This is a genomic window from Lactiplantibacillus dongliensis (assembly GCF_005405105.1).
GTDB lineage: Bacteria > Bacillota > Bacilli > Lactobacillales > Lactobacillaceae > Lactiplantibacillus > Lactiplantibacillus dongliensis.
This window is the reverse complement of the sequence record NZ_BJDK01000023.1, coordinates 1-54,794: the sequence shown is the minus strand read 5'-3', so window position 1 is coordinate 54,794 and position 54,794 is coordinate 1. Positions and strand designations below refer to the sequence as shown.

The 54,794-nt window shown below is 46.0% G+C and carries 45 protein-coding genes and 1 other annotated feature; of the genes, 10 read left to right on the top strand and 35 right to left on the bottom strand.

Annotated features, from left to right (window positions below):
- Positions 1-376 precede the first annotated feature (376 nt).
- Together FFM80_RS09685 and FFM80_RS09680 are read left to right on the top strand one after the other, a co-directional pair.
- Positions 377-1,705 (top strand): MATE family efflux transporter, encoded by a 1,329-nt coding sequence (locus FFM80_RS09685; RefSeq protein WP_137640600.1) that lies wholly within the window; start codon positions 377-379, stop codon positions 1,703-1,705.
- Between the two features lie 78 nt (positions 1,706-1,783).
- A complete protein-coding gene (locus tag FFM80_RS09680) occupies positions 1,784-2,905 on the top strand; it encodes a hypothetical protein (protein ID WP_137640599.1) in 1,122 nt (373 codons plus the stop codon).
- Positions 2,906-2,971: 66 nt separating this feature from the next.
- Here the strand turns inward: FFM80_RS09680 and FFM80_RS09675 are convergent, their stop codons facing one another.
- The 8 genes from FFM80_RS09675 to FFM80_RS09640 all read right to left on the bottom strand — a co-directional run bounded on the left by FFM80_RS09675 (position 2,972) and on the right by FFM80_RS09640 (position 17,724).
- Entirely contained in the window at positions 2,972-6,064 is a 3,093-nt protein-coding gene (locus FFM80_RS09675) for a mucin-binding protein (protein WP_137640598.1), read from the bottom strand.
- Positions 6,065-6,431: 367 nt separating this feature from the next.
- Positions 6,432-9,455, bottom strand: coding sequence for a mucin-binding protein (locus FFM80_RS09670; RefSeq protein ID WP_137640597.1), 3,024 nt, complete (start codon positions 9,453-9,455; stop codon positions 6,432-6,434).
- Between the two features lie 385 nt (positions 9,456-9,840).
- Complete coding sequence (locus FFM80_RS09665) at positions 9,841-12,825, bottom strand: mucin-binding protein (RefSeq protein WP_137640596.1); 2,985 nt, start codon at positions 12,823-12,825, stop codon at positions 9,841-9,843.
- Positions 12,826-13,210: 385 nt separating this feature from the next.
- Positions 13,211-14,395, bottom strand: coding sequence for an MFS transporter (locus FFM80_RS09660; protein WP_223877332.1), 1,185 nt, complete (start codon positions 14,393-14,395; stop codon positions 13,211-13,213).
- 99 nt (positions 14,396-14,494) lie between these two features.
- Positions 14,495-15,262, bottom strand: coding sequence for an NUDIX hydrolase (locus FFM80_RS09655; protein WP_137640595.1), 768 nt, complete (start codon positions 15,260-15,262; stop codon positions 14,495-14,497).
- 60 nt (positions 15,263-15,322) lie between these two features.
- Positions 15,323-15,484, bottom strand: a complete 162-nt coding sequence (locus FFM80_RS09650; RefSeq protein WP_137635596.1) for a hypothetical protein — start codon at positions 15,482-15,484, stop codon at positions 15,323-15,325.
- A gap of 468 nt (positions 15,485-15,952) precedes the next feature.
- Positions 15,953-16,807: an alpha/beta hydrolase gene (locus FFM80_RS09645; protein ID WP_223877333.1), complete on the bottom strand. Its 855-nt coding sequence runs from the start codon at positions 16,805-16,807 to the stop codon at positions 15,953-15,955.
- Positions 16,808-16,824: 17 nt separating this feature from the next.
- Positions 16,825-17,724, bottom strand: a complete 900-nt coding sequence (locus FFM80_RS09640) for a C40 family peptidase (RefSeq protein WP_137640593.1) — start codon at positions 17,722-17,724, stop codon at positions 16,825-16,827.
- 171 nt (positions 17,725-17,895) lie between these two features.
- On the opposite strand from FFM80_RS09640, the gene FFM80_RS09635 reads away from it, so the two are divergent.
- Positions 17,896-18,360, top strand: a complete 465-nt coding sequence (locus FFM80_RS09635) for an Lrp/AsnC family transcriptional regulator (RefSeq protein WP_137635593.1) — start codon at positions 17,896-17,898, stop codon at positions 18,358-18,360.
- Between the two features lie 251 nt (positions 18,361-18,611).
- Positions 18,612-19,814, top strand: a complete 1,203-nt coding sequence (locus FFM80_RS09630) for an NAD(P)/FAD-dependent oxidoreductase (protein WP_137640592.1) — start codon at positions 18,612-18,614, stop codon at positions 19,812-19,814.
- A 44-nt stretch (positions 19,815-19,858) separates the two neighbouring features.
- Here FFM80_RS09630 and FFM80_RS09625 read toward each other — a convergent pair whose 3' ends face one another.
- Both FFM80_RS09625 and FFM80_RS09620 read right to left on the bottom strand, forming a co-directional pair.
- Positions 19,859-20,455 (bottom strand): TMEM175 family protein, encoded by a 597-nt coding sequence (locus FFM80_RS09625; protein ID WP_137640591.1) that lies wholly within the window; start codon positions 20,453-20,455, stop codon positions 19,859-19,861.
- Between the two features lie 139 nt (positions 20,456-20,594).
- Positions 20,595-22,319, bottom strand: a complete 1,725-nt coding sequence (locus tag FFM80_RS09620; RefSeq protein WP_137640590.1) for an MFS transporter — start codon at positions 22,317-22,319, stop codon at positions 20,595-20,597.
- A gap of 166 nt (positions 22,320-22,485) precedes the next feature.
- Between FFM80_RS09620 and FFM80_RS09615 the strand changes: the two genes are divergently transcribed.
- Positions 22,486-23,082: a TetR/AcrR family transcriptional regulator gene (locus tag FFM80_RS09615; protein ID WP_171001075.1), complete on the top strand. Its 597-nt coding sequence runs from the start codon at positions 22,486-22,488 to the stop codon at positions 23,080-23,082.
- Between the two features lie 79 nt (positions 23,083-23,161).
- On the opposite strand, the gene FFM80_RS09610 is transcribed toward FFM80_RS09615, so the two are convergent.
- Both FFM80_RS09610 and FFM80_RS09605 read right to left on the bottom strand, forming a co-directional pair.
- On the bottom strand, positions 23,162-24,715 hold the full coding sequence (locus tag FFM80_RS09610; RefSeq protein WP_137640588.1) for an ABC-F family ATP-binding cassette domain-containing protein: 1,554 nt from the start codon (positions 24,713-24,715) through the stop codon (positions 23,162-23,164).
- 89 nt (positions 24,716-24,804) lie between these two features.
- Positions 24,805-25,392, bottom strand: coding sequence for a GNAT family N-acetyltransferase (locus FFM80_RS09605; protein ID WP_137635587.1), 588 nt, complete (start codon positions 25,390-25,392; stop codon positions 24,805-24,807).
- A 115-nt stretch (positions 25,393-25,507) separates the two neighbouring features.
- On the opposite strand from FFM80_RS09605, the gene FFM80_RS09600 reads away from it, so the two are divergent.
- On the top strand, positions 25,508-25,888 hold the full coding sequence (locus FFM80_RS09600) for a VOC family protein (RefSeq protein WP_171001074.1): 381 nt from the start codon (positions 25,508-25,510) through the stop codon (positions 25,886-25,888).
- Between the two features lie 491 nt (positions 25,889-26,379).
- Here FFM80_RS09600 and FFM80_RS09595 read toward each other — a convergent pair whose 3' ends face one another.
- The 10 genes from FFM80_RS09595 to FFM80_RS09550 form a co-directional block, all read right to left on the bottom strand.
- Complete coding sequence (locus tag FFM80_RS09595) at positions 26,380-26,580, bottom strand: hypothetical protein (protein WP_137640587.1); 201 nt, start codon at positions 26,578-26,580, stop codon at positions 26,380-26,382.
- A 385-nt stretch (positions 26,581-26,965) separates the two neighbouring features.
- Positions 26,966-28,969, bottom strand: coding sequence for an N-acetylglucosamine-specific PTS transporter subunit IIBC (gene nagE / locus FFM80_RS09590; RefSeq protein ID WP_137640586.1), 2,004 nt, complete (start codon positions 28,967-28,969; stop codon positions 26,966-26,968).
- Between the two features lie 936 nt (positions 28,970-29,905).
- Positions 29,906-30,805 carry a DegV family protein gene (locus tag FFM80_RS09585; protein ID WP_137640585.1) on the bottom strand — a complete coding sequence of 300 codons (900 nt, stop codon included), beginning with the start codon at positions 30,803-30,805 and terminating at the stop codon, positions 29,906-29,908.
- Positions 30,806-31,159: 354 nt separating this feature from the next.
- Entirely contained in the window at positions 31,160-32,452 is a 1,293-nt protein-coding gene (locus FFM80_RS09580; RefSeq protein ID WP_137640584.1) for a homoserine dehydrogenase, read from the bottom strand.
- Between the two features lie 30 nt (positions 32,453-32,482).
- Positions 32,483-33,766, bottom strand: a complete 1,284-nt coding sequence (locus FFM80_RS09575; RefSeq protein ID WP_137640583.1) for an O-acetylhomoserine aminocarboxypropyltransferase/cysteine synthase family protein — start codon at positions 33,764-33,766, stop codon at positions 32,483-32,485.
- A gap of 2 nt (positions 33,767-33,768) precedes the next feature.
- The gene (locus FFM80_RS09570; RefSeq protein WP_137640582.1) at positions 33,769-34,638 is read right to left on the bottom strand and encodes a homoserine O-acetyltransferase/O-succinyltransferase family protein; all 870 of its coding nucleotides are present in this window, start codon (positions 34,636-34,638) and stop codon (positions 33,769-33,771) included.
- 695 nt (positions 34,639-35,333) lie between these two features.
- Positions 35,334-35,753 (bottom strand): DUF3284 domain-containing protein, encoded by a 420-nt coding sequence (locus FFM80_RS09565; RefSeq protein WP_137640581.1) that lies wholly within the window; start codon positions 35,751-35,753, stop codon positions 35,334-35,336.
- Positions 35,743-35,931, bottom strand: a complete 189-nt coding sequence (locus FFM80_RS09560; protein WP_137640580.1) for a hypothetical protein — start codon at positions 35,929-35,931, stop codon at positions 35,743-35,745. Before FFM80_RS09560 ends, FFM80_RS09565 begins: the two co-directional genes overlap by 11 nt.
- 7 nt (positions 35,932-35,938) lie before the next feature.
- A complete protein-coding gene (locus FFM80_RS09555) occupies positions 35,939-37,303 on the bottom strand; it encodes a PTS sugar transporter subunit IIC (RefSeq protein ID WP_137640579.1) in 1,365 nt (454 codons plus the stop codon).
- Positions 37,304-37,366: 63 nt separating this feature from the next.
- The gene (locus tag FFM80_RS09550) at positions 37,367-38,077 is read right to left on the bottom strand and encodes a GntR family transcriptional regulator (RefSeq protein ID WP_137640578.1); all 711 of its coding nucleotides are present in this window, start codon (positions 38,075-38,077) and stop codon (positions 37,367-37,369) included.
- 1,136 nt (positions 38,078-39,213) lie between these two features.
- On the opposite strand from FFM80_RS09550, the gene trpX reads away from it, so the two are divergent.
- The 4 genes from trpX (at position 39,214) to FFM80_RS09525 (ending at position 43,394) form a co-directional block, all read left to right on the top strand.
- Positions 39,214-40,212, top strand: coding sequence for a tryptophan ABC transporter substrate-binding protein (trpX, locus tag FFM80_RS09540; RefSeq protein ID WP_137640601.1), 999 nt, complete (start codon positions 39,214-39,216; stop codon positions 40,210-40,212).
- Positions 40,209-41,114, top strand: coding sequence for an ABC transporter permease (locus FFM80_RS09535; RefSeq protein ID WP_137635799.1), 906 nt, complete (start codon positions 40,209-40,211; stop codon positions 41,112-41,114). The genes trpX and FFM80_RS09535 overlap by 4 nt, the downstream gene beginning before the upstream one ends.
- A complete protein-coding gene (locus FFM80_RS09530) occupies positions 41,101-41,880 on the top strand; it encodes an ABC transporter ATP-binding protein (protein ID WP_137640577.1) in 780 nt (259 codons plus the stop codon). Before FFM80_RS09535 ends, FFM80_RS09530 begins: the two co-directional genes overlap by 14 nt.
- Positions 41,881-42,038: 158 nt before the next feature.
- Positions 42,039-43,394, top strand: a complete 1,356-nt coding sequence (locus tag FFM80_RS09525) for an FAD-dependent oxidoreductase (RefSeq protein WP_137640576.1) — start codon at positions 42,039-42,041, stop codon at positions 43,392-43,394.
- Positions 43,395-44,087: 693 nt separating this feature from the next.
- On the opposite strand, the gene FFM80_RS09520 is transcribed toward FFM80_RS09525, so the two are convergent.
- From FFM80_RS09520 to hisJ, 13 genes are all read right to left on the bottom strand, one after another.
- A complete protein-coding gene (locus tag FFM80_RS09520; RefSeq protein ID WP_137640575.1) occupies positions 44,088-44,948 on the bottom strand; it encodes an NAD(P)-dependent oxidoreductase in 861 nt (286 codons plus the stop codon).
- Between the two features lie 6 nt (positions 44,949-44,954).
- Complete coding sequence (locus FFM80_RS09515; RefSeq protein ID WP_137640574.1) at positions 44,955-45,713, bottom strand: TerC family protein; 759 nt, start codon at positions 45,711-45,713, stop codon at positions 44,955-44,957.
- Positions 45,714-45,898: 185 nt separating this feature from the next.
- Entirely contained in the window at positions 45,899-46,969 is a 1,071-nt protein-coding gene (hisC, locus tag FFM80_RS09510) for a histidinol-phosphate transaminase (protein WP_137640573.1), read from the bottom strand.
- Positions 46,970-46,981: 12 nt separating this feature from the next.
- Entirely contained in the window at positions 46,982-47,302 is a 321-nt protein-coding gene (hisE, locus tag FFM80_RS09505; RefSeq protein WP_137640572.1) for a phosphoribosyl-ATP diphosphatase, read from the bottom strand.
- A 16-nt stretch (positions 47,303-47,318) separates the two neighbouring features.
- Complete coding sequence (gene hisI, locus FFM80_RS09500; protein ID WP_137640571.1) at positions 47,319-47,636, bottom strand: phosphoribosyl-AMP cyclohydrolase; 318 nt, start codon at positions 47,634-47,636, stop codon at positions 47,319-47,321.
- Complete coding sequence (gene hisF, locus FFM80_RS09495; protein ID WP_137640570.1) at positions 47,633-48,391, bottom strand: imidazole glycerol phosphate synthase subunit HisF; 759 nt, start codon at positions 48,389-48,391, stop codon at positions 47,633-47,635. The genes hisI and hisF overlap by 4 nt, the downstream gene beginning before the upstream one ends.
- Positions 48,385-49,104: a 1-(5-phosphoribosyl)-5-[(5-phosphoribosylamino)methylideneamino]imidazole-4-carboxamide isomerase gene (gene hisA, locus FFM80_RS09490; RefSeq protein WP_137640569.1), complete on the bottom strand. Its 720-nt coding sequence runs from the start codon at positions 49,102-49,104 to the stop codon at positions 48,385-48,387. Before hisA ends, hisF begins: the two co-directional genes overlap by 7 nt.
- On the bottom strand, positions 49,085-49,711 hold the full coding sequence (gene hisH / locus FFM80_RS09485) for an imidazole glycerol phosphate synthase subunit HisH (RefSeq protein WP_137640568.1): 627 nt from the start codon (positions 49,709-49,711) through the stop codon (positions 49,085-49,087). Before hisH ends, hisA begins: the two co-directional genes overlap by 20 nt.
- On the bottom strand, positions 49,712-50,296 hold the full coding sequence (hisB, locus tag FFM80_RS09480; protein ID WP_137640567.1) for an imidazoleglycerol-phosphate dehydratase HisB: 585 nt from the start codon (positions 50,294-50,296) through the stop codon (positions 49,712-49,714). It lies immediately after the preceding gene.
- A gap of 12 nt (positions 50,297-50,308) precedes the next feature.
- On the bottom strand, positions 50,309-51,595 hold the full coding sequence (hisD, locus tag FFM80_RS09475; RefSeq protein ID WP_137640566.1) for a histidinol dehydrogenase: 1,287 nt from the start codon (positions 51,593-51,595) through the stop codon (positions 50,309-50,311).
- A complete protein-coding gene (gene hisG, locus FFM80_RS09470) occupies positions 51,592-52,254 on the bottom strand; it encodes an ATP phosphoribosyltransferase (protein WP_137640565.1) in 663 nt (220 codons plus the stop codon). Before hisG ends, hisD begins: the two co-directional genes overlap by 4 nt.
- Positions 52,247-53,398: an ATP phosphoribosyltransferase regulatory subunit gene (hisZ, locus tag FFM80_RS09465; protein ID WP_137640564.1), complete on the bottom strand. Its 1,152-nt coding sequence runs from the start codon at positions 53,396-53,398 to the stop codon at positions 52,247-52,249. The genes hisG and hisZ overlap by 8 nt, the downstream gene beginning before the upstream one ends.
- Positions 53,399-53,464: 66 nt before the next feature.
- Positions 53,465-53,699 (bottom strand) — a binding site (T-box leader).
- 65 nt (positions 53,700-53,764) lie between these two features.
- Entirely contained in the window at positions 53,765-54,595 is an 831-nt protein-coding gene (gene hisJ, locus FFM80_RS09460) for a histidinol-phosphatase HisJ (protein ID WP_137640563.1), read from the bottom strand.
- Positions 54,596-54,794 lie beyond the last annotated feature (199 nt).

Here is a 54,794-nt window from a genome sequence, read left to right as displayed (position 1 = left end):
CTAGCTACCAGCTTTCTGTCCACCATATACATCTGCGCTATCATGATTCTATTGAAATAGTTTGAGAACAGACCCTACTTTAACGTCACTTTTGTCGGCAAGCGTTTAAAATCATTAACCCACTTGATCTTGATTTACTTTGTCCCCGTCTCAATATTTGATTCGTCGCTGAGCCCTAATTATTGCCACTAACTTGAGGCATCAAACCCGCCCAGTCTGTTTTTGAGCTATGACTTGCACTATCAAAATCATGAACATCTGATCCACCTAACCTGTAGCAGCTTGGTTAAGCAGCCTGCCATTCGCCCCTTGCAAAGTCACCACGATAAGCTTAACTTTAAAGCAGGTTATCTTTTTAGTTGGGAGTTCAAGTATTATGGAAGAATTATTCGTCAAAAAGCCGATTCCACAGGCTTATTTTCAATTAGCATTACCCGTTGTCTTTGGGATGTTAGCCAGTATGATCTATAACTTGGCTGACACCTTTTTTGTCTCACAAACCCAGAATACGAGTCTGGTCGCCGGAGTGGCGTTATGTACCCCGTTATTTTCATTTATGCTGGCCGTGGGTGACATTTTTGGCTTGGGTGGCAGTGCCTTAATGTCGCGCTTATTAGGCCAAAAGCACACAACTACCAGCCGGCGCGTCAGTAGTTTCTGTGCCTATATTGCCCTAGCAACTGGGCTAGTCGTCACTGTGCTATTATTAAGCTTCGAGACGCCGATTCTACATCTCTTTGGGGCTACGGCCGCCACTTATCCTTATGCAGCCCAGTTTTATCGCATTATGGCCTGGGGCGCGATTTTTATTATCTTCTCATTGGTTCCTAGTAATTTAATTCGGACAGAAGGTTTGGCTAAGCAATCCATGATTGCCACGGTTGCCGGCACCGTCCTAACGATTATCCTCGATCCCATCTTCATCTTTCCATTACACGGTGGGGCCGCTGGGGCTGCCTTAGCAACCGTTACCGGCTATGCGTTGACCGATCTCGTTTTAGTCTATTTCGTCTTAAAACAATGTCAAGTTAACACCGTCGACTGGCATCAAATGCGCATTAGCGGTCATTTAATTCGTGCCATCCTAGTCATTGGAATTCCAGCCTCGATTACCAATCTCATGCAAAGCTTCGGGACTGCCTTGTTAAATAACTACTTGGCTCATTTTGGCACCACGCAGGTCGCCGCGGTCGGAATTGCCAATAAAATCTATATGGTCGTCATGTTATTAATGGTCGGCTTTGCGTTTGGGGTCCAACCACTCGTCGGCTATAACTTTGGTGCCAAACAATTCCCCCGTCTCAAGAAAATTATTGCGTTTGATTTATTTATTGAAGCCGGCTTAGCCCTAATCCTCGCTAGTCTGCTCATGCTGGTCGCGCCTACCCTAGTTAGCTGGTTCATGCCACAACCTGCCATTGTTAAAGCTGGTAGCCTGTTATTACGCAGCTTGCTCAGTACGACGCCATTTATCGGGGCAATCCTCGTCTTTACGACCGTCTTTCAATCAACCGGTCAAGCACTTGGCGCCTTCATCATGTCGATTTCTCGCCAAGGCTTAATCTTCTTAATCGTGATTGTCTTAGCAGATAACTGGTCTGGCTATCTAGGCGTAGTCTGGTCACAACCAATCGCCGACCTCATCACCTTCATAATTGGCTTAGCCATCTATCAATTTAAATTCAAGCCATTGTTAACGATTTAAACCAACAACTATTTTTCTTGTTCGCGGTTAGTGGTATATTAATATCGTAAGATAAAACTTTTTGGAGGAATGTTTGTTATGAAGAATTGGTCTCGGCAGTTGGGTACTGCCATTTTTGCAACAGTCTTAGGCTTAAGCGCGGTTACCGCGGTCTCTGCGGCAACGTACAATCAAAAGGGTCATGCCCTCGCGAATTATAATGTCAAAAAATATAAAACGGTTAATAATAAAAATTATTACCAAGGTGCTTACAGCTATCAATCAGCCCCTGGTTATGACCGCGGTGGCTTATATCAAACCACACCTGGCACCATTACCCGGACAGCCGGGACAGTCAAAAAGCTAACATTCAAGACGAACCTCTACTTACCCGTTACTTATGCCACTTCTGGCGATTGGGGTAATCCTCAAAGTGAAGTTTTGTCTAAAAACGGTAAGACGTTATACACGCTAGTCATGCTCAACAAAGCTAGCCAAACTGGTCGTGTGGTCAAATATGACTTGGCAACCTTACGCAACAAGTATCACGTCTCAACGACTAACATGACCGCATTACGGCGGGCAACCTATGACAAGAGTGTCAATCAGTTAACGGCCACCGACAAAGCCATCTTGAATTGTATGCAAGTTGGCCCAACCTTTAACGCGGGTCATGGACAATCATTAGCACTGAATCCTAAGAATGGTGAACTTTGGTTCGTCGGCAGTGCTAACATCAAAGCTAACGTTCAACGTGTCAGCACCAAGACCCTGAAGCCCAACAAACGGATCAACTTCACGTTGAAGTCGACTGTCGCAATGGGTGAAAACTTGACCTTTGATAAGAAGGGTAACGCCTACTTCTACACTTACTCATATGGCGGCTGGGCCCCTAAGAACAGCCTCAAGATTTACAAAGGTAAGATCAACAAGAAGTCAGTTAAGTTCCACTTAATCATGCAAGGTTTACGACATAACCCTGGTTGGAAATCACAATCAATCGCTTATAATGCCAAAAAGAATCGCTTGTATTTCGTTTCCAACTCCAGCATTTCATCCGTTCCTGTCAGCAAGTTAGGCAAGCTGAAAGCGAAGGACGTGAAAGCCGTTAAGTTATCTGGTCAACGTGAATTCGAAGGTTTACAATTCGATCGCAGTGGTGCCGGTTACTTAATGGTCAACAAAGGCGCTGAAATTTTAAAGACTAACGGCAGTTTCTAAAACTAGCCGACTAAAATCCCCAAGGTGGATGTGAAGTACACATCGATCTTGGGGATTTTTTAATCACTAATCTTGTTTCCGAGCTTTAAATCCTAGTGCCGTTAATAGACTAGTTAGCAAGACGCCGAGACCCAACCAAGCTGTCGCTGGTTGATTGTCATCACTAGTTTGTGGTAACGCCGGGGTCGCCATCTTTGAACTAGTGACCGGTTTAAACGCTGCTTTGACTGGGACAACGGTTGTCGTCTTAATCACTGCTTTAGTCGTTGGTTGCGATACCTGAGCTGTCGTCCGGCTAACACCCGCATTCAAAGCATCACCATCCGGAGCCAAATCAACTGTCTTAGCACTAGCCAATTTAACCGGTTGACCAGTATTGACATTGGTTGATGTCGGCGCAATCGTGTCGCCAACACCATCATCTACAACCGTTGGTGCCGTGGTCGTAACTGGCTGATTAGTGTCAGTCGTCACCGTGATGCCATCCGCAGCGCCAGTATCAGGACTAGTTGGATCGATTGTCGCACCAGACTGATCCGTATTCGGTTCAGCTGGCGTCGTCACGCCGGTATTGTGATCAGTCGCCGGCTTCGTTGGTGGTGTGACCTCCTGGTTAGGATTAGTAGCTGGTTTGGTTGGCTTGGTCGGTTGAACTGGATTAGCAGTATAAGTCACCGTTGTCTCTAAATCAGCACTGGCAGCCGTAACCGGCATCGCCGCCACCGTCAAATGATCAGCGGTATAGCCAGCAATCGTTGGCGCGACTTGGGCAGCAAAGTCCGTTACGCCGTTTGCAGCGACCCAATCGGTATAAGTCTTCACACCAGTCACCAAGTCGACTTGACCCGTCCGCATAAAGTTAACCGTAGCTACTTGGTCAGCCGCCGCCGTTTTACCGTTTGCATAAACATAATGAATCGTCCGCGTAACGGCTTTTTGCAAGTCACTAGCAGTCGTCATCGCGGTCAACTGATGCTTAAAATGGACCGTATATGTTTGAGCCGTATCGGTATAATTGAAGGCCGTCGTTGGCAAGTCATTTTGGCCTAATTCGTAGCCCGCCGCCAGGTAGTCCGCGATGGTCGTCGCGGCATCATCAGTCACGGCACTCCCCTGTTCACCAGTTAAGGTTACCGTTTTTAAGGTTGTGGCGTTCGTATCGTCAACATAGTTCACGGTAACTTGGCCCATCAAAACTGGGTTCTTCGTATAGACATAAGTGACCGTACCACCCGCTGCCGTCAAAGTTCCGTTAGCGGCTAAGCTATCAGTGCCCATTTGACTAAACGTGTAACCATCAAACGCTTTTTGTGTCGTAGTATACGTCAAATCTACTAGTTGACCACGCGGATAAGTGGCTGCCGTTGTTCCTAAAACTTGGCCGTCCGTATCCACATAATTGACAGTCACGGCACCAGCTGGCACATCCGGCACGGCCATCAAGTACAGATATTGTGGGTCCAACGTATAAGTCCCCGTCAACGGCGCTGTCCGAGCAATCACCTTGTAACCAGGCACGTTCATATAGCTGCTTAAATCATAAGTATCACCGAGATTAACCCCATTGACGACTCGATCAGGCAATGCCGCAATTGGTTTGACGTTTTGATCAACGTATTTGACGGTAACGTTAGGATGATCTTGGAAATGGGCACTTTGATAGACTTGCATATCAGTAATCAAAGTTGTCCCATCAGGATATTTTACTTCCACAAAGTCACCATGCGGGGTCGGATAATCGTAATCCGAATAAACATAGCCAATATTGCCATAAATCAAGAATGTTTTAACGGTCGGATATTGTTGGACATTGTCAATTTGATACTGATTATTGCCTAAAGACGTTATTCTTTGTTGTCCAGCCCCATTCGTATTAAAGCTCCACCTAAACGCATCATTAATTGTTTCTCCTTTAAGTCCGGTTAACGTGATACCCGTAAACGTTACTGGTTGACCATTTACTAGATTCAAGGTGTTGTTTCGGTTAATAATCATTTGGCCTTCCGCCGCAATAAAAGCATTGCCAGTGATTCCGGCCAATGGTGAAAAGTCGGACAAGGCGTTATTATCGATCCCAATGTAAGGGGAATGACCATTATTCCCAATGGCGGTTAACCAAGGACCCAGTGACGCTAATTGGGCATTAGTCATCCCATATTGATGCCCTTGATACTGCCCGATACTTGGTGACAGGCCAAAGTTATAGATTGCACTACCATCGATGGCTTTCAATGGATCTAAGTTTGTTTTGGCAGGATATGGCAAGTATAACTCCAAGCGTTGCATCCGCAACTTAGCCAGTGGCGATAAATCAATATTAATTCCAGCTGTAGTATCAGCAGCGGCCACCCGTACCGTTAGCCCAACTGAAGGTGCTAGGTATTGCAAACTCTCAATTCCGGCTAAGCTTTCAATCGTGGTGTCAGCAATATTAGGATTATTATTGACGTAAGGTGAGGTCGTCTCAATGCTTAAGCTGCCACGATACTTTTCAATAGTGCCAATAGTCAGCTCGTCATTGTCAGCAACATTAAATACCTTTTTCATAATGGCTCTTAAATTAGCATCAGGAATCGTCACTACAGTTGCTGGATCAGGCGTTTTCGCATCTGGATTTGTCTCATCCGTAGTTGTGGTCGTCGTGGTCGTTGTTCCCGTGCTAACCATACTGCGCGCCATTCTGCCTCGTGCTTGACTGGCAACTGATTGCGCCTGTTTAACTTGTGATCCTTGTGAGCTTACCGAACCCGCACTGGCATTGCTGGCAGCTGAATTACCGGCACTCGTGGCGCTATTAGCAACGTCACTCGCCGCTGAAGTACCACTAGTCACACTGGTTGGTGCTTGACTCACACTCGAACTGGCTGAAGACCCAGCACTAGCTGACGCACTCGCCGCTGATTGACCACTAACTTTACTTTCACTGGTCACACTGCTAGTTGCGCTAGGTGCGGCACTAGTTGAGGCCTGACTAGTCGATGAACTGGCAGCACTGCTGACTTGAGTCGCCGTTGGAGCCTGCTGGTTCGTATTCGCACTGGCCACGGTTAATTGTGTGGTTGACATCACCATCACCGCCGTTGTGATCCCCATAATCATCCATAACTTCTTATGCTTATACATCTTAACGTGTTCTTTAGTTCTTTGAGTTGTTAACATTTGTGTATCCCCCTAAGCTGATGGTTACTAGCCGTCTATATGAATAATTAAATCACCTTTAATAATTAATTTTATACTCTTATCATAGAACCGTTCTACTGATAGTTCAATAGGCTAACAATGCCTATTATCAACCATAAATTATAGTAATGTTACTTTAAATAGATTGACCCAATTAACTAATTTAAAATCTGGCCGTAATCGGTTTCACAGTAACGAATACCGTTGATTGAGCGTTTGCGAGCCAATCAACCTCGCATTATTACCAAACTTAATACTGACCGTAAATTAATTTGTTCACTCACATAAAAAACGCTGATTCAATGCGATTTCTCGCACTAAATCAGCGTTTTTTTTCGATGATAGTTTAATGCTGCCGAGATTTAAAACCAACAGCCGTTAACAAAGTGCTTAACAAGAGCCCTAATCCTAGCCAAGCTGTAGTTGGGCGTTGTGCATCACCGGTTTGTGGTAGCCCGGTTCTTGCCATAGAAGCACTAGTGGTTGGCTTTGAATCAGTAGTTGCCTTAACATTAGTCGCTGTTTTGACAACTTGGGGCTTGACTGCAGCATTGGTTGTTCCTAATGCTTGTGGGACAACTTTTACAGTATCATCAGCTGGTGCCAACTTCGTCTCAGTTGGCTTGGCTGACGACGTTCCTTTTTTAACTGGTGCCACTTGGATATGGTCGGCTTGACCACTATCAACATCGGCTGGTGCCGTAACCTCAGGGGCTACCACATTAATCGTGTCGCCCACACCATTATCATCAGTATCGGGTGTGGTTGGTGTCGTGGTACTGCCACCGTTATTATCGGTATCCGGACTGGTTGTCGTGGTCGTCCCACCACCGTCATTATCCGTATCCGGGGCCGTTGGTGTCGTGGTTCCGCCACCATTATTACCAGTATCGGGATCAGTTGGCTTGACGGGGTTAGCCGTATAAATCACAGTCGTCACTGTGTCAGCACTAGCAGCCGTTACTGGCACTGCGGCAACAACCAACTGATCAGCCGTGTAATCGGTAATTACTGGTGATGCTTGTGCAACAAAGCCAGTTGGTTGTTCAGTGACCCAAGCAGTATACGTGCTTACCCCGGTAACGGCATCCGTTGTGCCGGTCCGCGTGAACTGAATCGTCGCCACTTTCTCAGCGGCCGCGGTCGTCCCATCGCTATAAACATAGTGAATGGTTTGCGTAATCGTTTTTTGCAACGCATCTTTATCAGTAATTGCAGTCACGTGATGCGCCAAATGAACACTATAGGTCACGGGTTCTTCGCCATAAATAATCCCATCAGTTGGTACCCCATCATTAACTAAGTCATAGCCAGCTTTCAAATAACTAGCCACTTTATTGGCCGTTGTATAATCTGCAGTCGTGCCTTGGTCACCAGTTAAGACATCCGTTGCCAAAGTCTGACCGGTCGTATCATCAACGTAAGTCACCGTTGCATCGCCAGTCAACACGACATTCTTCGTATAAACATAAGTCACCGTACCACCAGCCACAGTTAAACGCCCATTAGCTGTCAAACTGCCCTCAGCCATGCCTTTAAACGTATAGCCATCAAACGCCTTTTGCGTCGTCTGATAAGTTAAGTCCACGATTTGACCATTTGGATAAGTTGCCGTATCCGTAGCTAAGACGTTACCATCATTATCAACATAAGCGACGTTAACTTGGCCAGCAGGCGTATTAGGAATCATCATGATATACAAGATTTGTGGATTCTGACTGAATGTCCCTTGAATGGGGCCATTAGTTGCCAAGGCCACATAATTTGCAACGTGCATGTATTGACTTAAATCAAAGCTATCCCCGATTTTTGTTCCACTCACAACTTGATCAGGCAAGCCAGTAATCGATTGGCCTTTAGTGTCCACATATTTAACGGTAACTGTTGACACTGACTGAAAATTAGCTGGTTGAAAAATCCGCATATCGGTCCGGAATGATACCCCATTGCTATAAGTGACATCTACATAGCGACCAGGTTCCCATTTATCAGAGTGTGGAATACCTAAGTTACCATAAACGATATACCCATCAAAACCACTGATTGGTTGAATATCATCAATCTGATACTGATTATTGCCTAAATTAGTTAACCGTTGTTCCGTGCCATCAGCCGTATTGAACGTATAGCCAAACGCATCGTTAATCGTTTCACCCTGAACACCAGTAATCGTCATCCCGGTAAAGACTGCCGATTGACCAGTGACCACATTAACCGGTGTCTCATTAGTTTTCATGACGACCTGACCACCAGCCGCAATAAAGACCCCAGACTTATTAATACCCGCTAACGATGAAAAGTCAGTCAAGCAGTTGCCGTTTAACCCAATATAGTTACCTGATAATTTATTATTTCCCATAGCAGTTAGCCAGCCACTCAATTCTTTTAATTGGGCATTCGTCATCCCATATTGATGTCCTTGATAAGGTGACTCATTAGGATTGATATCGACATACCACAAGTTATCCGTATCAATTGCAGTTAATGGCTTGAGATTAACGTAACCTAGGTAAGTCGATTCAATGGTTAATTGATACAAATTCAAAGCTGCTAACGGACTTAAATCCATACTTACAGTCGCACTCGTTGCGATTCGAATGGTCAAACTAATTGGCCCGCTTGTCAGATAATTAAGACTTTCAATCCCTGCGAGCGTAGTCACCGGCGTCGCATCAGTATTAACGGTTAACCGCCCATGCTGACTGCTATCGTAATGACGAATATCACCAACCGTCAACGTTTTGCTAGTATTTACAAATAAGGCTTTTTTAATCGCATTACTCAAGTTGGCATCCGCAATCGTCACGACCGTATCATCTGGCGTGGTCGTATCAGCGGCTTTAGTCGTCACTGCCGGTGCCGCCATCCGCGAACTTTTGACTTGGTTTGCCGGCGCCGGACTGACATTAGTTGGTGCAGTACTTGTCGTTGCCTGACTTGCTACTGATTTAGCATCACTAGCAGAAGGTGTTGCCTTTACCCCATCACTAGCGACTGAAGCAGCATTACTACCGACACTCGACCCAACCTGACTGCCTTCAGAACCAGCTTCACTAGTTGCGGATGCTGGTTCACCACTGGTTGCGCTTTGACCAGAATTAGTCGAACCATCACCGCTTGTCGCTGACGTGCCTGGTTCAGCACTCGCCGGTGTAACTTCAGCGTTGCTCAAAGCCGCCGAACCGGCCGACGTCCCTGCACTAGTGGACGTTGTGACACTGTTTTGACCTACATCGTCAGTTGCCGCTTGTGCTGGTGTTGCTGCGATGGTTCCAAGTGCTAACATCGTCGAGGTGACACCCATGACCATCCATAGCTTCTTGTGTTTATACATTTTAACCCGCGTTTTTGTCAATTCTTGATTAGCCATTTTAGTATCCCCCTTGGTGATCCCGACGATTTTTTATCATAAAAATTAATTATTTTTTATTTATATTCTTATCATAAATCCAAAAATGAATTAATTCAACAGGGAAACTATTGCAATCATTAACCATAATCAATACTAATATCGGTTTAAATTCATTGACCACTTTAACTTTTTTGATAAATCGTTCAAAAGCCTTAACGTCACTACCTATCAACCATTTTTGCCCAAATATAGCCGAACCACTACCAGTATTACAATCGCTAATACTAGGTCAAAACTTTTTTCTATCGGAATTCACGTTACTCATTAATCAACCTAGACCAATTTTGAATTAACGCGAAAAAAGCCTCAAACCAATCCAAGTTTGAGGCTTCCAATCTAAAGTTTAATTTTTCCGTTGTTTAAACCCAACTGCTGTTAATAAAGCCATAATCAATGTTCCTAATCCTAACCAGCCCGTTGCTTGCTGCTGGTTATCATTGGTTTGAGGTAATGCTGATTTATCAAATTTAGGACTTGAAACCGGCTTTAAATCTGAGGTCGGTTGATTAACCGACTTATCAGTGGCTAACTTAACTAATTGGGCTTTAGCAGTCACTCTCTCACCAGCAGCTTGCTGGGGTTCAGTGGCTGGTACCCTTGTGTCACCTTTATGAATCATATCGGCCTGACCACTATCAACATCAATTGGTTCATCAATAATTGGTGGTGTCACACTCTTAATTGTATCGCCAACATCAGCTTCATTAGTATCAGCAGTTGCAATCTCATCATTTTGACTATCCGTGTTCGGAACAGTTGGTGCTACAATCTCACCAGTATGATTGGCATCATCAGTACCTGGGCTAGTCGGTGCTTCAGTATTACCAGTATCTGGATCAACTGGTTTAACTGGATTAACCGTATAAGTAACTGTCGTTATCATATCGGTACTCAAAGCCGTAACTGGAACTGCAACAATCACTAATTGATCAGCTGTATAATTGACAATCACTGGTGAAACCTGAGCTATAAAGCTCGTCTGGCGGTCGCTATTTTGCCAATCCGTATAAACCACCTTGCTGGTTACGGCATCACGCGTACCAGTACGAGTAAACCGAATAGCAGTTACTTTATCAGGCGCGGCCATCGTCCCATCAGCATACCGATACTGAATCGTTTGCACGACTTGTTTTTGTAACGCCTCGCTAGCCGTAATGGTTGTTAGTTTATGATTCAAGCGAACTGTATAAGTTACTGGAGTTGCCCCATAAATAATTCCGCTTGCCGGCACATCATCATTAACCAGCTTATACCCTGCTTGCAAGTAATTGGCAATTTTCGTTGCAGTCGTGTAAGTCGCAACGGTCCCTTGATCACCAGTTAAACTGTCGTTTATCAAGATTTGACCAGTTGTATCATCATAGTAGGTGACGGTGGCATTGCCAGTCAAAGCGGCGTTTTTAGTATAAACATACGTCACCGTACCACCAGCGACCGTTAACGTCCCATTCGCAGCCAAACTATCTGGTGCCATCGTCTTAAAAACATACCCATCGAATACTTTTTGGACTGTGGTATAGCTTAGGTCCACAATCTGACCATCTGGATACGTGGCCCCAGTGGTTGCTAAAACGTGACCATCCGTGTCGACATAGTTAACAGTTACTTGACCAGCTGGCGTCGTTGGCATCAGTTTAACGTACAACGTTTGCGGGTCTTGGCCAAATGTCCCAGTAACGGGGCCACTAGTCGCAACTGCCCGATAACCAGCCACTTGTAAGTAAGGACTCAAATCAAAGCTATCGCCAATGTTAACACCATTTACGACCTGATCAGCCAAGCCAGCGATTGGCTGAACATTCGCATCGACGTACTTAACGGTCACATTAGGATGAGCTTGCCAGTTAGCGACCTGATAAACCATGATATCCATCTGCAACAAGACACCGTTAGCATACGTCTTGAAAATATATCGACCTGGCTGCCAGCGATCTGAGTAAGGTATCCCCAAATGGCCATACGTTAAGAACGGGTAACCTGGTGTTAGTTGCTGAACATCATCAATATAATATTGATTTTGACCTAATGAACTGATGGGGTGCTTACCCGCTACACCGGTGTTCCAAGAATAACCGTATGAATCGGAAATAGGTTCACCATACAAACCGGTTAACGTAACACCGGTAAAAGTCGCGGGTTGGCCAATAACCAAATTAACTGGATTATTAGTCACAATCGCCACTTGCCCCATCGCAGAAACATAAGCACCCTTTTTGGTAATCCCCGCTAATGGTGAAAAGTCCGTAATACAATTGTTATTGAGTTCAAGACCGGATTCGCGTGCATAAGTATTATTGGCTATTTTAGTCAGCCAAGGGGCTAGCTGCACTAATTGTTCGTTAGTCATCGCATACTGATTGCCTTGAAAGGAAGCCCCATTAGGTTCAATCCCCATTACCGTAAAGTGACTTGGGTCAATGGCCATTAATGGTAATAAGTTCATCTGACTAGTATGGTCTGATAGAATTCTTAAGCTGATAAATCTTAACGGTGCCAGCGGGGTGAAATCAATATCTACCGCAGCATTGTCAATTTGAAGATCTGCATAAATTAGTACCCCTACCGGCAGATACTCCAGGTTTTCAATACCGGCCAACGTTTTGATTGGCGTATCTACACCCGTCGCAATCGTAAAGGTATTACCGGGATAATTTTTAATCTGACCAATCGTAATCTGATCAGTCGTTGCCAAATTAAGTCCTTGTTTAACCGCGTTACTTAGATTGGTATCCGCAATCGTGACGACGGTATCATCACTAGGCATAGTGGTAGCGGCCGTTTTAATTAAAGCAGCTGGCGACGCAACTCGCATCATTCGCGGTTCGCTACTTTGACGGACCGCTGTTGACGCCACGCTAGTACTCGTTGAAGTAGCGGCGGATGATGCTTGACTAGTAACCGACTTAGCCATCCCCGATTCAGTCCCCGCACTAGCGGCACTCGGTGCGGTACTACCAGTACTTGAATTCACTTGACTGCTTTCAGAACCACTCGCGCTCCCATTATTGTCGACGGTTGAGTTAGCCGCGCCGCTAGCGGCACTTTGATCAGAGTTAGCAACCCGATCACCACTTGTCGCCACTGAGGCCGTCGACGTAACGGGACTAGCCTTTGTCGCCCCACTCAAAGTTGCGGCTGTCGCTGATGCACTCGTCTTCGCTGGCGTAACCGTAGTCATTTCACCGGTCGTTGTTGCAGTATCCGCCTGCGCCATTGTTGCTGGCAAAGTCCCTAATGCCAGCATCGTCGTTGTCATCCCCATTACCAGCCAAAGTTTCTTATGCTTATACAATTTAAAACGCGTTTTACTCGATTCTGGATTAGTCATCTTTGGTTCCCCTTTGATCACACAAACACCTTTTATTATTAATTGAATAATCGTTTTATTTATATAGTCATCATAAATCCAGAATAGAATTAATTCAATAGAGAAACTATTGTGATTGTTAACTATAATTAATACTAATGTCAGTCCAAATTAATCAACCACTTTAACTTTCAGCTTAAATCAGCTAAAAGCCATTGCATCATTACTGATGACCAGTTTTAATTAAAAACAAGCCTTACCACTGTCAGTATTACGATCATTAATACTGGCCGAAAAGCTTTTTGTTCAGTAATTTAACTAAGACACCATCTAACTAGACCAATTTTAAAAATCATCATAAAAAAACGCCACCAGCACTAACAGCTGATGACGCTTTAACTAATCATTAGTCACGATCAACGTGATCTTTTAATCCAAATAATAACACTAAAATACCTAAGACCAAGGCGCCGACAAAGACCCCAAACACGGCCGGAATCGAGAACCCAATACTAATGAGCATCCCCACCAGATAGGGTCCGCCGATTGCGCCCACTCGGCCAATCGACTGAGTCACGCCAATCCCCATCCCGCGAACAGCTAAGGCATAGTGACTTGGCGTAAAGGCAATCATAATCCCCCACGCCCCCAGTGTGAAGAAGGACAACCAAGCCCCACTCACTAGAATCATCATATTCGATGTTGCCAGGCCAAAGACCGCCGCGCTAGCCATCGTCCCTAACAAGTAGATCGACAAGACCAACTTGCGCGATACCCGGCCCACTAACCAAGCAGCCAAATAATACCCAGGTAACTGTGCGATACTCATCAACACCGTGTAACCGTAGCTTTTAACTAACGGGAAGCCACGCGTTGCGAGAACGGTCGGCAACCATAAGAACATCCCATAATAAACGAACATAATCACAAACCAGAGAATGCCTAACGCTAAAGTCGTCCGCCAATATTGCGACGACCAGACTTGTGTCCAAGCTTCTTTAAAGCTGTACTTTGCGGCTTCGGCAGTATGGGTTTCTGGTAGGTGTCGGCGAATCAAGATGACATAGAGACCCATTAAAGCCGTAATTAACACCGTGACCCGCCAACCGATATACGTCATCACTGAAAAAGCTAAGACGGCCGCTAAAATCCAGCCAAACGCCCAAAAGCTATCTACTAAGACCAGCATCCGCGACCGTTGCTTACCTTTAAAGTGATCGGCAATAATCGTCGTTGCCACCGGCAGTTCGCCCCCGAGTCCTAACCCGGTAATAAAACGCACTAAAATGAATAATTCAACATTCGGCGTTAACGCTAACAGTAAGTTACCGCCGGAAAATAATAGCAATGTCACCAGCATGATCGGCTTACGCCCAATCTTATCGGCTAAATGGCCAAAGATAATGGCCCCGAAAAACATCCCAAGTGACGTTACCGAGCTCACAACCCCCAAGGTGCTCGCTGATAAGTGCCAACTCGTCTTGATGGCCGGCATAATAAATGACAATAGCGCGACGTCTAAGGCATCAAATAGCCAGGCCGTCCCGATTAACAGCAAGAGCTTATTGCCCTTTACTTCTGTTGTTCCCAAAATAAATCTTCCCCCATGATTCCTAAATCCTAACTCAATGGTTTAGGTCTTTTTTACCTTTAAAAGGTGTCACAAGATTACCATGGGGGCTAAAACGTGTCAACCCACCGTTTTTAACTGATAGACTTTCGCTGGGCGGCCAGAGCCAGATTTGTGGGCTAGACCAGTTTCAGTAAACAAATGACCATGCGTTTTACGAAAATTCGAATTATCGATTAAACGACTAGGTTTGCGCAGCAACGTCGCATACAATTCACGGGCTTGTTTTAGGGTAAAACCAGTCCCTAACACGAGCAAAATCGTAGGCGCATAGTCTAGCCGATTGCGCAGTCGGGTAAATGCCGTCCGCAAAATTAACGTGTGATCAGCAGTTAGACCACTGGTGGTCACATACGGGGTTTGGTCTTGATAATACTTTTTTGCACTAACGGTAGCTGGCAACGTTGGAAAGACTAACTTACCGGCAGCTAATTGATAAGCCGCTTTGGTCGGTGTGACCGCGAACCACTGGACGGCTTTAGCGCCATAACCGGGCACTAAGGTTGGTTTGACCGGTAAATAAACCATGTACGCTAACGCTAATTCGCGTTCACCGGGGCCCCGATGCGGATCAGAGAACGTGCCTAGCTGTTCCGTATGAACTTTCGGCAACGTGACGCCTAGCTTTTCGCGAACTAACCGCAACGAGGCGTCATCTGCACTTTCATCCGCGCGCAAATACGTCGTTGGTAAGCCCCAGGTTGATTGAAATGGCGCTTCCGAACGTTGAAGTAACAATAGCTGCAACTGTTGCGTCGCTTGATCAAAGCTCCAAATAATATTCGTAATACTGATTAATGGTCGGTTGACTACGGGTGCTGTCGTCATCCTAACCGCCTCCTTACAAAAAGGCCACGACAGTTTGCGTCGTGGCCGAAATAGTCGATTTTAAAGTTGTTGTAAAGCTTGCACCGTCCAGCCGTTAATGGCTGACTTTTCGATGATTGCTTTTTTGATTTCCCAGACATCCGCCTTGATATAGCGCTGTCTAGCTGTCATTAAAGGAATGTTCTGATAAACCTCATGACCTTTATTAATCGTTACTCGCATTTAATTACGTCCTTTCCTAACGCTCAGGAAATTTTGCAAATAATTCTGGGTACTCATACTGGGTCAAGTATTTGAGTCTTCAATTTATTTATTCAAAATCTGAGATGCTTAATTGGGTTTGGATTATCCACAGCTCCCAAACCAAGTATTAACTTTAACACATCCCACCACTTTAAGCTAATGCTTTGACTCTTTTTTCCTTATTATTAAGGCTTTTAATAAAATCGCAAGCGGTTACCGTTGTGATTTCAGCATCGTCGCCGTACACTTAAGGTATTCAAAGTTAGGAGGCGGTTCCGGATGCATAGCTATAAATATCTAACCTATGGGGGCATTACGGCCGTTTATTTAGTGGCACTTTATGCCCTCTATCATTTATTACGGTTAGCTTACTTTTTATTCTTGATGTAAGCCCAGTGACTAAAAGCAGTCCGGTAAGTTTGCCGAACTGCTTTTTTATCGGTCATTTTAGCGATACCACAAATAACGATCAACCGCTAACGCTACTTTGGCATTTTCATGTAACTGACTATGCTGAGCATGTTTGCCATGGAAAACATGCTCTGTGTAAACCACTTCACGACCGCGCAACAAGTATTTAATCGACCGCGCAGACACGTTCGTTACCAAGCTATCAGAGTGACTACCATCGTCTAAGTCACCGACAATATTCAACAGCTTCACGCCAGTTGGAAAGGCCGTCCGTTTAGCGGCTAATAACTGATAAGCGGCGTGCTGATACTTGGGCGCACCAGTTGCCAAAAACGAATTCTGATTGGCAACATCGTCTTCACCTACGACCCCATCGAACGGACCAGCAATCGTCACCAACTTGTTGACTTTTGGAAACCCACTCACTTGCGGCGTCATTAACATGTTGACACTCGCCACACACCCTGCCGAATGGGCCACCAGATTATACGACTTAAACGCGTGCACTTGTTGAACCGTGGTGATCACATGAGCTAACCACGTACTCTGCTGGTTATATTGCGCCAGGTTATTCTTAAAGACCACCTGAATAATCGGATTCCGCGTCTTATCCGCCCAATGCCCACTTAAAGTCACCGTGCCACCCGCACTAACCGTTGCCACTAAGACTTTATGGGCATGCGCGGCCTTTTCAGCATGACTAATCAAGGTGTTCGTCGACTTCGCACTGCCCTGAAACCCATGCAGATAAAAGGTCGGTCGCTGACTATTCACGTACGCAGACTGTGGTTGCCTACGCTGACGACTTTTTTGCTGACTCTGATGATTAACTTTGGCACAGCCACCTAAAACGGCAACTAATACTAGCATTAACCCTAACCAACGTCTCATTCTCACTAACTTTCGCCTCATTCACGCCAATAACGTTTTATTTGAACCAATTCATCTTTTAAATAAGTTGCTGACAACTGCAGATACGTCACATGTTTACCCGGTGTCGGGGAATGTAATAGCCAGCCGTCCCCCGCATACATCGCCACATGGTGTAAGGCACCACGGCCTTGATGATGAGCGAAGAAACACAAGTCACCTGGCTGGGCATCAGCCAAGGTCACCGTTTGGCCGCCTAATGCTTGTTCACTGACATCACGCGGCAACGTGACACCGATACAGCGATGCAAGGTATAGACGAAACCAGAACAGTCAAACCCATAGCCACTCAGACCACCCCAGAGATAACGTAAGTCCAAGAAGCGCTTGCCTAACTGCACCATCGTTTGACCAGCAGTTAAGTCGGTTGTCTTAAAGTCAAACTGGGTCGCTCGTTTGGCCACCTTACCAATCCCTAATGGGGTTTGAACCAAGTCATACAGACTGTCCTTAGTCGAAACGACTGGCAGTTGCGTCCCAATACTCAATTGTAAGATGGTACTGCCATCCGCCCGCAACAACGGCGTAAACCCTTGCCGAATCGTCACCGTTGGCCCCGTCTGCACTGGTAATTCTGCAGTCGAGAGTTGCGGTGCCCAGATCCAGCCTGGATAACCTTGTGGATGAACTGAATCGCGTTGGGTCGTCACGTAGACATAGGCCCACCCATCTACAATACGATCGATTAAGACTGGGTCATTGAATAACGCCTGCGTTCCAACCATATTATGTTGTTCCAGACCAACTGAATCGGCATCCGTCATCTGGGCCAGCCAAGTTTGTAACCCGTGATTCGATAATGCTGCTCGATCAATTGAACGTACTTGTGGTCGTTGCCAGACCGTAGCCACGGCGGCGCGTACTCGTGCTGTTTGCATCATAAAACCTCCCCATCTTTTTAAGTCAATTCTATCATACCCTTTTTTCAGCTGAACTTAAGGCTGCCAGTTAAGTTGTTATCTTTTCTTGATAAAGTTAACTGTAAAATTAAAAATTACTGTGAAAGTATGCTATCATACTAATAATTACTCAGGGAGGCGTTTTTTAAGATGGACAAAACTGATTTGAAGATTCTGAACGCCTTACAAGCGGATGCGCGGATTTCGCTCAAAGCTTTGGCGGATCAGTGCTTTATCTCCTCACCCGCAATTTCAGCCCGGATTGCGCGGCTTAAAACGGCCGGCATTATTCGCGACTATCAGGCCAATCTCAATTATGAAAAACTCAACTATCACATCAAAGCTTATATTCAGCTGCAACTAGAACCGACCCAAAAGGAACGCTTCTATCCGTACGTTGCCAGCATTCCAAACGTCTTAGAGTGCGATTGCGTCACCGGAGAATATTCCCAGATTATGAAAGTCGTCTTTGAGTCGACGCAAGCCCTCGATGAATTTGTCAACAAGATTCAGACCTTTGGCAAGACCAGCACCCAGATTGTCTTCTCAACCAGCGTCTCTAGCCGCGGCATGGTCTTACCAGACGACCACGACATCAGCAATATCGTGGAATAATCTGGATCGTCTAAATCGATGCGGCTTCAACTAGCGTGATAACAACTATTCACCCTATAAACAACGGTCAACCAACAATTAAACGGTTGACCGTTTGTTTATGTCGATAATTTTAATGCCGTTTTACCTGCATTTTTCAGCTAAACAGTGTACGATATAGCCAGTTAATGATTGCTAAACTGGTCATGTATAATCCCGGATTACGTTAATTCATTTAAAACTAGCTTAAATATAGAAATGGGGTCAGCTTCATGGCAACAATTTTAGTACTCGGTGGCGGCTATGCGGGGATGCGTGCCATCAAATTCTTACAAAAAACGGCTTTGGCCGAGGATAACTTGATCTTAGTCGATCAATCCAGTCTCCACACGGAAAAGACAAACTTACACGAGGTCGCAGCTGGGACAATTGATCCAGCCAAGATTACTTATGACATTCCGAGTGTCATTGGCAAGCGGGTCACCTTTATTCAAGATCGCGTCACTAATGTGAGTGTCAATGACCAGCAAGTAACATTAGCTAAACATTCACCACTGACCTACGATTACTTGGTGCTTGCATTAGGCTTTCAATCTGAAAGTTTCGGCATCAAAGGGGTTGATGACAATGCCCTACCAATGGATGATTTAGCAACATCCAAGACGGTCTATCATCATATTGAATCCAAGTTAAAGTACTACGCCGAAACTAAAGACCGCAACGATTTAAAAATCGCCGTTTGCGGGGCTGGCTTTACGGGTATCGAACTCTTGGGCGAATTAACCCAATCCTTACCCAAGCTGCAAGCTAAATACCAGACACCAGCCGTTAAAGTGGTGTGCCTAGAACGCATGCCATCGATCTTGCCAATGTTTGGCCAACCATTACGTGATTATGCCCTGAACTTCATGGCGAGGCATGATGTTGAGATGCGCCTGGGCGCCAGCATTACTGAAGTCACGCCAACCGCGGTTATTTACGAGGATGCCGACAAGCAAGCCCATCAGTTCGATGCTAATACCATTATTTGGACTGTCGGGGTGAGTGGTTCGCAAGTCATCGCTGATTCCGGCTTCGAGCAACGTCGCAATCGGGTCGTCGTGCAGGCGGATCTCTCATTAGCCGACCATCCCGAAGTCTTCATTGTCGGTGACGTGGCGGCCGTAATGGACCCTACTGGCAAACGCCCCTATCCGACAACAGCTCAGATTGCTCTCGCTGCGGGTGAACAAGCTGCTAAGAATATCGGTGCGTTACGCCGCGGCCAAACTACTGACGCATTCTATTATCAATCTAGCGGTACCGTTGCTTCACTTAGCGACCGCGACGGTATTGGCGAAATCTTCAGCAAGCAACGGCCAGTCCATGGTTATCCCGCTTCTGCGCTGAAGAAAGTAATCACTGACCGCTCCTTACTTGAAAGTGCCCATTTGAGCACCGTCTTCCACAAGGGGCGCTTTGACCTCTATCATTAAACCCCAAAAGACGCCTGGAACTTAATCCGGACGTCTTTTTTTGACTATTCAGCAATCTTATCACTATCAGCCGGTGTCCGAATCGCCATCAAAATCAGTTCAATCACCGTAAACACCATTGATAATGGTGGCCAGACAAAGATAATCAGGAAAACCACAATTACCGCAACCATCCAGAAGAAGACATTGGCATGAATGCGATACGCTGGCATTGCTTGAATCTTCGCTGCAATTTTAGGATGATCATCCACATTGGCCTGGGCGATGGCATGTGAAAGTACCGCGTAGGCGATGGCCCATAACAGAAAAATAATAAAATAGAACAATTCTGGTTGTGGCTGATCAATAAACTTCCCAGCCCAAGCCGTTGACACGGGTAGTAACGACATCGTCAAAATCCAAACATTATTCAACCAATAAATCCGTTTCGTGATATGTTTCGTTAATGTCAACATATAATGATGGTTATACCATGCCACCCCGATGAACAAGAAACTGATTAAATACGCAATCAAATAACTCGCATTCTCCGCTAACGCCGCAAATGTCGGCTCACTCGGCACATCAAACTCTAACACCATAATCGTCAATACAATGGCCACCACGGCGTCAGTAAACGCCTCGACCCGTCCTTTATTCATTCTCGCCAACCCCTTAGTTCAATAATCTGATTAATTAAATTAAATATACCACTCGTTAATGTTAGACCAAATGAAAACCACCTACGAATCGCATCATAGGTGGTTTACTAAGCAATCTTTTTGTAGTTCGATTGTGAAACTAGAAAGTAATAACAACAAGAATTGATAACAAGGCCAATGGAATAATGATCTGGAACGTTTTTAGGAAAGCATCATTTAAATTCCATGCTAGTCGCCGCCGGATTCGCTTAATTCCTAATCTTAATTGTTGATTAGTGACCCGTACACGATGATCAATAGTTCGGTTAATTACAGTTGTCACTGCTGCTTGCACTTGACGCCGTTGCACTGCTGGAATCATAGTTACCGGAACTTGATGTAACATGGCAACCTTATCCAATTCGGCGCGGGTTGCCTTTTGAACTACTTGTTGACGCTGTGCCTTTGAAACAGTCACCCCTTCGAAAGTCACACGCTGATTGACTTGGCTATTACTATTAGTTGCCTGTTTAAATTTGCGAGCTAGTTTCCGATTAACTTTATTTTTAACTACTTGGGCAACATTTAACCGGGAAACAGCTTGCCGACTATACATTAGTGTTTGATTTTTAGCGGTTTGAACATTATTGCTCAATATCGACATAAAAACCGCAATTGATAAAATCATGCCAACTTGCCGTAAAACATTTGCAACACTTTGTGAGTCAGTCAATTTGATGCCATGAAAATCTGCCACCACTAAAATATTCACAGTTGCCGCAACTAACCCATAACCAATCCCAAGAAAAATTTCACCAATAATTAATGACGTATACTGATTAGCGACCGGTAATTGCGTGATCAACCAATAACTTCCCGCAATCATCGCGAAACCAGCCCCCACCAATAATTTATTATTCAATCGCTTGACCAACAAGGATGTTAAGATTACCGACAACATAACCGCTAAAGAATATGGCGTAATTTTTAAAGCAGCATCAAGTTCGCTTTCACCATGCACTTTGGTTAATAATGTCGGCATTAATGCTGCAAATGCCCCCAAGAAGAAGTTGCATAAAACCAATGCTAAACCTGAACCATCAAAATTACGACTTTTAAACAACGACAAGTCAATCATTGGTGTAGCTGCCCGCCGTTCACGTATCATAAACCCCACGAAACTAAGAAGCGCGCTCCCCGCTAATCCTAGGATTGCCAATGAAGTCCACCCCCAAGTATAGCCTTTAATCAACGCCATCGATAAACAAAATAATGTTGCCATAATTAATCCAGCTCCCAACCAATCAATTTTAGTCGGCTGAGTGGCTTCATGCCTCAATGGTAAGACAATCACAAAAATAATAATATCAAGGATAATCAGTGGCACATTCATTAAGAAAACCCATCGCCAACCAAAATACTGTGCAACGAACCCACCTATACTCGGTCCAAGCGCCACCGCTAAGCCTTGCACACCAGCTAACATAGCCACGACCTTATTCCGATTTTCCTGAGTGCTCAATTCTAAACCAATTACCATACTCGTCGGAATAATGCTAGCTGCACCAATACTCTGAATCGCTCGCCCCACCAGCATCCATGGTAAATTAACGGCATTGCCGGTCATCCATGATCCTAAACTAAAGATAATTAAACCAAGAAGAACCATCCGATTACGTCCAAAGCGTACTGCCAAGCGGCCTAATGGAATAATCATCGTTGCAAATAAAATCGTATAAATATTTAATGCCCAAGATAAATCATTCAGACTTACATTGAATGCACTTTGAATCCTCGGTAAAACAATCGTCATGATTGAGACATCCATCATACAAAGCAAGTTACCAATCAATAGTACGGGTAAAACGGTCTTCAGTTTGTTCATCACAATGACCCCCAGTCAGATTGAAAGTCGATGATTTGCGCAAATCTCGATTGTCACAGCTGTGATATTTCTTTCAAAACCTAGTATACTTACAGTCATCAAAATGTCGAGTCATTATCAACAAGTGCTACAGATGGTCAAAAATGTGACAGGAGGTTTCATAAATATGGATGGTCACGCTAAACTTGCTCAACAATCACGGACTTGGATTATTGATGCTTTCTTCGAGTTACTAGCACAACAAGACTACGAAACGCTGACGGTTAAGGCAATTACTGATCAAGCCCAGCTTTCTCGTCGAACTTTTTATCGTTTTTTTAAAGATAAACCTGCTATTTTAAATGATTTGAGTCAACAGTTTTTAACGAGTTATGCTAAGGCACTTCAGGAACTTAATCCTAAAATGGTGACCTTTGATGACATTGTGGTCCTCTTTTTCCGTTTCATGTGGCAACACCGAGAACGACTGCAACTACTCATCAAACAGAATCTTTTTATGCCTAGATTACCGTTAGTGATGGCACAAGCTCCTCAGTTATATCAAGAATTCGATGCGCCATGGCACCATTCGGATAGTACTGAGCAGATCAACCTTTTAATGACCTTTATGTTGGGCGGCTATTGGAGCGTTATCAATGACTGGTTAGCACACGCTGACCCGGTCCCACCGGAAGAAATCGCCAACAACCTATTACTCACCTTAAAAAAGACAGACTTAAAAGTTGTCGCATTTAAAAAAAATGCAGCTAGAGAATCCTACTAGATTCACTAACTACACTTCGTCAACGTTAGGCCAAATAAAAACCACCTACAAATCGCATCATAGGTGGTTTATCAGTTAACTAGTCTTGCCGATCTTTTAAGCTCAACTTTTCAACGTTCAATTGTTTATTAATCCAGCCATCCACAAAACTACTTTCATGACTAACTAGAATCAAATTACCAGGGAATTCTTGTAAGGCTTTCTTCAAGCCTTCCTTGGTTTCATCATCCAAGTGATTGGTTGGTTCGTCCATGATTAAGAAGTTGCTAGGCACCAGTTCCAATAGTGCCAACTTAACCTTAGTCTGTTCCCCACCACTCAATAGATGCATCGGCTTCATCGCGTTAGCGGCGTTAATCCCACACTTCGCTAACTTCGTCCGAATCGTCTTTGGCAGCATCGTTGGATACATTTCTTGAATCGTATCCAATGGCGTTAATTGTGGATTATCCCATTCCAAGTCTTGGTTGAAATAGTTAATCTTAGCCGATGGTGAGAAGTTTGAGGTTCCGCCCAGTGACGGAATCACGCCCAGAATTGATTTAATCAAGGTTGACTTACCAACCCCGTTAAACCCTTTAAAGGCTAACTTTTCGCCACCCGTCATCGTAAAGGTGACCGGTGCCAACAATGGCTTGCCATAGCCGACTGATAAATGTTTCACCGTCAAGGCATTCTGTGAGCCCGTATCTAAGTATGGGAACGAGAACTTGGCATGCGCATTTTCGCTCGGTGGATCGACCCGATCCAAATGCGACAGCATCTTTTCCCGTGACTTGGCCATCGTTGACTTCGAGCCGGCCTTATTCTTACGAATGAACTTTTCAGCCTTATCAATTACAACTTGTTGCTTTTCGAAGGCCTTTAATTGAGCTTCCTTACGGGCTTCTTTTTGGCGCATCGCAGACTTAAAGTCGCCACGATACTTGATGATTTTGCCAAAAGCCACGTCGCAAATACAGTTCGTGACTTGTTGCAAGAAGTCGTAATCATGGGAAATAACCATGACCGCCCCTTCAAACCCATTCAAATAATCGACTAACCACGCGATGTGCGCCGTATCCAAATAGTTGGTTGGTTCATCTAAGATAATGACATCTGGATCTTCCAGCAATAATTTGGCCAGGATAATCTTCGACCGTTGGCCACCAGACATTTCACTAATGACATGGTCACGCCCGATTTCATCCAAGCCTAGCCCAGTAATAACCCGTTCCATCGCCGTTTCGATATCGTAAAAGTCATTGGCTTCCAATGTTTCTTGAATCCGGCCGGCCTTTTCTAACAACGTATCATCCATTGATTCGGCATAGTCAGCGTAATATTGTTGCATTTTAGCATCCAAATCATATAACCGTTGAAAGGCAGTTTTCAGAAAATCATACAGGGTCATCCCGGCTGGAATGTCCGCATATTGGTCTAAATAACCGGTCCGAATATGCTGTTGCCATTTGATTTGTCCTTCTAAGGGTAAAATCTGCCCCGTTAAAATCTTGATTAAGGTACTCTTGCCAGCCCCGTTCTGACCGACAATGCCCATGTGATCGGCCCGTTCTAACGTAAAGTTTGCGTCTTCGTAAAGTTTACGATCAGCGAAACTTTGCGAGAGGTCGGTTACTTCTAGTAAAGCCATCTTGTTTTCATCCTACTTTCATTAATTAACTCTGCAAAACAGGCCCCGTCGATTCCAACGAGGCCTGTCAATTAAAGACTTAGGTGACGCTATGCCATGACTAACTCTTTATCTAACTCATACTGCATATGGAAATACATATGATCACCAATTGGCTTGATCCCGACCGTTTCGTAATCGTGACGGTCGTATAACTTCTTAGCACCGGGATTAGCCATATCCACATTCAACCCAATCCGCTTTTGGCCGGCTTGGCGTGCATACTTTGGTAAGGCTGCTAATAAGCGCCCCCCAATCCCGTGGCCTTGATAATTGGGATCAACCGCAATCGAATCCAAGTACCATTCGTGCTCATAACTTTCTGCTTCAGCTTCAAACGCTGAGCCAAACGCATCGTTATCCGCCGTGACCTGCGCTAACACGTCATCAACGGCATCTTCATTTTTGTCAGGGTAACCAAATGCCACCCCGACCACTTGACCATCGGCCTCGGCCACTACCGTCGTTGCCATATCGGACAAATAAGCTGGTGTCCGGTATGCGGCAGTAATGGCCTGCTCTAAGTCAGGTTCTGGAATGTCGTCTAGTTCCTCAAGTTGCATTTCATCAAAGATCATATTAATTAGCGGTGCTATCTGGCCCGCGTCATCCTGATCAGCTGGTCGAATCGTTATCACAAATAGTCCTCCTATCTTAGTAATTAATACCTTACTATGAATCGTCGACGATGTCAAAATTCACGAACCCCGTGGTATACTAGTAACCGAATTCATTTTGAAAGGATTTGAGTCTGTGAATATTCGCGACATTGATCATATCGTTCTAACCGTCACCGACATCGCCCGGTCACTCCGGTTCTACCATGAAGTCTTTGATTTACCCATCATCACTTTTGATGGTGACCGTAAAGCAGTCCTCGTCGGTAAACAAAAAATTAATTTTCAAACGATTGACGAACCACATACGCCAATTGCGGCTAAGCCAACGCCAGGTAGCGCTGACTTATGCTTGATTGCGCGTGATGATATTGAGGTGATTCAACATCATTTAAAGAGTTACTTTGTGGACGTCGTGGCAGGTCCAGTTGAACGAACTGGGGCGCACGGCCAGTTAACTTCCTTATATGTACGTGACCCTGATAATAATTTGATTGAGATTAGTAATTACAAGTAAGCAAAAGCCCGGATTAACAAGTTAATGTTAATCCGGGTCTTTCTTTACATTGTTGAACTTTATATAGTAGATTACGCTTGGTGATAGCTAAAATTGCCGCCTGCCGGTTGGTTCCTAAAACGCTGGAACGCCATGGGCCATTTTGAAGCCAAAGCGCGGTCTTCAAAACTGGCCGTGGCCTAAGTTCCGAGCAGACCACTCGCACTAAGGCCAACGACACGGCTGAACATTTTAGGAACCAACCTCTCGGCTAAATATGTTGATTGAACATTTTATAAATATCGACTAACTAACGGCGGGCAGGCCAGAATTGGCTCAGTGGTGTCGTTTGACTTAGCCGGTGATTTTTCCGGGTTAGTCAAAGCCCGGCTTGTGAGACCGCTCTTCGGCTCACAAACGTGGCCACCACGTTCCAGCCGATTCTGGACCAACCAGAGTGACAATTTAAACCAACTAGCACCAAGCGTATAAAATGCACCCTAAAGCTTTCCTCAGCTCAACAACTGCAAATCCGTCAACACTAACATGCCAAAGATAAATAACATTGGCATCGTCGCAACCGTTAAAGTCGTATCCGCAGTCACTAGGACCCAACCACTATGATTATGGACATGCTTCAATAAATGGTAAACGCCCACACATAACGCTAACATAAGATAAATAAATACCACGATGTCACCGAACAGTTGCACGAAAGTCCCCTCCAAATCTAACGTCTCACAAATTAATTAATGCTCATTGTGCCAATCTTGACTCACAATCAGCTTTATATCTGGCCTGAACAACCAGCTTCTTAATGTACCCGTAAATCATTATTCTTATAATACCCCACTCCCTATGACTTAACAATCTTATTCCAAAATATGTGTTAGTTAACGACGGGCGACCCAGAATTGGCTCAGTAGTGTCGTTTATCGGGTTTCGACTTAGATAAAGCCCGGCTTGCGAGACCGCACCATGGCTCAAAAACGTGGCCACCACGTTCCAGCCGATGCTGGGCCAACCAGAGTGGCAACTTAATCCAACTACAAAAAATCAGCGCTAACGTGTCACCACGCTAACGCTGAGTCAATCATCTTATTCCGCTGCCCCGATAATATCACCGGCGGCAACCGTCTTAGTTTGGTTCATTTCAAAGTGTTCAACTTGATCCATATTCGTGATAACGACCATCATCGTTGTCGCTTTTCCTGCCGCTTTAATAGCATCCAGATCAACTGTGGCAATCGCACTACCAGCAGCAATCTGATCACCGGTCGCCACGTGCAAGTCAAATGGCGTCCCATTCATTTCAACCGTGTTAATCCCCATATGAAGCAAAATCTCTAACCCTGAGGCCGTCTTCAGACCAAGCGCATGCTTAGTTGGGAAGATACTGGTCACTTCACCACTCACTGGTGCGACCACTTCATTGTTGTTTGGTTCAACCGCAAAGCCATCCCCCAACAGTTTTTGGGCAAACGTATCATCAGCGACGTCACTAATTGGCATGAGTTCACCAGTCGCCGGTGCATGCAAGATCGTTGTTTTAGCAACGGTCGCGACACTTGGTTGTTCAACTGTCGCGGTGGTACCAGTGGATTCAGCAGCACCAGCTAAAGCTAATTCCGGTTGTGGTGATGCACTCACACGACCATCGTCTAATTGTTGTAAGGCTTCGGCTACGAATTGCACTTCCGTTCCAATCACAATATGAATGTTATGCACATCCAAGATATTTAATCCGGGCACGCCCGCTGCTTTAACGGCAGCTTGATCCACTTTACCGGTATCTTTTAATTGCAGCCGCAGCCGCGTCGTACAATTGTTAATGACACTAATATTATCGTGCCCGCCAATCGCTGCATAGATACGTTTAGCTTGCTTCATATACTTATCGTCACTGTCAGCTGTTGCCACTGCAGGCGCGTCTTCAGCGGGTTCTGCAAGTGGTTCGCGACCTGGCGTCTTTAAATCAAATTTTTTAATAGCAAAATCAAATCCAAAATAATAAATACCGGCCATTATAATCCCTTGCACGATCAACATGTAAGGCTGATTGGCTAGTGGCATTCGGAAACTTAATAAATAATCGACTAACCCGCCACTAAATGAAAAGCTTGCTGTCCAGTGCATCAAAGCTGCAAAGCCCAATGATAAGCCCATAAAAACAGCGTGCAACACGTATAATGGCCAAGCGACAAACATAAATGAGAACTCCAAGGGTTCAGTGACGCCGGTAAAGAAGGAGGCAAAGGCCCCCGCCAACATTAATGATCCCGTTTCTTTTTTCCGTTCTGGTAACGCATTGCGATAAATCGCGTAGGCTCCCGCGGGTAACCCGAACATCATGATCGGGAAGAAGCCGGCTTCATACATCCCGGTAATCCCTTTGATCCCCTTGCTGGCCCAGAAATTTCCAATATCATTAATCCCAGCGACATTGAACCAGAATACTGAATTCAACGCATGGTGCAAGCCAGTTGGAATCAATAACCGGTTGAAAAAGCCGTATAATCCAGCCCCAACAAAGCCTAGTTTTGAAATGCTCGTGGCAAATAACACGATGGCATCATAGAAGAACGGCCAAACAAAATACATCACTGCGGTAAAAATCAACATGACAAATGCCGCTAAAATTGGCACTAACCGCTTCCCACTAAAGAAGGACAACGCCATCGGTAATTTTACTTCATGGAACTTATTGTAAAGGGCCGCGGCAATTAAGCCGGCACAAATCCCAATCAATACATTCCCCGTAATCGCACTAAACGCTGATTTAATAGCAGTCGTCTTCACAGCTAACAAGTTTGCTAACCCGATTGCACCAGTTGGCGTCAGCATCGTCGTTGGCACTAAGTAGGCCACAACCCCGGCAATCGCTGCCGCCCCATCCTTATTCGCCGACATGCCAACCGCTAAGCCGACCGCAAACAATAAGGCTAAATTATTTAAAACGACGTCACCGCCGTTGATTAAGAATCGTGATAAAATCCAAGCCTTTGGTAAATAGTTACCAATCCCGACTAGAATTGCTGCGGCGGGTAACGTCGCAATCGGCAACATTAAAGATTGCCCAATCCGTTGAAAATATGTCTTCATACCAATTTCTCCCTGTCATCTTTTCTAACACGTTCTAAATACTAGCACAGCAGTTGTTTAGATAAAAGTGTCTCGGGTCCATTTATGTATAGACCAATATTACAATAACCGTTTTCATTACGATTAAATCGGTTTTTTAAAAAATGAAAAAAGTTCTGAAAAAATTCAGAACTTTTCATAAATAATTTAAATTTAACCCTATCAGCTGACAGAGCCTCGTGACTAAAACCATAAATAATGGCACTTTATATACTTGGTGTTAGTTGGATCAAACTTACCACTCTGGTTGGGCCAGCATCGGCTGGAACGTGGTGGCCACGTTTGGAAGCCACGTTTGGAAGCCAAAGTTCGGTCTTCCAAGCCGGGCTTTATCTAAGTCGGAAAATCACCGACCAAGATAAACGACACCACTGAGCCAATTCTGGCCCAACCGGCAGGCGACAATTTCAACTAGCACCAAGCGTATACTTTATGTGTAATGAAAGCCTTAATCATAACGCTATGTGAAACTGCTATGTGAATGGTTCAACTAACTTATGTGTTCAACTCAACGAAAAAAACGCCCAATGGATTTAAAATCCAAAGGACGTTTCACACGGGTTACCACCTTAGTTTGAATCGTAATCACTCACGATTCCTCGGTACGTTCAGTCTCACTAAACGCATGCACGCTAATGGGTGCTCCCAGTGAACCTCGAAAAGTTCACGCCATGATTGAGCTTTGATTAACTTGCCATGACACCTTCCCAGCGACCGGTGCTTGCTTCGCATGTCAAGCTAACGACTCCTTCAAATCATTCTGGCTTTTTCATCAAGTTTTAATGTTATAACCATAATATCATTTAGCCGGTCTGTCAACCATTTATCAGGTCACGATTGAATCTTAATCAAGCGCCCCATTATCAGCCAGTTAATCACGGTCGAGACTTAACTTTCTTAATCGACCACACGCTGCTGATTAAGCGTATTTAACAATGGTTTCCAATCATACGACCAGATCATGCCTAGCGCATGTTCCCCCGTTAAGACACCCATTAATGGGCCAATCTCACCAGTCTTAACCCGGACCGCTGGGAATTGATAACGAAGTTCGCTGGCCCAATCTTCCGCAATCTGCGGGTCATTGGCATTAATAATATCTAAGCGAACGGGCTGTTCACTCGTAATCACGAAGCGGTTAAACTCATCTTGTACGGCTTGTTGCGCATTTTTTAACGTGCGTTCTTTACCGAGTACTTGAATCTTGCCATGCTCGTTAAAAGTAATAATCGGTTTATTACGTAAAACCATCGTCCCAGCTAGACTGCTGTTATTATAGATACGACCGTTTTTAACGAGATGGCGCATGCTATTAACGATCAAAACAGTCTGGGTGGTCGTGCGCAAAAGATCCAGTTGGGCCAAAATATCAGCCATACTATAATCAGCTAACGCCATCGCCGCTGCCAACTTCACCATATTCGCGGTCCCAGCACAGGCGGTCCGTGAATCAAAGACCTCCACGGCCAAACCTCTGACGGACGGCGCGTAAGTCTTAAGATTATTAATATAACCACTAATCCCACTACTCAAGCCAACCACCAGCACTTGATCATAACCAGCAGCTTGTAATTGGTCAAAGACCACTTGCATTTCCGGCATCGAAATCTGGGAAATCGTTGGAATATCTTTTTCTACTTTTAATAATCGGTAAAATTGATCCGCATTAATATCCACGTTCTCATGGTAGACATGATTACCAAACATAATCGGATCATTCACCACGGTAATTTTGTAATCTTGCGCCGCTTGGGCAGACAAGCTCGCGGAACTATCGGTGACTACCGCAATTTTCATTTATTTCACTCCAATTCAAGAGTGTGAGGGCCAGCGGGTTGCGACTGAGCATTGCCTAGCTATCCGGATAACTCGGTGAATTTTCCGAGTTGTCCGGATAGCGTCGCAAGCACAGGTCGCAGCTGGCCCGAACACGTTTCAGCCAAGAGTGTGAAGACCAACGGATTACGGCCAAGCATTGCCTAACCATCTTAATTACTCGATGAATTTCCCGAGTAGCTAAGATAGCGTCGCAAGCACAAGTCGCAGCTGGCCCGAACACGTTTCAGCAGCACCACAATCATGACACTACTAGCGAATAACGCCACAAAAAAAGACGCTCACATACAGTATACTGTACGTCAGCGTCTTTTTTCAAATCGCAACGTGAACTGGTTGCGTCGTTTTAATCGCAGTCGTCGTTGTAACGGTTGAAAATGCAATTGGTAGCGCGGTCAACTCGCGGCCATCACTTGCTAAATCAACGGCCAATTGTCGTAATTGAGCAGTGGTTAAGACACTAGTCTCATAACAATCAGCGGTATGGCGTTGTAATGAGAAATCTCCTTCATTAGCGGCACGTTGTAGCTTTAGAACTGAACTGTCCGTGAAGATGAGGTAACGTTGTGATAAATCGGCTAAGCGTGTGACCGTCAAGTCAGCATGATTTTGATTAAAGGCCCGGCCACACGTCTGGCGGACTAATTGCTGAGCTGCCACGATGACATCGTTCAAGACGCTGTTGGCCGTGGCGGTACTGCCAGCACCCGGACCGGTGTATAAGCTGTCACCAATCGCCTGGCTCGTGACCGCCACACCATTCTGTACCCCCTTAACCTGACTCAAAGCCGTCGTCTGCGGCACAGCCACCGGTGCAACTCGACAAGCCAACTGGTCGCCAAAGCGTTGTGCTTGGGCCAGTAATTTAACTTGCCAGCCAGCTTGAGCGGCTTGTTGACACGCTTCAGCGGTTAATTGCGTAATGCCTTGCGGTGCAAGTTGATCAATCGTCAACTGCTGGCCGAAAGCAAACTGGCTTAAAATCATTAATTTGTAAGTCGTATCTAGACCACCGACATCGTTCGTTGGATCAGCTTCCGCATAACCAGCCCGCTGTGCGGCGGCTAACGCCTGTGAATAAGTTTTACCAGCTGTCATGGCACTTAAGATGTAGTTAGCGGTCCCATTAATAATTCCAGCGACCGCCGTGACTTGATCCGTCGCATAACTATCCGTCAACGTCCGCAGAATTGGAATTCCACCCGCAACACTAGCCTCATAGAACAAGTCACAATGTTGGCGTTGTGCTAACGCTGTTAACTGTTCCCCCGCTGTGGCCATCAGATCTTTATTGGCGGTGATCACTGATTTACCATGCTGTAGCGCCGTGACGATGGCGCGTTCCGCGGTCTTTAACGTTCCCATAACCTCAATCACGAGTTGAATCTTAGGGTCAGTCACGACCGCCTCGATAGAATCGGTTAAGCGGGTACCGATGGGTAACGTTACGGCCCGCGGCGCATTCAAATGATGCACGGCAACCGCTGCTAGTCGCAACCGGAGACCTTGAGTCTGTTCAATTTTACGAGCCGCTTGCGTTAACCGCATCACAACACCGCTGCCCACTGTTCCGAGTCCTAACATGCCCACTGCAATTGTCGTTGTCATTTTTAATCACGCCTTTCTGATTGTTGTTGCTTAAAGCTGTGCCAATGCTTGATCCAAGTCCGCAATCAAATCATCCATATTTTCCACACCCACTGAAATCCGAATCAAATCCGGCGTGACCCCTGCTGCTAGTAATTCCTGGTCATTCAATTGTGCATGGGTCGTTGACGCCGGATGAATAATCAACGACTTGGCATCCGCCACGTTGGCTAATAACGAGAATAATTGCAAATGCTCGATTAACGCCTTCCCCGCCGCTCCGCCACCCGTTAAGCCGAGGGTAAAGATGGACCCGACCCCCTTGGGAAAATACTTCGTTGCGAGCGCATGATACTTGCTGTCAGGAAGTTCAGGGTAATTGATCCAAGCGACTTTCGGATTGGCGGTTAAATAGGCAACGATCTTACGCGTATTGGCCACATGCCGCTCCACCCGCAATGATAAGGATTCTAAGCCTTGTAACAATAAGAATGAATTAAATGGACTAATCGTCGCGCCCGTATCACGTAACGTTTCCGCCCGGACCTTCGTTGTAAAGGCCGCACCGCCTAAGTCGGCAAAAACCAGGCCATTATATTGAGGACTCGGGGTAGTAAAGCCCGGATATTTACCACTCGCTTGCCAATCAAACGTCCCGCCTTCAACAATCACCCCGCCCATAGTCGTCCCATGACCGCCAATGAACTTCGTTGCGGAATGCACGACCACATCGGCACCGTGTTCCAACGGCCGCACCAGATATGGCGTCCCAAACGTATTATCCACGATAAAGATAATGTGGTGGTCATGCGCAATCTGCCCAATCGCTTCAAAATCAACCAGATTAATGCCCGGATTGCCAATACTTTCAACATATAATGCCTTGGTATGTTCATTAATCGCCGCTTCAAAGTTAGCGGGATCGTCTGGATCGACAAAGCGCGTTGTAATCCCTAATTTTTTCAAAGTGACGCTAAACAGATCAAACGTCCCACCATATAAGGTGTTGGCCGCGACAATCTCATCACCCTGTTCAGCGATGTTTAAAATTGCGGCCGTAATCGCCGCCGAACCGGTAGCTAACGTGACACCCGCAGTGCCATGTTCCAACGCTGCGACCCGCTTATCAACGACAGCCGTTGTGGGATTAGTCAACCGGGTATAAATATTTCCGGCATCCGTCAAGGCGAAACGTCCCGCGGCCTCCTTAGCGTCCTTAAAAACATAGGAGGTCGTTTGATAAATCGGCACGGCCCGTGATCCGGTTTCGTCCACCGTTTGACCGGCGTGAACTTGGAGCGTTTCAAAGTGTAACTTCTCATTAGTGGTTGTCATGATTAAAGACCTACTTTCGTTAATTTAAGGGTTTCAATCCAATTGGCATACAGCTGATGGCTCGTCTGATGCCAGCTATCATTAATTGTCTGCAAATTTTTATTTTTAAAATAATATTTAGGTAACTCAATCGGTAAGTGCTTACGCTGATCGCGGAAGTATTCGTTCGCCAAGGTATCCGTATCATATTCCGGATGACCGGTAACATAAACGGCGTTGGCCGCGGGGGCAGTCATAATCAATGGCCCAATCTCATCGTTGGCCGCCACCACGTGCAAGTCGCTTGGTATCGCTGCAGGTAAATCCAGCTGAGTATGACGCGACTGCGGCATCTTCAATAACCCGCCCGCACTGAGATTATGAGCTAATTGCGACTGTTCATCTAAACTCGTGGCTGTATAAATTCCAAAGATCTTTTGATCAACAAGCCGCTTTTGAATATTGAATTGATAGTACAAACCAGCTTGGGCGGCCCAGCATTCAAATAACGTTTGGGTCACGTGCGTCTGCGCCCAATCGACAATCGTGCCGAACTCATCCCAATAATCTACTGCTTCAAAAGCAATCTTTTCAACCGGTGCGCCGGTGATGATTAAGCCATCAAAATGTTGGTCGTAGACTTGATCCAGGCTGGCATACGCAGCCGCTACCGTCTCACGCGACAAACTTTTGAATTGGTGAGTCGCCGGATACATAAAGGTGATCTCGAAGTCACCAGGCACCGCAGCAAAGTTACTTAAAAATTGGCGTTCCGTCGTGACTTTCGTCGGCATTAAGTTCAAAATCAACAGGCGCATTGGCGTGGCACCTTGGGGTTGATTGATCCATTTTTGTCGGGCTTTTAGTAAGCCGTTTACTGCGGTTACGGTCATTTGATGACTTCCTCTCTTTAGTTGGTTTTTGGGTGCTATGTAGGTTTTTCTGAAACGTGTTCGTTCGGGCAGCTTCCTCCGCATTTAGTCTGCCGAAACGTGTTCGGTCCAACTGCTCCCTCCGCTTGCTACGCTAAGTCAACCATTCCGGAAACCCACCGGAATCATTGCCTTAGCTAGGCAATGCTCAGGAGCAACCCGTTGGGCATCACACTCTACAAAAAAAGGCTCCCGTCCAATAGTCTCCCTAAGGAAACTACCGGACGAAAGCTTTCGCGTTACCACCGTGATTCGTTACCATCTCACAATGATAACCTCGACAAGTACCCCGCCAAATGGGGATACTCCGCAATATATCGGTTGCCACCGCATTCGTAGCCTTACGACCCGAATCATGACTCCAAGCTCATCTTCACTTTGCTCACAACTGCTTCTCACACCACTTCGAAGCTCTCTGGGGAGTTGGTCACAACGCTACTCTTCTCTTCAACGTCTTAATCATTTTCTAATGTACTATTAATCTAACACCATCTTTTTTAATTGTCAACTCAGTTTTCAATCTTTTATTACCGACATTAATATAGCTGCACGCTTGGTACTAGTTGGCTTAAATTGCCACTCTGGTTGGCCTAGACTCGGTCGGAACGAAGAAAAAACGCCCGCAACCAACTAAGATTGCGGACGTTTTTGAGTATTCATTCATAATATGAAGCAGCCATTTGACTCATCATTTTCTTAAAGCGGCGCTTACGGAACCAACCTAGTAACATGACCCCAATTCGGTTATTGGCCTGCGTTTTCTTGTCTTTCCCCAAAAACGTTTCGGCGTATGCCAAAACCGTTTGATTGGCATCAGTACTGGTAAATTGATAATCCACACCATAATGATCCCGCGGTGTCTCCAACTCATACGCATAACGCCGGCCGGGTTCGGCGTGGGTAATCGTAAGCTGTCCACTCAGCCCATTGGCCCACTTCTTCGTATACCGATACCCTTGCAAGCTCTGGCGTGGTGCCGGATGACCGGTCTGTTGCTTAATATCGGCCTGTGCTGAATCCAACAATTGGCGATAGATATAATCAACCGGGGCCTTCAAAGTTACTTTAATTTGCATGTTTTTGGCTCCTTTCCAGTTGACCAACATGGCGATATAAGACGAACAAGCCGGCACTAACACCTAACCCTAATCCCAGGGTTACCCACTGGCCGATACTGCCGGCTAGCGGACTTAATACCACTGCAAGTAAGGCGAGGTTCATGCCAATGAGTAAGCTCTGCTTTAAGGTCTTCATGAGTTCATTAATCTCCAATCGATTCTGGTTTAATTTTGTTAGCTGCTTTGACGAATGGCACGTAGATGGCAAAGGCTAATAAGCCATTGACCACTTGTAAGACCACTGAACGCCAATCCATGGTGGCTACTAAGGCGTTCATAATTGGTGGCATTGACCAAACAATGTTATTCGTAATTGGAGCCACCCAGCCAGCCGTAATCGCGGCATAGGCAATAGAAACGGTAACAACTGGTGCCAAGATAAACGGAATAAAGTAAATTGGGTCTAAGACAATTGGTAACCCAAACATCACGGGTTCGTTAATGTTAAAGAAGCCTGGTCCAATCGCTAACTTCGCCACTGAACGTTGATCATCACGTTTACTAAACATCAGAATGGCAATCAGTAAGAGCAAGGTTGACCCGGCCCCACCAATCCAAGCATATAAGTCAAAACAGTTCCGTGTCCAAAGGTAAGGAATCGCTTTGTGAGCTTGGAAAGCATTCACGTTCGCTAATTGTGCCGTTAACCAAATACCATCCAAGACTGGCGCTAAGACATTGGACCCATGAATTCCGAAGAACCAGAAAACTTGAACCAATAAAGTCATCAATAAGACCGCACCGTAGCCTTGACTCATGTTCAAAAGCGGTTCTTGAATCATTTTCGCGATCCATTCAATAACGGTCGTTTGACCAAAGTTACTAAAGAGCCAGTTGATCGTCCCGACCACGTAAAATGCCGCGGCGGCTGGAATAATCCCCGTAAACGCATTGGCAACAGCCGGTGGCACGGTGTCAGGCATCTTAATCGTAATATGTTTCTTCATTAAGTAAATATAGCAGGTACTAGCAATGGCGCCCAAGATCATGACGGTAAAGAAACCGTATGAACCAAAGTACGTATTGAAGTTAAAGTAACCCCAAGCCGTCACTTTTTTACCAGCGACCGCCATCCCAGAATCCGTTAAGACTTTGGTTGCGCCGGCGCTTAGGCTCTTAGTTAACGTCCCAGTAAAGTTTTGTGGCAAGCTCATGATGAACGTGCCCAGCGTGACAATCCCACCGGTCACGGGTTCAACCTTATATTGGATTGCCAATTGGTACCCGAAAGTAAATGAAAAGATTAATCCTAAGATGGCTAGGGTTCCCGTCCAAACCATCCCGTTAATCCCAATCAACCATTGCATTGAATTAACAATGCCCATCCAACCGAATTTTGTTGGAATATCACGGACTAAGGCATTCAAAACCGTGGCGACTGATCCGGCCATCATTGCCGGCATAATTGCAATAAACGCATCCCGTAACGCGACTAACCAGCGAACACCGCCAATTTTAGCAGCAACTGGTACTAAGTGTTTGTTCAGCCATTCAATAAATGAATTCATAATTGCACTCTCCTAAAGTCATACTCCTTGGTCATATCAGTATCCCCCCTGATAATTCCCGTACTAGTCTTGCAGATCAATATTTTCCGTATGGTAATACAATTCCAAATCTGGATAAACAAAGAATGTTTTGGAAAAGTTAAACACGATGCCACTAGCCAAATAGTTGATCCCATCTAAACACATCGTTTTATCGCCTACCGGTTGGCCCACCAGCTTTGCGCGGGTCGCATTCAAACGAACTTGGTGCACGTAGTTTTCTGTGGTACTACCGTAGATGCCATAAGCGTCCCGTAAAAAAGCAAAGATGGAATGCTGAACGCCGTCTTCTGACAGATATGGTACGACAGCGCGCGGAAAGTAAGATTCTTCCAAGTCATATAGCTGATCTTGTAAATACCGTAGCCGGATCACCCGGTACAGCTCATCACCGATCGCAATATTCCCCTGCTTCGCCAACTGTTCATCTGCCTTAATCCGATCAAACGTCACAACTTTTGATATTAGCGGACCGCCAGCAACCATCGCGGCCCGGTCAAACCCAATCGACAAGTTTAAAACAGTCGCGGAATTCTGTGGCTGCTTAACAATAAAGTTGCCGCTACCTTGGACGCGCCGCAATAAGCCGTGCCGAAACACCACATCGATGGCCCGTCGAATCGTCGTCCGACTGGCATCAAATTGAGTCATTAAGGCTTTTTCAGTGGGCAACTTAGTTTCGTACTCACCGGCAACAATCGCCTTGATAATGTCCTGCGCAATTGCATGATACATGCGAAAGCCTCCTTTCTTTTAATTGGTAGACCCCAATTATTATTGGTGGACCCTTATAAAACTTATGCCCACAAATAATGATAGCATATTATAATTGAAAGCGCTTTAATATTAATGATTTTATACCAAAGAATTTATATCTAGGATTAACCGGAACTGGCCGGTAACTGGGGCATCTCGACCGGTTACATTTCCTGATGTCAGCAGGTAAAAAGCACTAATTTCGAGGCTGTCATTCAGGCACTTAATATAACATTATTTATATATTTTACACTATCTACTAAGCTTGTTATTCATCGATAAATTATCATTAAATACATTAAATCTACACTTGATGCTAGTTGAAATTGCCGCCTGCCGGTTGGACACTAAAACGCTGGAACGCCATGAGCCATTGGGAAGCCCAAGCCCGGTTTGGAGGCTTCCCAACGCGGCCACCACGTTCCAGCCGATTTTGGGCCAACCAGAGTGGTAGATTTAATCCGTATCAGTCACTTTATTGATCATTCACTTGTTGCTTTCTCATGTTTTTTTAATAATAGGCTTGACAGACATTTTAACTTTGCCTATACTGAATTCAATCAATTAACGGAAAGTGAGGAACCAAGGATGACAAAGTTAGCACAGCGCAACTTGAATAGTTCATGGCAAAGCCGGCGATTCAGATTGTAATTCCGCCACACGGATACAATCTGGCAAACAGTTTGTATCTGTGCCGGCTAACTTTGATATCCAAAGAAGTCTGCATGGGTTTTAGACACAGCAGGCTTCGGTTCCGTAAAGGGCAAACCAGAGCTTACTGGTTTGCCCTTTTTTGTATTCCAGAGTGTGAGGTAAGTCGGGTGTTGCTGAGCATTGCCTAGCTAGTCAATTATTCGGTGGTCTTTCGGATAGTTGACTGGCGTAGCAAGCGGAAGAAGCAGGCTTGCCGAACACGTTTCGACAAGCCTGTGAGCGAGGGCGGGAGTTTACGAGCATTAGCCTAGCTTAACAATTATATCGGCGGTTTTCCGATATGGTTGTTAAGCGTAGCTAAGCGGAAGAAACTGCCCAAGCGAACACGTTTCGGCCCAACAACAATCCACCTGCTCCAACCCAAACACAATTCATTATACGAGGTGACCAAATTGAAAAGAATGCTTGCATTTATTAGCGCACTTATCGTTTTTCTCGGCATTGCCTTTTTCATGACTGGCAATTCGACCACTACCAAAACGACTAGTACCAAAAAAGTACCAACAGTTGGGATTCTCCAACTCCAGACCCACCCGGCCTTAGACGCCATTCATCGTGGCATTATCGCCGGACTGAAAGCTGGCGGCTATACGCCTGGTAAGACTATCAAGATTGATTATCAAAATGCCCAAGGTGACCAAAGTAACTTAAAGACAATGAGTCAAAAGTTCATCAACGAAAACGCTGATGAAACGATTGCCATTGCAACCCCGTCCGCACAAGCCTTGGCGAATGCCGCGGGTAAAGATACTCCTGTGATCTTAGCTGGGATTACTGATCCCGTTGGCGGCGGCTTGATTAAAAGTAATCAACATCCCGGCGGCAACGTGACTGGAACGTCTGGCGAATCGCCATTAAAATCCCATTTAGATCTATTACGCCAACTCGTCCCGAAAGCCAAAAAGATTGGGATTATCTACACGACTTCTGACCACGGTGGCGAATATAACGCCAAAAAGTTCGCCAAGATTTGTAAACAGGAAGGCGTTGCTTACAAGCTTTACACGATTTCGTCAACTAATGATATGCAACAAGTTGCTGAAACGATGGCCTCACAAGTTGACGCCGTCTACGCCCCACAAGATAACGGGGTTGCTAGTGCGATGAAGACCTTGATTTCAGTCACTAACAAAGCCAACGTGCCGGTTATTCCAGCGGTTGATACGATGGTCAAAGATGGCGGTTTAGCCACCTTATCCGTTAATCAATTTGAACTTGGTAAATTATCCGGTGAAATGGCCGCTAAAGTCTTAAAAGGCAAGTCACCCGCCAACTATCCGATTAAGTTAATTACCAAAGGTGAGATGACCTTAAACCTGACCGAAGCAAAGAAGCTCGGGATTACCTTCCCAGCTAGTGTGATTAAAGAAGCCAAACAGAAAGGGGAAATCTTCAAATGAGCATGATTGTATCGAGTATTGGACAAGGCTTACTCTGGGCCATTTTAGGGATTGCCTTATTCTTAACATTTAGAATTTTAGATTTCCCAGATATGACGGTTGAAGGCACGTTCCCACTCGGGGCGGCCACTGCTGTTACGGCGATTGCCCACGGGATGAATCCGTATGCGGCGACGTTACTCGCCTTTGTGACGGGGGCTGCGGCCGGGTTAATTACCGGCCTGCTCTACACGAAAGGCAAGATTCCGATTCTTTTAGCCGGTATTTTAGTGATGACCGCCTGTTTATCCGTTAACTTACGAATTATGGGCAGTGCCAACGTTTCCTTACTTGGCAAGCAAACCATTTTCTCAGGACACTTCTTACAATCACTACCGAAATACTTTGACAGTGTCTTCATTGGCTTAGTGGTCATTTTGATTGTTACCGTCCTACTTATCTTGTTCCTACAGACCAATCTCGGCCAAGCCTTTATCGTCACTGGTGATAACCGGATCATGGCGCGGTCAATTGGGATTAACACGGACAACATGACCATGATGGGCTTGATGGTCTCCAACGGTATGATTGGGATGGGCGGCGCCTTAATTGCCCAAAATAACGGTTATGCCGATGTGAATATGGGGATTGGGATTATCGTTATCGCCCTCGCCTCGATTATTATTGGCGAAGTTGTCTTTGGCGAATTGACCTTGAATCAACGGTTAGTCGCCGTCACCTTAGGCAGTATCTTGTATCGTTTCGTCCTCTTAATCGTCTTGCAATTAGGCTTCAGCACTAACGACCTGAACTTATTGTCCGCGATTATCTTGGCGGTCTGCCTGATGTTACCGCAACTCAGCAAAAAGTTGCATTTAAACCAAGTCCTAAAGAAAGGTGTGGCTAAATATGACGAAAACTGAAACCCCATTACTTTCATTAAAGAATATCGTGACTAAAGTCAACGTCAACACGCCAAACGAAGTGATGATTTTACGGCACTTGAATTTAGATATTTACGCAGGTGACTTCATTACTGTCCTTGGTTCCAACGGTGCCGGCAAGTCGACCCTCTTCAATACGATTAGTGGTGAATTGCCAGTTAACGATGGCCGCATCCAACTCAAAGATCACGACATTACCCATCTATCCGTCGAAAAACGGACGGCCTTTCTAGCCCGTGTCTTTCAAGATCCCAAGATGGGCACCGCCCCACGGATGACAGTCGCTGAAAACTTACTATTAGCTAGTCAGCGTGGCAAACGGCGCACCTTACGTTTGCGGCGCTTAAAGCAATCGCTACCTCACTTTAAAGCATTAGCGGCAACCATGAATAACGGCTTATCAGAACGCTTAAGCACTGCCACCGAAAGTCTCTCTGGTGGCCAACGTCAGGCGTTGAGCTTTCTCATGGCAACCGAACAGCATCCCGACTTACTCTTGTTGGATGAACATACGGCAGCGCTAGATCCCAAGACTAGTGCCGAATTAATGACGCAAACCAATCAACGGGTTACCCAAGAAAAGCTAACCTGCTTAATGATTACCCACCATTTAGATGACGCCTTAAAGTACGGCAATCGGTTGATTGTACTAGATCAAGGCCAGATCAAATATGATGTGCGTGGCGCTGAAAAAGCCGCCTTAACCAAAGATAAGCTCTTAAGTTTCTTTGATACTATCGAATAGCTCAAAAGTGGACTAGAATCTCAGCTGATTCTAGTCCACTTTTTAATTGGTTGAATCCTCAAAAAATAAATAAGTTGTTTTCTTTTTAATTGTGTACAATTAGTGTTACCTTAGATATTAGAACAGTTCTAATCTAAAATTTATTGGAGGCAGTTATTATGAAAGTTATCGTTGTGGGGTCTTCACATGGTGGTTACGAAACAGTTCGTGGGATTTTAGCAGCCCATCCCGAAACTGAGATTCAGTGGTACGAAAAAGGCGACTTTTTGTCCTTCTTATCTTGCGGGATGCAGCTCTACTTGGAAGGCACGGTTAAAGATGTTAACGCCGTTAGCTATGCTACCCCAGCTGGGATGCGGGCACAGGGCGTCCATGTCTATACGGAACAAGAGATCACGACCGTTCATCCTGATCGGCAGACCGTCCACGTGGTCAATCACGCGACCGGTGAAGAACGAGATGAAGGCTATGACAAGCTCGTCTTGGCAGTTGGGGCGGTACCATTCGACTTACCCGTTCCCGGGCATGACTTAGAAAATGTCTACGCAATGCGCGGTCGCGACTGGGCCATCAAACTTAAGGCAAAAACCGTTGATCCAGCTATCAAGAACGTCGTTGTGATTGGTTCTGGCTATATTGGGATTGAAGCCGCGGAAGTCTTCGCCAAAGCTGGCAAACACGTCACCGTTGTCGATATGCTACCACGCCTACTGAGTCTGTATTTGGATGCTGAATTCACCGACACCCTGACCCAAACGATGGCTGACCATGGGATTCAAGCTGCCACTGGCCAAGGTGTCAAAGCCTTTGAAGGTAAGCACGGTAAAGTCACCAAGCTGATCACTGACCAAGGCGAGTACCCCGCTGATCTAGTTATTTCTGCAGCTGGGATTCGGGCTAATACGGGCTTCTTAAAAGACGTGGTGGCTTTAGATGATCATGGCTTAATCAAGATTAACGATTACCTCCAAACCAGCGACCCCAATATTTATGCCGTGGGCGATGCCACGCTTGTCCCATTCGCCCCGACCGGCCAACCAAACCGGATTGCTTTAGCGACGAATGCACGGCGTCAAGGCCGGATTGCCGCCAAAAACATCTTCGGTGACCAGGTCACCATGCCAACAGTCTCCGGCTCGTCAGCGTTATCAGTCTTTGACTATCACTTCGCTTCAACTGGAATTAAAGCTGGGACTAGTGAAAAGCTAGGCGTTAAGAGCCAGTCAGTCCTAGTTACCGATACCGCCCAACCGGCCTTTGTCCCAGACGCCGCCGGTAATGCTAAAGTCTGGTTCAAGCTCACTTTTGACCCAGCAGACGGTCGCATTCTTGGCGCTCAAATTATGTCGAAAAAGGATGTCACGGCGAATATCAATACGATTTCACTAGCTGTTCAAGCTAAGCTAACCGTTTATGACTTAGCTTATACCGACTTTTTCTTCCAACCTGGCTTCGACCGGCCTTGGAATATCATGAATATTGCAGCGCAAAAAGCGATTGATTCCTTGAAATAGGGATGACTAATCTAGTTTAAATTACCGCTCCGGACGGCCTGGATTGATGCTGGAACGTGGTGGCCACGTTTTCGAGCCAAAAATCGGTCTCGAAAGCCGGGCTTTCACTAGGCTGGAAAAATCACCAGCCAAGTGAAATGTCACCACTGAGCATCATCCAGGCCGTCCTGCGCTAATTAACTGGTTGTTTGTTGAGTTGGTTACAACTTAAGACTGATTTAGCTCAAGTCGTCGAAACTACCATTTTTGCCGTATCAAGACGTTTAACTGGATACCCTTTAAAATGTGACTTTTAACTAAAAAGCACTCTACAAACCGTATTTTAGGGCCCTAACTTTTGAACAGATTCATACACTTAATACTAGTCAAAATTGCCGCCTGTCGGTTGATTTCAAAAACGTTAAAACACCATGGACCATTTTGAAGCCAAATTAACAGCTATCCAACTAAACTAATCGTTAATTATTTAATTCCTGTTAGCTAACGCCGGGCGGGCCAGCATTGGCTCAGTGGTGTCGTTTATCTAAGTCGGTGATTTTCCAACTTAGATAACCCCCGGCTTGAAAGACCGCACTTTGGCTTTCAAACGTGGCCACCACGTTCCAGCCGATGCTGGCCCAACCAGAGTGGCAAGCTTGATCAAATTACCAATAAAAAAGACGCCCAAATGGACGTCTTTTTTTAGCTTTAACTTTACTTGTAAATATTAATCAAGCCTTGAGTCCCTTGATCACCGAGACCCTTAACATCAACCATCACTTCGTATAACCGTTTAGCTTGTGCCGTGGCGACTAAGTCTAAACCCATCGCATCGGCTTCCGTCAATGCAATGCGCAAATCCTTTAAGAAGTGCCGGGCAAAGAAACCGGGCGTGTAATCATTTTTCAAAATACGCGGTACATAATTATCCATACTCCAATTATCCGCCCCGCCGCTGGAAAGCGTCGCCAAAACTTTTTCGGTATCAAGCCCTGCAGCTTTAGCGTAAAGCAACATTTCAGTTAAGCCAGTCATCGTCCCGGCAATCATAATCTGGTTAGCCATCTTGGCATGCTGACCTGTACCCGCCGCACCAAAATGATTGACGCGATGTCCAATCACCTTAAATATCGGCTGCATCGCTTGATAAGTCGCGGTATCACCACCAACCATAATCGTTAACGTCGCCTTTTTAGCGCCAATATCACCGCCGGACACAGGGGCATCTAAGGCATGAAAGCCGTGAGCATCAGCATAAGCCGCAATTTTCGCCGCTAACTTAGGCTGACTAGTCGTCATATCAATCACCGTTTTATCTGGTCGCAGGCTTGTAAAAATGCCATCGTCACCAAAATAAACTTGAGCCACATCCTTTGGGAACCCGACCATCGTCAAGACCACATCACTAACTGCAGCCACAGCAGCTGGGGTATCCGCCCAGACCGCGCCTTCAGCCACGAGGGCATCGGCTTTACGTTTCGTGCGATTATAGACCGTCATCTCATAACCGGCAGCCATCAAATTATGCGCAATCGCGGCCCCCATCACACCAGTACCAATTAAACCAAGTTTCATTATGAGTCATCCTTTCTGATTTTTGTCCGGCGCCGTTTTACGACTTTGCCGCACAAAATGAATGATTAACGTGACCACCACGGCCCCTAAAACAATCAAACCAAAGGCTACCGCGGGAACTTCAATATCAATTGATGGAATTGATAGGAATAGTTTAAGCGCAATCACGGCAATTAAGCAATAGGCCATTGTTTCCAACTCTGGGATTTTTTTCATTAACCGCATGATAATTTCGGCGATCCCCCGCATGGCTGCAATCCCGATCATCCCACCAATCAACACAATCACGGGATTCTTCGAAATCGCTAACGACGCTAACACAGAGTCAATTGAGAACACAATATCCATTAACTCAATCTGGACCACAACCGACCAGAATTGACTCATGCCTAAGAATCGCCGTTGCTTTTTCGGCTTCGCCGTCGTCTGCTGTTTTTTCGTAAAGAATTGGTAAACTAAGTAAATTAAATAACCAGCCCCTAAAATCTTGATTTCCCAGAAACCAATCAGATAGGTTCCAATCCCGATAACAATGAAGCGGAAGATATAAGCCCCCCACAACCCATAAAACAATGATTTCTCTTGATCCTTTACAGAATCTAAACTTTGGGTCTGAGCGGCTAGGACGACAGCATTATCCACGGACAACAAACATTCAATCAAGGCTAATGACAAGATAATGATCCAGTCATCAGGAGTGGCGATAATCTGGCGCCAATTTTCAAGGCTGAAAAATGGCGCGTAAAGTTGTTCAATAAAATGCATCCCGGTGGTCCCCCTTCTACTTATTTCATATAATTTTAATTATACGCCTTGTGAGAAAAATATCTAACTTGAGTTATCACAACGCCTAATGATCTGGATCTTAGCCAATTGACCGCTTAACACACTAAAACGGCCAACCAACCGGCGACCGTTTTTAACCTCTATTAATTTTTTCAATTCGATTCCTACTCTGCATAGGCCTTAATCAACGCCCGCAACTGCGCTCCATCCGCGGCAGTACCAATCGTCAACCGTAGCCAATCTGGTCGCAACCCCGTTCGTAAACTATAGCCGTGATGTAACAAGTAATCCGCCAATTGATCCGCTTGCGGATAGTGAAAGAAGATGAAGTTAGCGGCGGACTCATCGGCCTGAATCCCCTGCGCTTGAAAGAACTGTTGCCAATTGTCGCGCTCAGCCGCATTTTTAGCGACCGTCTGGTGAACAAAAGCTTGATCTTGTACAGCCGCTAATGCCGCGACTTGCGTCAATGAATTCAAATTATAAGGTAACCGCACTGACTGCATGATTGGCGCATACCGCTTAGAAAAGACTGCATACCCCACGCGAAAGTTGGCTAACCCATAAGCCTTGGAAAAGGTCCGCATGACCACCACATTCGGATAGCGACGCGGTAACTGCAGCGCCGAAACGGCCGCGGCATTCGGCACAAAGTCAAGATAGGCTTCATCAATGAGCACCATCGTCTCCGCGGGAACTTGTTGCACAAAGGCTTCTAAGTCGACTAAAGTTTCAACCGTCCCCGTTGGATTGTTCGGGTTGCATAACCAAACCATCTTGACTGCCGGCGTCAACTTTTGCGCTAACGCTTGAAAGTCCACGTGGTCATTAGCTAAGGTTGGAACCGACACTAGGCGGGCGCCTTCAATCTCTGCATGCAATCCATACTCTGAAAAGGTTGGCGCTGAGACTAGGACTTGATCACCAGGGGCTAAAAATGTCCGTGAGACCATCACGATCATTTCATCTAGCCCAACGCTAAAAACTAATTGTGCCGGATCAACTTGTTGTTGCGTCGCAATCGCTTGCCGCAAAGCAGTCGCATCGCCATCTGGATAGCGGTTGCTTTGATTAAAATCCCAGTTCTTCACCGCTAGGGCAACTTTTGGCGAGGTCCCATAAGGATTCTCATTGGCTGACAACCGTACTAGTCGGTCTAATCCAAGCTCTGATTTGAGCGTTGCTAACGGCTTTTCGGGCACATACGGCGTTAACTTTTGAATGCTTTCCTTCATATAAGTGTCCCCCTATAAATTCTTGATTTCTGGGCGGTCCTTAAAGTCACTCATTTTACCTTCCCGCTTAGCAAGTTCAGCCTTAATCTGATCAAAGCTAACCCCGCGTTCAACTAGTAGCACTAAGACGTGGTAGAACAAGTCGGCCGTTTCGTAGACTAAGGCGTCATCATCGGGATTTTTGGCGGCCACGACCACCTCCGTCGATTCTTCACCGACTTTTTTCAAAATTTTATCGAGTCCTTCGGTAAATAAATAGTCGGTATATGACCCTTTTTTCGGATTTTGTTGCCGTTGAGCGATTAATTGATATAAGTCTTCCATGTTTTGCATAAGTGATGATCCTCTCTTATTTGACTGTCTTAAAGAAGCAACTGGTATGGCCGGTATGACAAGCTGGCCCATGCGGCGTCACCGCGATGAGCAACGTGTCATTGTCGCAATCGAGCTTAATACTGACCACATCTTGTAAATTACCGCTGGTCGCGCCTTTATGCCACAGTTCTTGACGCGACCGTGACCAGAACCAGGTTTGTCCGCTCGCTAATGTCCGCCGATAACTTTCTGCATTCATCCAGGCAACCATCAACACGGCCTTGGTCTGCGCATCCGTCACGACCGTTGTCACTAGCCCGGCCCCTTTTTCAAAATCAGGTTGTTCACTCATCGCACGACCACCGCCTTTTGCCGTAAAGCTTGCTTAACATCACTAATGGTTAGCTCACCATAATGGAACACGGAGGCCGCCAACGCCCCATCTACTGGAGATTGTTGGAAGACAGCCACGAAGTCAGCTAACCCACCAGCCCCACCAGACGCAATGATGGGCACTTTGACCGCTGCCCCCAAAGCTTGATAGAGACTTAGGTCAAAACCGGCTTTGGTCCCATCACGATCCATACTCGTTACCAATAATTCGCCAGCGCCCAACGCCACGGCTTGCTTAGCCCAAGCAATCGCATCTAAGTCAGTGGCTTGACGACCGCCATGGGTATACACCCGATACTGTTGGGCCGTAGCATCCCAAGCAGCGTCAATGGCAACCACGATACACTGATTGCCGAACTTTTCCGCCCCGGCTTGAATCAAGGCCGGGTCAGCGACGGCGGCCGAATTAATCGCGACTTTATCAGCCCCGGCTTTTAATAACCGCTGCATATCAGCCACACTGCTGATACCGCCGCCAATCGTTAACGGCATAAAGACTTGTGCGGAAACTTGTTCGACTAACGCCGCCATCGTTTTGCGCTGCTCATTGGTCGCCGAAATGTCTAGAAAGACTAATTCATCGGCACCTTGCTGCTGGTAAGCTGCCGCAATCGCCACTGGATCACCGACATCAGTTAAGTGCACAAAGTTCACCCCCTTCTTGACGTGCCCATCGGCCACATCTAGACAAGGAATAATGCGTTTAGCTAACATGTCGTCACCTCCGCCAATTCTGCCAAGGTGACAGTCCCTTCATACAGGGCCTTACCGATAATGGCATCGGTAATCCCCATCGTCTGCAAGGTTTGTAGATCAGCCACATCGCGAATGCCACCGCTAGCAACAAGCTGAGCTGGCGGCAATTGGGCGTGTAACTGGCCGAGCAAATTCAAGTTAGGGCCTTGCATGGTGCCATCGCGAGCGACATCGGTCACGATAAAGTGCTTAGCGCCACTCGCCATCATCGTTTGGATCAGGGTACTCATCTTGGTCTGCGATTGTTCCAACCAACCGTTAATCGCGACTTGTCCGTGTTGACCATCAACACCAATCACGATCCGCTCACCGCCAAATGTCGTTAATAACCGCTTCACTAATGCCGGGTCAGTCAAGGCCGCGGAACCAATAACTAAGCGATCGACGCCTAATTTTAAGTAACGAGCCGCTAAGTCATAGCTGCGAATCCCGCCGCCCAATTCTAAAGTTCCGGTAAAGGCCGCCCGAATCGCGGCCACCGTGGCCCAGTTTTCTGGTCGGCCGGATTTCGCACCATCTAAATCAACTAAATGTAATTGTTGTAAGCCGGCTGCATTAATTTGTTGCGCTTGGACGACTGGGTCCGCATTAATTAACGTGGCTTGGCTGAAATCACCTTGGTATAACCGGACACTCTGGCCGGCTTTTAAATCAATTGCTGGAAAAATCATTGGCACTCACCATTTCCTTAAAACTTGCTAGTTGCTGTAACCCGACTTGCCCACTTTTTTCCGGATGGAACTGCATCCCAACAACGTTTTGCCGTTGAACAATGCTTGGAATCGCCACCCCGTGCTGGACAGTCGCGACAATCTGCTCAACTGGACTGACGGCATAGTACGAATGGACAAAATACGTATACGCACCATCAATGCTGGCGAAGGAACTATCAGGCTGTTGCAGCTCATTTTCATTCCAACCCATCTGTGGCACTTTTACACCTAAATCGCTAGGAATCGCAGTCACTTGGCCTTGCAATAGGCCGAGCCCCGCGTGATCGCCGTATTCACTACTGCGTTCGAACAATAATTGCATCCCTAAGCAAATCCCCAACATTGGCTTGCCCGCTTGCGCCAATTGTTGCAAGACGGGAACTAGTTGTCGGTCTTGCAAGGCGGTCATCGCCGCGGCAAAGGCGCCAACCCCTGGTAAGATAACCGCATCAGCTTGCGCCAAGACCGCTGGATCAGCCGTCAAGGTCGTTGGCACTTGTAAATAAGCAAATGCTTTTTGCAAGTTACGGGTGTTCCCGGTATCGTAATCCACGATTGCAAACATCTAAATCACGCCCTTCGTCGAGTTCACACCGATAATGTCGGGATTAACCGTGACGGCCGCCCGCATCGCACGACCCAACGCTTTGAATAAGCTTTCAACTTTGTGGTGAGTATTCCGGCCGTAAAGAATCCGCGCATGTAAGTTCATCTCGGCCGCAAAAGCAACCGCTTGGAAGAAGTCCTCAACCGTTTCCGTATCCAGTCCGCCTAAGCGTGGATTGGTCAACTCAGCATCAAAAACTAAGTACGAGCGGCCACTCAAGTCGACACTGACCTGACCAAGCGTCTCATCCATCGGCACAAATGCCGTCCCGTAGCGTTCAATACCGACTTTATCGCCCAGTGCCTTTTTGAAGCACTCCCCTAAGACAATCCCGGTATCTTCGGTAGTGTGGTGAGGATCAACGTCTAAGTCACCGTGTGCTTTGACGATAAGGCCGAAGCGACCGTGCTTGGCGAATAAGTTCAGCATGTGATTTAAAAAGCCAATCCCCGTATCAATCTCAATGCCACTCTGTTCATCTAAGTTCAAACTAATCTCAATCTGCGTTTCTTGTGTGACGCGTTTAATCGTTGCTTGGCGCATAAGCGGGACCTCCTAGTCGTAATACGTATCAAAACGAGCTTCAATCGCACGGGCATGACCTTCGAGACCTTCCACCCGTGCTAAGGTGGTGATAGCTTTAGCTTCCTTGGCTAAGGCTGGCTTTGTATATTGAATAAAGGACGTGCGTTTAACAAAATCATAAACGCCCAATGGTGAACTAAATCGTGCCGTCCCACTGGTGGGTAAGATGTGATTGGGACCAGCAACGTAATCACCTAATGGTTCGGAAGCATAACGGCCTAAGAAGACCGACCCCGCATTGCGAATCAAGTTTAAATATTGCGTCGGATTGGCTAATTGAACCTCTAAATGTTCTGGGGCGACCGTATTCATCAACTCAAACATGTCCTCAACTCGGTCAACGACCGCAATAAACCCTTTTTCATTAACTGACGCCGTGGCAATTGCCGTTCGTGGCAAAACGCTCAACTGTGAAGTCACATTGTCGCTCACCGCTTGGGCTAACTTGGGACTATCGGTGATTAAGATGGGCCGCGCCAACTTGTCATGCTCTGCTTGGCTCAATAAGTCGGCGGCCAGTTCGCGCGGATTAGCACTATCATCGGCAATAATCCCAATCTCTGAAGGGCCAGCGACCATATCAATGGCAACTTGACCAAAGACTTGCTTCTTCGCCGTCGCCACGAAGATATTTCCAGGACCGATAATCTTATCAACTTGTGGAATTGAGACCGTCCCGTATGCCAAAGCCGCAATTGCTTGGGCGCCGCCAACTTGATAGATCGCATCGACACCGGCGATTTTAGCGGCGGCTAACACGGCAGGATTAATCCCATCCGGCTGCGGTGGCGTCACCATAATAACCTCATCAACACCAGCGATCTTAGCCGGTAAGGCACTCATTAATAACGTTGACGGATAGGCGGCCGTCCCACCTGGCACATATAACCCGACGCGCTTTAGTGGTAATAATTTTTGGCCCCGCAAGACCCCTGGTTGTTCGGCATCAATGAAGCCTGTCGCCTTTTCCTTTTCGTGGAAGCTGGTAATGTTACGTTTCGCCAATAATAACGCTTGCTTAACTGCTGGATCCAATTGCTCATAAGCCGCATCAATCGTGGCTTGGTCGAGCTTGAATTGATCAATCTCAACGTTATCGAATTGTTGTTCATAAGCTTTTAAAGCGGCATCTCCATTTTCAATCACATTGGCGATAATCTTTTGGACGGCGGTGACCACGTTAGTATCGGTCAATTGTTGCGTTTTAGTCTGGACTAACTTTTTTAAAGTCGCTAAATCTTCATTAATAATTTTCATAATTGCGAGACTTCCTTTTCTGCATTGGCATTCACGACGGCGGCTAGTTGATCGACTAATGAGAAGATGGCGGTTTGATGTTGCTTGAGCGCCAGTCGATTGACCACTAACCGGGTAGAAACCGGTTGTAGATAGTCATAAATCTGTAAGTGGTTCTCCCGAATCGTCGTGCCAGTTTCAGTAATATCAACGATGGCATCCGCTAAACCGGTTAACGGCGCCAATTCCACCGACCCTTCAATCTTGATAATCTCCACGTCTTGGCCCAACCGGTCAAAGTAACGTTTCGTGATTAACGGATATTTGGTCCCAATAATCTTACGTTGGGGGGCCTGTGGGTCGAAGGCCGCGGTCGAAGCCAAGACAAATTGACATTGGCCAACCCCTAAATCTAATAATTCATATTGCGTGCTTTGATGTTCAACCAGAATGTCACTGCCCACAATGCCGATGTCAGCGGCCCCCCGTTCGAGAAACGTCGTCACATCCGGTCCTTTTGCGAGAATGAATTCATACGGTTGAGTGGTAGAATCGAAGATCAACCGGCGTTGTTTGTGCCGCACTAGCGAACAATCCACCCCGGCCTGTTCTAATAGTGGTAAGACTTGCGTCTCAACTCGTCCTTTGGTTAAAGCGATTTTTAATCGTGGTTCACTCATCTAAGTCACCTTCCGTCAAATCAATCAAAGTGGCGCCCATCTGCGCGGCTTCTTGTTTTGCGGCCGCCACGTTATCCGCTAAGCTCAAACTAGCCTGTTGGTATTTCAACAACAACCGTTCTGCTTGTGACCATTGTGCTGGTCGAAAGTAGATCAACTGGCGCGGAGTTGGTACGGCTTGTTTGAGCGCTAATTCAGTCAACAAGTCCAGATCTAAGCCCATCCCTACTGCCGGTTCACTAGTCGCTTGAAAGTTCGCCAGTAATTGGTCATAACGCCCTCCGCTGAATAAATACCCAGCGCCGGCTTGCGAATAGCCGCGAAAGGTCAAACCGGTGTAATACTTCTGCGGTGCTTGGCTGCTCAGATCAATCGAAACCGCCTGCTCTGGCATGGTGGTCTGCATCCAACGCACGACCGTCTTCAACCGGGCAATTGCATTATCCACGGCGGTTGGTAACGAAGCGGCCGCTAATTGCTTAAAGATTCTAGCTGGATTGCCGAACAACCGTGGCCACTGTTGTAAGAATGGATATAAAGCTTGATCTTGATACGCCGCAATCAAAGCTTCATATTGTGGCACTTGCTTGTTGAACAGTGCTTGCTTGATTGCCGTTTGTTCAGCGGCGTCAGCCGTTAAGGTCGCAACGACCTGCTGAACAAATTGCGCGTCACCAAGTTCAATCTCCACTTCATCATCAATCAGTTCGGCACTGAGTTGATTAGCGATTGCTAAACATTCCAGCTCTGCTTTTAACGAGGGATACCCAATCAATTCAACGCCCGCTTGGGTCATCTGGTTATACGACCCCGACAAACGACGACTCACCCGGAAGATATCGCCAACGTAACTGAACTTTTGCGGCAATGGGACTTTCGTGGCACTCAAGAAGCGGGCAATCGGTAACGTCATATCTGGCCGCAACACTAAGGTCTGGCCTTCCGGATCAAGCAACCGATACAATTGGGTGTTGCCCATTTGATACGGATCAAAGACCGCCTGATTCTCTAACAACGGCGTCGCAATCGGTGCCAACCCCCGCTGCTTAAAATGGGCTTGGATCACCGAGATTAGTTGTTGCTTCGTGGCAGCCTGTCGTCCGAACTCATCACGCGTACCGAGTGGTAAAAGATTACTTAACATTGCCAACGCCTCCTTAACGTTTACTGGATTATTGATTAAAAAAAAACGCCCCTTTAGCAAAATTGCTAAAAGGACGTTTTGAACGTGGTTCCACCTTAATTCGTTGCCAGCTCACACTGGCAACCTCATGTTGACAAAGAGTCAACTTGGCTAACGATGCCATTCGACTAAGGCTAATCAGACAGGTTCACCTTAGCAGTTCATAGATGTGGGTTCATTAATAATGTCTGCCCGGTTCGCAGCTACCCGGACTCTCTGGATGAGGAAATTATTAATTACTTTTTCTAATCACAACCGTTTATTAAAATTCGATTAGTTATTTAATTTAAAACTCATTCTAGTGACTTTCATGGCACTTGTCAACCATTAAATTAATTTTTTGATTAAATGTTGACCACGACCGACGCTGACAATATCATGTGCATCCGAGCCATAAATCAGCGGAATACCGCGCTGCTGAGCCCGTTGAATGATCTGGTCACCTGGGTAAAAGTCATTACAAAATGGTTTATATAGTCCTGCCAGGTTTAAATCTAATTCACGTTGCTGACTGACCAACAAGTCCAAAATCTGATCGACTAATTTTAGATTTTCAGCTGACAATGGTGCCGTCAATCCAAAATAATCCTGATATTTACGCACCAGACTCATATGGCCAATTCGTTGCGGGGCATACGGTCCCAAGTCTGCCTGGACCGATGCCAGCACGGTTTGATAATAAATTTGGAATAACTGTTGCGGCTGGTCAAGCCAGTCAGCAAACGCCACGCCAAAGTTTTCTGGCGACAAGTCAATTGCCCAAGTTTTGTTCACGACCCCCGGCATAAAGTGCACCGACAAAATACTCTCCTGCGTTAATGGCCCATACGCCGCTAAAAAGTCCCGGGTCCAGGCTTCAAAGCCGGGTAAATAATCCACTTCAAAGCCAACCGAAATCTCAATCTGATCACGATATTGTTGCTGCAAGTGCTGGCCTAATGCTAAGTAGGCCGGTACTTGAGCCATCGTTAACGAGGCTTCCGTAACCCCGGTACTATCGCCAGCGTACGTTGTAGCAAAGGTCGGTGGCAACGGGGCATGTTCGGTGATACAGTACTTCTGCATGCCCAATTGAATCGCCCGTTGTACCATTTTTTCCGTTGATTCCCCACTGCCATGCGGACATAATTCCGTATGGGTGTGACCGTCCATTAGCATTTTCTCAGCTCCTTTTAATAATTGCTCACTATTCAAACACAAATTCCCAGTTTGTGCAACTTAGACTGATGCTAAAACCTGAAAGTAACTAAAAAAGGTCGCTTGGTGCTAGTTGGCTTAAATTGCCACTCTGGTTGGGCCAGAATCGGCTGGAACGTGGTGGCCGCGTTTTCGAGCCACAGTACGGTCTCGAAAGCCG

Bases quoted from the DNA above. Each gene is read 5' to 3' on its own strand.
- FFM80_RS09685 (WP_137640600.1), top strand. From the start codon at position 377: ATGGAAGAATTATTCGTCAAAAAGCCGATTCCACAGGCTTATTTTCAA.
- FFM80_RS09680 (WP_137640599.1), top strand. From the start codon at position 1,784: ATGAAGAATTGGTCTCGGCAGTTGGGTACTGCCATTTTTGCAACAGTC.
- FFM80_RS09675 (WP_137640598.1), bottom strand. From the start codon at position 6,064: ATGTTAACAACTCAAAGAACTAAAGAACACGTTAAGATGTATAAGCAT.
- FFM80_RS09670 (WP_137640597.1), bottom strand. From the start codon at position 9,455: ATGGCTAATCAAGAATTGACAAAAACGCGGGTTAAAATGTATAAACAC.
- FFM80_RS09665 (WP_137640596.1), bottom strand. From the start codon at position 12,825: ATGACTAATCCAGAATCGAGTAAAACGCGTTTTAAATTGTATAAGCAT.
- FFM80_RS09655 (WP_137640595.1), bottom strand. From the start codon at position 15,262: ATGACGACAGCACCCGTAGTCAACCGACCATTAATCAGTATTACGAAT.
- FFM80_RS09650 (WP_137635596.1), bottom strand. From the start codon at position 15,484: ATGCGAGTAACGATTAATAAAGGTCATGAGGTTTATCAGAACATTCCT.
- FFM80_RS09645 (WP_223877333.1), bottom strand. From the start codon at position 16,807: ATGAGACGTTGGTTAGGGTTAATGCTAGTATTAGTTGCCGTTTTAGGT.
- FFM80_RS09640 (WP_137640593.1), bottom strand. From the start codon at position 17,724: ATGCAAACAGCACGAGTACGCGCCGCCGTGGCTACGGTCTGGCAACGA.
- FFM80_RS09635 (WP_137635593.1), top strand. From the start codon at position 17,896: ATGGACAAAACTGATTTGAAGATTCTGAACGCCTTACAAGCGGATGCG.
- FFM80_RS09630 (WP_137640592.1), top strand. From the start codon at position 18,612: ATGGCAACAATTTTAGTACTCGGTGGCGGCTATGCGGGGATGCGTGCC.
- FFM80_RS09625 (WP_137640591.1), bottom strand. From the start codon at position 20,455: ATGAATAAAGGACGGGTCGAGGCGTTTACTGACGCCGTGGTGGCCATT.
- FFM80_RS09620 (WP_137640590.1), bottom strand. From the start codon at position 22,319: ATGAACAAACTGAAGACCGTTTTACCCGTACTATTGATTGGTAACTTG.
- FFM80_RS09615 (WP_171001075.1), top strand. From the start codon at position 22,486: ATGGATGGTCACGCTAAACTTGCTCAACAATCACGGACTTGGATTATT.
- FFM80_RS09610 (WP_137640588.1), bottom strand. From the start codon at position 24,715: ATGGCTTTACTAGAAGTAACCGACCTCTCGCAAAGTTTCGCTGATCGT.
- nagE (WP_137640586.1), bottom strand. From the start codon at position 28,969: ATGAAGACATATTTTCAACGGATTGGGCAATCTTTAATGTTGCCGATT.
- FFM80_RS09585 (WP_137640585.1), bottom strand. From the start codon at position 30,805: ATGAAAATTGCGGTAGTCACCGATAGTTCCGCGAGCTTGTCTGCCCAA.
- FFM80_RS09580 (WP_137640584.1), bottom strand. From the start codon at position 32,452: ATGACAACGACAATTGCAGTGGGCATGTTAGGACTCGGAACAGTGGGC.
- FFM80_RS09575 (WP_137640583.1), bottom strand. From the start codon at position 33,766: ATGACAACCACTAATGAGAAGTTACACTTTGAAACGCTCCAAGTTCAC.
- FFM80_RS09570 (WP_137640582.1), bottom strand. From the start codon at position 34,638: ATGACCGTAACCGCAGTAAACGGCTTACTAAAAGCCCGACAAAAATGG.
- FFM80_RS09565 (WP_137640581.1), bottom strand. From the start codon at position 35,753: ATGCAAATTAAAGTAACTTTGAAGGCCCCGGTTGATTATATCTATCGC.
- FFM80_RS09560 (WP_137640580.1), bottom strand. From the start codon at position 35,931: ATGAAGACCTTAAAGCAGAGCTTACTCATTGGCATGAACCTCGCCTTA.
- FFM80_RS09555 (WP_137640579.1), bottom strand. From the start codon at position 37,303: ATGAATTCATTTATTGAATGGCTGAACAAACACTTAGTACCAGTTGCT.
- FFM80_RS09550 (WP_137640578.1), bottom strand. From the start codon at position 38,077: ATGTATCATGCAATTGCGCAGGACATTATCAAGGCGATTGTTGCCGGT.
- trpX (WP_137640601.1), top strand. From the start codon at position 39,214: ATGCTTGCATTTATTAGCGCACTTATCGTTTTTCTCGGCATTGCCTTT.
- FFM80_RS09535 (WP_137635799.1), top strand. From the start codon at position 40,209: ATGAGCATGATTGTATCGAGTATTGGACAAGGCTTACTCTGGGCCATT.
- FFM80_RS09530 (WP_137640577.1), top strand. From the start codon at position 41,101: ATGACGAAAACTGAAACCCCATTACTTTCATTAAAGAATATCGTGACT.
- FFM80_RS09525 (WP_137640576.1), top strand. From the start codon at position 42,039: ATGAAAGTTATCGTTGTGGGGTCTTCACATGGTGGTTACGAAACAGTT.
- FFM80_RS09520 (WP_137640575.1), bottom strand. From the start codon at position 44,948: ATGAAACTTGGTTTAATTGGTACTGGTGTGATGGGGGCCGCGATTGCG.
- FFM80_RS09515 (WP_137640574.1), bottom strand. From the start codon at position 45,713: ATGCATTTTATTGAACAACTTTACGCGCCATTTTTCAGCCTTGAAAAT.
- hisC (WP_137640573.1), bottom strand. From the start codon at position 46,969: ATGAAGGAAAGCATTCAAAAGTTAACGCCGTATGTGCCCGAAAAGCCG.
- hisE (WP_137640572.1), bottom strand. From the start codon at position 47,302: ATGCAAAACATGGAAGACTTATATCAATTAATCGCTCAACGGCAACAA.
- hisI (WP_137640571.1), bottom strand. From the start codon at position 47,636: ATGAGTGAACAACCTGATTTTGAAAAAGGGGCCGGGCTAGTGACAACG.
- hisF (WP_137640570.1), bottom strand. From the start codon at position 48,391: ATGTTAGCTAAACGCATTATTCCTTGTCTAGATGTGGCCGATGGGCAC.
- hisA (WP_137640569.1), bottom strand. From the start codon at position 49,104: ATGATTTTTCCAGCAATTGATTTAAAAGCCGGCCAGAGTGTCCGGTTA.
- hisH (WP_137640568.1), bottom strand. From the start codon at position 49,711: ATGTTTGCAATCGTGGATTACGATACCGGGAACACCCGTAACTTGCAA.
- hisB (WP_137640567.1), bottom strand. From the start codon at position 50,296: ATGCGCCAAGCAACGATTAAACGCGTCACACAAGAAACGCAGATTGAG.
- hisD (WP_137640566.1), bottom strand. From the start codon at position 51,595: ATGAAAATTATTAATGAAGATTTAGCGACTTTAAAAAAGTTAGTCCAG.
- hisG (WP_137640565.1), bottom strand. From the start codon at position 52,254: ATGAGTGAACCACGATTAAAAATCGCTTTAACCAAAGGACGAGTTGAG.
- hisZ (WP_137640564.1), bottom strand. From the start codon at position 53,398: ATGTTAAGTAATCTTTTACCACTCGGTACGCGTGATGAGTTCGGACGA.
- hisJ (WP_137640563.1), bottom strand. From the start codon at position 54,595: ATGCTAATGGACGGTCACACCCATACGGAATTATGTCCGCATGGCAGT.